52 protein-coding genes, 1 tRNA gene and 1 other RNA gene (2 of these 54 cut by a window edge) are annotated in these 57,671 nt (G+C 35.4%); 33 read left to right on the forward strand and 21 right to left on the reverse strand.

Going from position 1 to position 57,671, the window contains the following annotated elements; genetic code table 11:
* The 5 genes from RA0C_RS09520 to RA0C_RS09540 form a co-directional block, all read right to left on the reverse strand.
* Positions 1–314: the beginning of a PepSY domain-containing protein gene (locus tag RA0C_RS09520; protein ID WP_004919487.1), read on the reverse strand. 1,870 nt of this gene lie to the left of the window's left edge; the window shows 314 of its 2,184 coding nt (coding positions 1–314); the start codon lies at positions 312–314; the stop codon falls past the left edge of the window.
* Positions 315–319: 5 nt separating this feature from the next.
* Positions 320–799, reverse strand: coding sequence for a DUF2271 domain-containing protein (locus RA0C_RS09525; RefSeq protein ID WP_004919486.1), 480 nt, complete (start codon positions 797–799; stop codon positions 320–322).
* Between the two features lie 8 nt (positions 800–807).
* The gene (locus RA0C_RS09530; RefSeq protein ID WP_004919484.1) at positions 808–2,298 is read right to left on the reverse strand and encodes an ankyrin repeat domain-containing protein; all 1,491 of its coding nucleotides are present in this window, start codon (positions 2,296–2,298) and stop codon (positions 808–810) included.
* Positions 2,299–2,389: 91 nt separating this feature from the next.
* Positions 2,390–3,733, reverse strand: coding sequence for a hypothetical protein (locus RA0C_RS09535; protein ID WP_013447168.1), 1,344 nt, complete (start codon positions 3,731–3,733; stop codon positions 2,390–2,392).
* A gap of 9 nt (positions 3,734–3,742) precedes the next feature.
* Positions 3,743–5,962, reverse strand: a complete 2,220-nt coding sequence (locus RA0C_RS09540; protein ID WP_015345598.1) for a TonB-dependent receptor — start codon at positions 5,960–5,962, stop codon at positions 3,743–3,745.
* A 204-nt stretch (positions 5,963–6,166) separates the two neighbouring features.
* On the opposite strand from RA0C_RS09540, the gene RA0C_RS09545 reads away from it, so the two are divergent.
* From RA0C_RS09545 to RA0C_RS09615, 15 genes are all read left to right on the forward strand, one after another.
* Complete coding sequence (locus RA0C_RS09545) at positions 6,167–6,808, forward strand: hypothetical protein (RefSeq protein WP_004919479.1); 642 nt, start codon at positions 6,167–6,169, stop codon at positions 6,806–6,808.
* Between the two features lie 47 nt (positions 6,809–6,855).
* Complete coding sequence (locus RA0C_RS09550) at positions 6,856–8,277, forward strand: L-serine ammonia-lyase (RefSeq protein ID WP_004919477.1); 1,422 nt, start codon at positions 6,856–6,858, stop codon at positions 8,275–8,277.
* Between the two features lie 164 nt (positions 8,278–8,441).
* Positions 8,442–8,771: a PadR family transcriptional regulator gene (locus RA0C_RS09555; protein ID WP_004919474.1), complete on the forward strand. Its 330-nt coding sequence runs from the start codon at positions 8,442–8,444 to the stop codon at positions 8,769–8,771.
* 18 nt (positions 8,772–8,789) lie between these two features.
* Entirely contained in the window at positions 8,790–10,469 is a 1,680-nt protein-coding gene (locus tag RA0C_RS09560; protein ID WP_004919472.1) for a PspC domain-containing protein, read from the forward strand.
* A gap of 211 nt (positions 10,470–10,680) precedes the next feature.
* Positions 10,681–11,253, forward strand: a complete 573-nt coding sequence (locus RA0C_RS09565) for a 1-acyl-sn-glycerol-3-phosphate acyltransferase (protein ID WP_004919470.1) — start codon at positions 10,681–10,683, stop codon at positions 11,251–11,253.
* Between the two features lie 14 nt (positions 11,254–11,267).
* Positions 11,268–11,690 carry a PaaI family thioesterase gene (locus RA0C_RS09570; RefSeq protein ID WP_004919468.1) on the forward strand — a complete coding sequence of 141 codons (423 nt, stop codon included), beginning with the start codon at positions 11,268–11,270 and terminating at the stop codon, positions 11,688–11,690.
* Positions 11,691–12,683 carry a chorismate-binding protein gene (locus RA0C_RS09575; protein WP_004919467.1) on the forward strand — a complete coding sequence of 331 codons (993 nt, stop codon included), beginning with the start codon at positions 11,691–11,693 and terminating at the stop codon, positions 12,681–12,683.
* A 12-nt stretch (positions 12,684–12,695) separates the two neighbouring features.
* The gene (locus tag RA0C_RS09580) at positions 12,696–13,325 is read left to right on the forward strand and encodes a Crp/Fnr family transcriptional regulator (protein ID WP_004919465.1); all 630 of its coding nucleotides are present in this window, start codon (positions 12,696–12,698) and stop codon (positions 13,323–13,325) included.
* Positions 13,326–13,407: 82 nt separating this feature from the next.
* Complete coding sequence (gene lptB / locus RA0C_RS09585; RefSeq protein ID WP_004919463.1) at positions 13,408–14,136, forward strand: LPS export ABC transporter ATP-binding protein; 729 nt, start codon at positions 13,408–13,410, stop codon at positions 14,134–14,136.
* Positions 14,137–14,152: 16 nt separating this feature from the next.
* Positions 14,153–14,725: a cob(I)yrinic acid a,c-diamide adenosyltransferase gene (locus RA0C_RS09590; RefSeq protein ID WP_004919462.1), complete on the forward strand. Its 573-nt coding sequence runs from the start codon at positions 14,153–14,155 to the stop codon at positions 14,723–14,725.
* Positions 14,712–15,362 carry a thiamine diphosphokinase gene (locus RA0C_RS09595; RefSeq protein ID WP_004919460.1) on the forward strand — a complete coding sequence of 217 codons (651 nt, stop codon included), beginning with the start codon at positions 14,712–14,714 and terminating at the stop codon, positions 15,360–15,362. The genes RA0C_RS09590 and RA0C_RS09595 overlap by 14 nt, the downstream gene beginning before the upstream one ends.
* A 113-nt stretch (positions 15,363–15,475) precedes the next feature.
* The gene (locus tag RA0C_RS09600) at positions 15,476–16,867 is read left to right on the forward strand and encodes a type III PLP-dependent enzyme domain-containing protein (RefSeq protein ID WP_004919458.1); all 1,392 of its coding nucleotides are present in this window, start codon (positions 15,476–15,478) and stop codon (positions 16,865–16,867) included.
* A gap of 26 nt (positions 16,868–16,893) precedes the next feature.
* Positions 16,894–17,751: an agmatinase gene (gene speB / locus RA0C_RS09605; RefSeq protein WP_013447170.1), complete on the forward strand. Its 858-nt coding sequence runs from the start codon at positions 16,894–16,896 to the stop codon at positions 17,749–17,751.
* Between the two features lie 98 nt (positions 17,752–17,849).
* On the forward strand, positions 17,850–18,218 hold the full coding sequence (locus tag RA0C_RS09610) for a DUF1304 domain-containing protein (RefSeq protein WP_004919454.1): 369 nt from the start codon (positions 17,850–17,852) through the stop codon (positions 18,216–18,218).
* A 5-nt stretch (positions 18,219–18,223) separates the two neighbouring features.
* Positions 18,224–18,577, forward strand: coding sequence for an MmcQ/YjbR family DNA-binding protein (locus tag RA0C_RS09615; protein ID WP_004919452.1), 354 nt, complete (start codon positions 18,224–18,226; stop codon positions 18,575–18,577).
* A gap of 3 nt (positions 18,578–18,580) precedes the next feature.
* Here RA0C_RS09615 and RA0C_RS09620 read toward each other — a convergent pair whose 3' ends face one another.
* Complete coding sequence (locus tag RA0C_RS09620) at positions 18,581–19,501, reverse strand: bifunctional riboflavin kinase/FAD synthetase (protein WP_004919451.1); 921 nt, start codon at positions 19,499–19,501, stop codon at positions 18,581–18,583.
* A 140-nt stretch (positions 19,502–19,641) separates the two neighbouring features.
* Here RA0C_RS09620 and atpD point away from each other — a divergent pair, with 140 nt between their 5' ends.
* Together atpD and RA0C_RS09630 are read left to right on the forward strand one after the other, a co-directional pair.
* Complete coding sequence (gene atpD / locus RA0C_RS09625; RefSeq protein ID WP_004919449.1) at positions 19,642–21,150, forward strand: F0F1 ATP synthase subunit beta; 1,509 nt, start codon at positions 19,642–19,644, stop codon at positions 21,148–21,150.
* A 73-nt stretch (positions 21,151–21,223) separates the two neighbouring features.
* Positions 21,224–21,505, forward strand: a complete 282-nt coding sequence (locus RA0C_RS09630) for a FoF1 ATP synthase subunit delta/epsilon (RefSeq protein ID WP_004919446.1) — start codon at positions 21,224–21,226, stop codon at positions 21,503–21,505.
* An 88-nt stretch (positions 21,506–21,593) separates the two neighbouring features.
* On the opposite strand, the gene RA0C_RS09635 is transcribed toward RA0C_RS09630, so the two are convergent.
* Positions 21,594–22,013, reverse strand: coding sequence for a nucleoside-diphosphate kinase (locus RA0C_RS09635; RefSeq protein WP_013447171.1), 420 nt, complete (start codon positions 22,011–22,013; stop codon positions 21,594–21,596).
* Positions 22,014–22,287: 274 nt separating this feature from the next.
* Positions 22,288–23,361, reverse strand: a complete 1,074-nt coding sequence (locus tag RA0C_RS09640; RefSeq protein WP_004919434.1) for a branched-chain amino acid aminotransferase — start codon at positions 23,359–23,361, stop codon at positions 22,288–22,290.
* Positions 23,362–23,445: 84 nt separating this feature from the next.
* On the opposite strand from RA0C_RS09640, the gene mnmD reads away from it, so the two are divergent.
* Together mnmD and ffs are read left to right on the forward strand one after the other, a co-directional pair.
* On the forward strand, positions 23,446–24,120 hold the full coding sequence (mnmD, locus tag RA0C_RS09645) for a tRNA (5-methylaminomethyl-2-thiouridine)(34)-methyltransferase MnmD (protein ID WP_004919433.1): 675 nt from the start codon (positions 23,446–23,448) through the stop codon (positions 24,118–24,120).
* Positions 24,121–24,182: 62 nt separating this feature from the next.
* An RNA gene (gene ffs / locus RA0C_RS10355) (signal recognition particle sRNA small type) lies at positions 24,183–24,280 on the forward strand.
* A gap of 15 nt (positions 24,281–24,295) precedes the next feature.
* On the opposite strand, the gene RA0C_RS09650 is transcribed toward ffs, so the two are convergent.
* The 5 genes from RA0C_RS09650 to RA0C_RS09670 all read right to left on the reverse strand — a co-directional run bounded on the left by RA0C_RS09650 (position 24,296) and on the right by RA0C_RS09670 (position 27,632).
* Complete coding sequence (locus RA0C_RS09650; RefSeq protein ID WP_004919430.1) at positions 24,296–24,937, reverse strand: uracil-DNA glycosylase; 642 nt, start codon at positions 24,935–24,937, stop codon at positions 24,296–24,298.
* A 10-nt stretch (positions 24,938–24,947) separates the two neighbouring features.
* On the reverse strand, positions 24,948–25,433 hold the full coding sequence (locus tag RA0C_RS09655) for a TrmH family RNA methyltransferase (RefSeq protein WP_004919429.1): 486 nt from the start codon (positions 25,431–25,433) through the stop codon (positions 24,948–24,950).
* A 15-nt stretch (positions 25,434–25,448) separates the two neighbouring features.
* Complete coding sequence (locus RA0C_RS09660) at positions 25,449–26,786, reverse strand: UDP-N-acetylmuramate--L-alanine ligase (protein WP_017686205.1); 1,338 nt, start codon at positions 26,784–26,786, stop codon at positions 25,449–25,451.
* A 125-nt stretch (positions 26,787–26,911) separates the two neighbouring features.
* On the reverse strand, positions 26,912–27,442 hold the full coding sequence (locus RA0C_RS09665; protein ID WP_004919426.1) for a DUF4136 domain-containing protein: 531 nt from the start codon (positions 27,440–27,442) through the stop codon (positions 26,912–26,914).
* Between the two features lie 4 nt (positions 27,443–27,446).
* A complete protein-coding gene (locus RA0C_RS09670) occupies positions 27,447–27,632 on the reverse strand; it encodes a DUF5522 domain-containing protein (protein WP_013447172.1) in 186 nt (61 codons plus the stop codon).
* Between the two features lie 40 nt (positions 27,633–27,672).
* Between RA0C_RS09670 and RA0C_RS09675 the strand changes: the two genes are divergently transcribed.
* From RA0C_RS09675 to RA0C_RS09695, 5 genes are all read left to right on the forward strand, one after another.
* Positions 27,673–27,999: a hypothetical protein gene (locus RA0C_RS09675; RefSeq protein ID WP_004919423.1), complete on the forward strand. Its 327-nt coding sequence runs from the start codon at positions 27,673–27,675 to the stop codon at positions 27,997–27,999.
* Complete coding sequence (locus tag RA0C_RS09680) at positions 27,999–28,913, forward strand: 1-aminocyclopropane-1-carboxylate deaminase/D-cysteine desulfhydrase (RefSeq protein WP_004919421.1); 915 nt, start codon at positions 27,999–28,001, stop codon at positions 28,911–28,913. The genes RA0C_RS09675 and RA0C_RS09680 overlap by 1 nt, the downstream gene beginning before the upstream one ends.
* Before the next feature lie 110 nt (positions 28,914–29,023).
* A complete protein-coding gene (locus RA0C_RS09685; protein ID WP_013447174.1) occupies positions 29,024–30,082 on the forward strand; it encodes a glucosaminidase domain-containing protein in 1,059 nt (352 codons plus the stop codon).
* Positions 30,083–30,112: 30 nt separating this feature from the next.
* Positions 30,113–31,393, forward strand: a complete 1,281-nt coding sequence (hemL, locus tag RA0C_RS09690; RefSeq protein WP_004919419.1) for a glutamate-1-semialdehyde 2,1-aminomutase — start codon at positions 30,113–30,115, stop codon at positions 31,391–31,393.
* A gap of 110 nt (positions 31,394–31,503) precedes the next feature.
* Positions 31,504–33,636 (forward strand): S9 family peptidase, encoded by a 2,133-nt coding sequence (locus RA0C_RS09695; protein WP_004919416.1) that lies wholly within the window; start codon positions 31,504–31,506, stop codon positions 33,634–33,636.
* A gap of 101 nt (positions 33,637–33,737) precedes the next feature.
* On the opposite strand, the gene RA0C_RS09700 is transcribed toward RA0C_RS09695, so the two are convergent.
* Positions 33,738–33,819 (reverse strand) — tRNA-Leu (locus RA0C_RS09700).
* 65 nt (positions 33,820–33,884) lie between these two features.
* Positions 33,885–34,670: an MBL fold metallo-hydrolase gene (locus tag RA0C_RS09705; protein WP_013447175.1), complete on the reverse strand. Its 786-nt coding sequence runs from the start codon at positions 34,668–34,670 to the stop codon at positions 33,885–33,887.
* Positions 34,671–34,706: 36 nt separating this feature from the next.
* Between RA0C_RS09705 and RA0C_RS09710 the strand changes: the two genes are divergently transcribed.
* On the forward strand, positions 34,707–36,140 hold the full coding sequence (locus RA0C_RS09710) for a hypothetical protein (RefSeq protein WP_004919414.1): 1,434 nt from the start codon (positions 34,707–34,709) through the stop codon (positions 36,138–36,140).
* Between the two features lie 12 nt (positions 36,141–36,152).
* A complete protein-coding gene (locus RA0C_RS09715) occupies positions 36,153–36,602 on the forward strand; it encodes a GAF domain-containing protein (RefSeq protein ID WP_004919413.1) in 450 nt (149 codons plus the stop codon).
* 143 nt (positions 36,603–36,745) lie between these two features.
* Here RA0C_RS09715 and RA0C_RS09720 read toward each other — a convergent pair whose 3' ends face one another.
* Entirely contained in the window at positions 36,746–37,327 is a 582-nt protein-coding gene (locus RA0C_RS09720) for a hypothetical protein (RefSeq protein WP_004919410.1), read from the reverse strand.
* A gap of 152 nt (positions 37,328–37,479) precedes the next feature.
* Here RA0C_RS09720 and RA0C_RS09725 point away from each other — a divergent pair, with 152 nt between their 5' ends.
* The 7 genes from RA0C_RS09725 to RA0C_RS09755 all read left to right on the forward strand — a co-directional run bounded on the left by RA0C_RS09725 (position 37,480) and on the right by RA0C_RS09755 (position 50,352).
* A complete protein-coding gene (locus tag RA0C_RS09725) occupies positions 37,480–38,865 on the forward strand; it encodes an RtcB family protein (protein ID WP_004919409.1) in 1,386 nt (461 codons plus the stop codon).
* A 250-nt stretch (positions 38,866–39,115) separates the two neighbouring features.
* Positions 39,116–39,454 (forward strand): HIRAN domain-containing protein, encoded by a 339-nt coding sequence (locus RA0C_RS09730; protein WP_004919406.1) that lies wholly within the window; start codon positions 39,116–39,118, stop codon positions 39,452–39,454.
* Positions 39,455–39,904: 450 nt separating this feature from the next.
* Complete coding sequence (locus RA0C_RS09735) at positions 39,905–43,174, forward strand: DEAD/DEAH box helicase (RefSeq protein ID WP_004919405.1); 3,270 nt, start codon at positions 39,905–39,907, stop codon at positions 43,172–43,174.
* Between the two features lie 47 nt (positions 43,175–43,221).
* Positions 43,222–43,887 carry a RipA family octameric membrane protein gene (locus tag RA0C_RS09740; RefSeq protein ID WP_013447178.1) on the forward strand — a complete coding sequence of 222 codons (666 nt, stop codon included), beginning with the start codon at positions 43,222–43,224 and terminating at the stop codon, positions 43,885–43,887.
* 237 nt (positions 43,888–44,124) lie between these two features.
* On the forward strand, positions 44,125–45,672 hold the full coding sequence (locus RA0C_RS09745; protein WP_004918629.1) for a type I restriction-modification system subunit M: 1,548 nt from the start codon (positions 44,125–44,127) through the stop codon (positions 45,670–45,672).
* Between the two features lie 4 nt (positions 45,673–45,676).
* The gene (locus RA0C_RS09750) at positions 45,677–46,774 is read left to right on the forward strand and encodes a restriction endonuclease subunit S (RefSeq protein WP_004918627.1); all 1,098 of its coding nucleotides are present in this window, start codon (positions 45,677–45,679) and stop codon (positions 46,772–46,774) included.
* A gap of 134 nt (positions 46,775–46,908) precedes the next feature.
* Positions 46,909–50,352: a DEAD/DEAH box helicase family protein gene (locus RA0C_RS09755; RefSeq protein WP_004918625.1), complete on the forward strand. Its 3,444-nt coding sequence runs from the start codon at positions 46,909–46,911 to the stop codon at positions 50,350–50,352.
* 65 nt (positions 50,353–50,417) lie between these two features.
* Here the strand turns inward: RA0C_RS09755 and RA0C_RS09760 are convergent, their stop codons facing one another.
* The 5 genes from RA0C_RS09760 to RA0C_RS09780 form a co-directional block, all read right to left on the reverse strand.
* Complete coding sequence (locus RA0C_RS09760; RefSeq protein WP_004918623.1) at positions 50,418–51,278, reverse strand: endonuclease/exonuclease/phosphatase family protein; 861 nt, start codon at positions 51,276–51,278, stop codon at positions 50,418–50,420.
* Entirely contained in the window at positions 51,259–53,076 is a 1,818-nt protein-coding gene (locus RA0C_RS09765) for an alkaline phosphatase (RefSeq protein WP_004918620.1), read from the reverse strand. Before RA0C_RS09765 ends, RA0C_RS09760 begins: the two co-directional genes overlap by 20 nt.
* On the reverse strand, positions 53,076–54,587 hold the full coding sequence (locus RA0C_RS09770) for a RagB/SusD family nutrient uptake outer membrane protein (RefSeq protein WP_013447179.1): 1,512 nt from the start codon (positions 54,585–54,587) through the stop codon (positions 53,076–53,078). The genes RA0C_RS09765 and RA0C_RS09770 overlap by 1 nt, the downstream gene beginning before the upstream one ends.
* Before the next feature lie 20 nt (positions 54,588–54,607).
* Entirely contained in the window at positions 54,608–57,478 is a 2,871-nt protein-coding gene (locus RA0C_RS09775) for a SusC/RagA family TonB-linked outer membrane protein (RefSeq protein ID WP_004918616.1), read from the reverse strand.
* Between the two features lie 118 nt (positions 57,479–57,596).
* Positions 57,597–57,671 carry the 3' portion of a metallophosphoesterase gene (locus RA0C_RS09780; RefSeq protein WP_004918614.1) on the reverse strand. 1,335 nt of this gene lie beyond the right edge of the window, so the window shows 75 of its 1,410 coding nt (coding positions 1,336–1,410); its start codon lies off the right edge, out of view; its stop codon occupies positions 57,597–57,599.

Below are 57,671 nucleotides of genomic sequence, written 5' to 3' on the forward strand. Positions count from 1 at the left end.
CTAGGCGGTGCCATAAGTTTGCCATTAGATGGGTTGGTAATGCTTACAACGGTGTTGAGGTCTTGGTTAAATCCCTCTACGATAAGTACTTGTTGTTCTACTTTTAGTTCTTGTATTTCAGAGAAAGAAGGTTTAATGTTTTTAATGGCATCAGAAATGGAAATGTGAGCAGGGAATTGGTGTGCTTTATATTCAGATTTTTTTATCATTTCATCTAATGCCAAAATGCCTCCTGTAACGGAGGCTATAATGAGTAAAGTAGAAATAGAAAGGGCTAACCCCAAGTGTAGATAACGCCAAATAGCCGTCTTCATCTAGATTAAATTTTATTAAGTTTAATAAATCTTATGTAGCCCTTACCTTCATATTTTTGACTGATTTCTGCATCTGTAAGTGGGATTTCTACATCTTTTATGTGGTAGCTTTGGTCTTCCACAGCAGATTCAAATCTTATTTTAAAGCCTTTGTTCATCCATTGGGTGTCTATTTCAAAAACTTTGGCAGCTCTGTTTCCAGGAGATACAGAGGCTCCTGTGATGGCATCTAGTTTTTCTTTTTTAACTTTTTGGAACTTATGCCATTCTTTAAGGGTATTGTACCATTCGGCATCATCACCCATTACGGCTAGCGTTTTTATATAAGCACCTTTAGCATTGACTAGAGATGCTACAATGTAAGCCCCTTCTCCTTTGTAATTTTTGAGTTGGAGCATACATTTATAATTTGTTTTTTGAGCTAAAGCTAATGAGCTTACCAGTGTAAAAGCTAAGATTAAACTATTTTTTAATGATAATTTCATTCTTTAATTTATTTTAAAAATTCTAATTCTGATTTATTTTTCCCTAAGATTTCGTTCTCTATGGCTAGATCGTAAGCGGTTTCGTCTAATGATGTTTTTAAGGATTTATCGCTTCCATTTTCTAGCAATAGTTTTATCATTTCTAAATCTTTGCTTATCATTGCAGAGAGGTGTAATGCGGTTAAGCCTTCGTTGTTTTTAGCGTTGATGTCTTTAATGTAAGGTTTCATTACAGCTAATAATTTAGGCTCTTGTTTTTGGACTACCAAATGAGCCAATGTATTTCCGTCTTCTTGAGGCTTAGTTAAATCAAACCCTTTGTCTGTAAGTATTTTTATTTTTGAAATGATGATTTCTAACGCATTTTTATCTCGTTTATTGTAAGATTCTACAAGATAAAGTCCTAGATGGTTTCCTTTTTGGTCTGTTGTATTGATGTCTGCTCCCTTCTTAATAAGGGTTTCTACAAGTTCTGGACTGGCGTATTGTACACCCAAACTTAGAGCAGAAATACCTTTCTTGTTGGTAGCATTTATTTTACCCACTCCTTTGGAAAGCATAAGTTGAACTAAATCAGTTTTATTCCTTTGGATAGCTTTCATTAGAGGAGTGTCTCCTTCTTGGTTGGGTTGTTCGTAAGAAGTACCTTGCTCTATGAGGAACTGAACTATATCATCATTTATTTCCCTAACAGAAAGTGCGTGATGTAGGGCATTATTACCTTCGGCATCTGTCGTGTTGATAGATATTTTAAGGTCATTGATGAGGAAATTGAAGAAATGAGCAACTTCTTGCCATTTTTTACTTCCTTTAGTTGCGAATAATAAGGCTTCGGAGCTAGGTTTAATTCCTTTTTCAATGAGTTTTTTTAGTAAGTTAAGGTTTTGTCCTTTGGAAGCGTAATCGGCAATGTTTCTACCAAAATTATCTTTAACCGCTAGAGGAACACCTTTGCTTAGAAAATAGTTTGTAATGGCTAAGTTTTCGTCATCGTTGGAAATAGCATAATGAAAAATTTCAGCTCCGTCTTTATATTTTTGTTTGATGTTAACTCCGTGGTTTAAAAAGAGGTCGTAAATTTTGGTATCTTTAAGTCCGCCCAATGCAGCGTAGGCTAAAGGTGTATTACCTCTACTATCGGTATGCTGTACAGAAGCTCCCTTTTTCAAAAGCCACTCGGTAAGTTCTGCATTGCCTTTAAACGCTGCCCAATGAAGATAAGTTCTACTATCGTGAGTGCTTTTCGTAATGCCGTTTCCTTCAAGGTCTATAAGGTATTTTATAACTTCTATAGGAGCGTTTTGAAGAATGGCAAGAGTGGTAGCATCAAAGTTGGCAGGATTGGCTTCGGCAGGGTTATTTCCTTTTTTTATTTCGGTTTTTACGGTTTCTAGTTGGGGTTTGTTTTCCCAGAAGTTTCTTTCTAGAAGAGTGTTTTGTGCGATAGCATTAGAGAAGATAAGTCCTAGTCCTAATGCTAAAAATTTTTTTATTTTCATTTTTTTAATGATTTAATGATTGATAAGCGAAAAAATCAGGAGTAGAGAATAAATAGCTCTAACTCCCGATTTTATATTCAAAGCAAGTAAGTTAGAAAGCTCCTATGAAGTGATTTCCAGTTTTGTTAATCAGTTTAGCTCCTTTGGTTACGCTTCCAGTTTTGCTGTTAAGTATGTAGATGTTACCATCTTTACCTACAGGTGCAAAGGTAATAAATACTTCGTCGCCATCTACTACCATACCTTGGTATTGGAAGAAGTATAAATCTGCATCGTAAGGTAAATCTACTTTAGAGGCGGTTCTAGCCTTTAAATCTACTCTAGCTAAGAAGCTTTGTTTTAAATTGGTAGTGGCAGAGGTAGGTGCATCTGTATGAGTGTACATAACATAAGCAATGCCATTACCAGCATATCTCCAACATTCTATATAAGAGCCTTTAACTCCCAAAGCAGCGTCTAGACTGAATACATAAGAATTATCGTATTCGTTGTCCGAATTAATTTTTAGGATATGAGAGCCTTTAGAATCTCTTTGTGTCGCTTGGTAGATGTTGCCATCTTCTCCTAGGAAGCTATTGAAACTTCTGTAGCCACTAGTATCCCCAAAGCCTACTGTAGAGGTAATCACTTTAGGATTTTTAAGCGAAGGGTAATCTACAATAACCGATTTAGAGCCTAATCTTTCAAAAGTACTTTGGTTGGTTCCTGTAGCGGGGTTAGTTTTTCTTAACCAAGTACCTATAATAAGTTTGTTTTTAGCTTTGTTTAGAGTAGGAGCATCTAGTCTAAAGATATGATGCCCTAGCTTTTCTTCTTCTGCACTAAGTGGTATCTCAAAAGAAGTATTATTAGTGATGAGAGATTCTTGTAGGTCTAGCGATACAATACTAGCGATACCTCTAGTGTATTGGTACACATTGTTTTCTCCTGTTTTCACAACTGGGGTTTGTACATTTACGGCTACCCCTGTTTTGTCTCCATCAAATAATTTTACCCATCTAGGAGAGGTAGTTGCATATTGAGAGATATTAACTTTAGCACCAAATTCCTCAAATACATTACCTCCTTTTACTCTGTATCTAGAGTATTCGCCACCGTTAGCTCCAGCATAGGCGATATTAAACATAACTGTGCCGTCTTCTGAAGATTGTAATCTTGCAGTTCTTTCAGACCTTACTAAGAAACCATTTTCAAAAATGTTGAAACTCTTATTGGGGTCTTTAGCGTCTTGTTTAGAAATAGAGTAGAGGATGGTACCACCGTTGCCGTCTCCTGCATTTTGTCCCATAATGGCTCCTGCTACGGTAATCATTCTTTCGGAGGTAGGAGTCTCAGAGGTTGTTGTGGCAGTCTCGTCTCTATTACAACTAGTAAGTCCTAATGCTAATCCTAGAACTAATGCAGGCTTAGCTAAATTTAAAATTTGTCTTTTCATTTTTTTAAATTATAGATTATTAAATTGATAATTGATTTTCATAAAAAATGCTCTTCCAGGCTTTTGTACTGCAAAATTGTCAAACGCTTGTCTGTTGAATAAATTTCTTACATCTAGGCTAACTACCCATTGTTTATTTGGAAAGAAATAGCTCATACCAATGTCGTGTAAGTATTGTCTTGGGGTTTTAAAATTTTCGTAGCCTACGATATTTTTACTAATAACCCAAATATTATAAAAGCTATCCACGAATTGGAAATTATAGTGCATTTTAAGTTGTGATTTTTTTTGGAGAAAATCATTTAGACTATAGTTAATAAAGGCATTAGCCGTCATATATGGTTCTCTAGGAAGTTGTTTTCCATAGAGGGCTAGTATATTACCATTGTTATCATATTTATTATTGTATCTTGCATCAAATCTGGAGAAATTACCACCGATATTGAGGTGTTTTTTATAAAAATAGTTAAGCTCTATATCTACACCTTTAGAAATTGTTTTGCCTAAGTTTTCAAAAGGCTCTACCTGTATAGCATCTGTAATATTGGTGGCCATTCGTCTTACGATTTTGTCTCTGGTATCTCTTATGAAAAAGTTAGAAGATAACGATAGACTATGATGATTGAGTTGATAAGGACCTATTTTGAAACCAATGTTATAGTTATGGCTCTTTTCGGGTCTAATGTTAAAATTAGGGATAATATTTTCTCCAGCTTCACCAAATACTTCGTTTTCGTTAGGCAGTCTTACCGCCTTTTCTGCGGAGGCTAAAACAACGATGGCAGGCTTTATAAGATAAGAGAGGGTACCTCCAAAGCTATGTTCTCTAACGGTACTATTATTGATTTCGGTATATCTAATGATTTGGTTGTTAGCTATATTAGCTCTGTTGTCTATTCGTTCTATATCTTGTTGGAAAAGTTTTCCGTAAATATTAGTTTTTAATTTATTTCTGAAAGCGTTGGCTTCATACGATAACGAGCTAATGTTTTTTACTAAGTTTCTTTTAGGAGTAAACTCTCGCTCTAGGGGAGTTAGTATTTCATCATCTTCCTCTCTTTTTATAGACTGGAATAGATGGCTAAATACAAAACGATGATGACGATTGATACTATAACTAACATTAGCTCTGGAAGAATAGATGGCACTAGTGATGTTGAGCATCGTCCTTTTGCCTTGCTGTGCTCCTGTGGTAGAAAGTATAGGTTGACCTTGGTTTCTATCTAACAGAACTTCTCCTAGCCAATTGTATCTATGTCTTACGGTGTCGTTAGTTAGCCGCTCTCTGTGGCTGTATATACCTTGTATATTAACATCAAGCTCTTTTAATAAGAAATTCTTTTTACGATAATCCAAAGTAAATACATCAGCATCTGAAGTCACAGACCTACCTTTATAAGGCACCGTCATATAAACACCGTGTTGTATCTCTTTGTAAGAGTTAGTTTTATTATAACTAAGCATAAGTTCATCAGCCCATTTTACATTAGAAAATCCTATAGAAGTCAATATTCCTCCAGCAGAAAAAGCATCATTAAATCTTCTAGCTACCACGGGCTCCATTCTTCCGTTAGGGAGTGTAACTTTTATGAAATCGCCCCATACTTTATAATCGTTATCAGAGTAGTTATAAAACCCATTGAATTTTGTTGTAAAGCCAGATTTAGGGTCTCTATAAGTGCCACTCATTTGGGTTTGGATGGTATTGAATGACCCATAAGATACAGAAGCGTTGAACTGATTTTTAATGTCGTTTTTCAAGATGATATTGATGACACCTCCCAAGGCATCATCAGCGATACTTCCTGGCACAACACCCTTATAAACCTCCACTCTTTCTATCATTGCGGTAGGGATACTATTGAGGTCAAAAGATGCTCCGTAGGTAGATGCAGGTACTCCGTTAATCATTATTTTAATGGCATTGCCAGACATTCCGTTAATGTTTAGGTTGATGCCAGAACCTAATCCGCCATTTTGTCTTACTCTTACTCCTACACTTTTATCCAGTAGCTCTACGGTTTGTATATTTCTTAGTGCCGTTTCTTTAGTCTCTATCACATTTACAGCAAACCCTTTCTTTTCTATTTCGGATTTTACAGATTTTAGTTTAGTAAATCTAACTTCTTTAATATCTCTATGTCGGATACTATCTCTCAAATCCCTTTTGTGGTTTTGAGAGATTCCTAAAAAGGGAATGAGTACTAAGTATAATGCTAATTTCTTCATAGCTGAATAAATTCTTCGCAAAAGTAAATTTAATTTAGGATTAGTACAAATAAAATTTATGACATAAATCATAAATTTTATATTAGTAGATCTAAAGTGTTGATTTTTAAGATTAGTAATGTTGTACGAAGGCATTTTTTGAAGCTAAGATGGTTTAGCATAAATTTTGCTGAAGCTGGGAGATATACTACTTAAAAGAACAAAATGAAATTATATATTATCAGTGGGTTGGGAGCCGATTTTAAGATTTTAGAAAATATCAAATTTCCAGATACTGTGGAGCCTATCTTCATTCCGTGGCTTATTCCTGAAAATAATGAGAGTTTTGAGCATTATGTCCGCAGAATGGCAGAGAAGATTGATTTTTCTGAGCCATTTGCACTTTTGGGATATTCGTTTGGAGGATTTATAGTTCAAGAAATCAATAAAAAAATAAAACCTGCGGAAAAGGTGGTGTTGTTAGCCTCTATAAAATCGAACGCCGAAATGCCAAAAGTGGGTTCTTTTTTCAAGAAAATCAAATTATTGAAGTTTCTTCCTATTTCTTTTTTCTCGGAAAAATCCGTATTTGTGTATAGTTTTATAAGAAAATTTATAGAAGCCGATAGCCCAAGGGTAGATAAATATTTTAGGGTAAGAGATCCATATTATCTCAAATGGAGTTTGGATAAAATTGTAAATTGGGAGTTTGAAAAAACAGAAAATATTATCCAAATTATGGGGGATAAAGATATCGCGTTCCCAATACAAAATTCTCAACCAGACTATGTTATAAAGAATGCTACGCACCTTTTTCCTGCCACTAAAGCGAAGGAAGTATCGGAAATTTTAAGAAAAATTTTTTAAGCCTACCTTAATACTTTATATTTGTTGCACTAAAATTTATAATGCCGATGCAATCAATAAGTGTTTTTGAAATAATTAAGGTAGGGATAGGACCTTCTAGTTCCCATACGATGGGACCGTGGAATGCAGCAGAATTATTCTTAGATTTGATAAGAAGGCATCGTTCCATACAAGAGGTGGAAGAGGTTTTTGTGGAATTTTTTGGTTCTTTAGCTAAAACAGGGGTAGGACACGGGACTGATATCGCTGGAATGCTAGGGCTTTGCGGAGAAAATTTTAAAACCATAGACACTACCAAGATAGACGAAAAAATAGACGCTATTAAAACTTCTCAAAAATTAAACTTAGGAGGAAAGAAAGAATTACCTTTTGTGTATGGTAAACATCTCGTTCTTAATATGAAAGAGAATTTGGACTTTCATCCTAACGGAATGATTTTTAGAGCTATTTTTAATGATGGGGAAGAAGTGAGTCAAGATTATTATTCGGTAGGTGGTGGTTTCGTGGCGACCAAAGAGGAGAATACTTTGGAGCAAAGCTGTATCAGAACTTTGTATCCTTGTCATAAGGCGAAAGATATTGTCAGCTATTGTGAAAAACTAAACTTGAAAAGAATTTCGGATTTAGTTAAAATCAATGAAGAGGCGTGGCGTACTCAAGAAGAAACAGCTGCGGAAGCCTTATACATATGGCAACAGATTAAAGAATGTATTTATAAGGGTGTTAATAAAGAGGGTATTCTTCCTGGTGGACTTAATGTTTCCCGAAGAGCGGCTAAACTCAACCAGAAACTTTTAGGCGAAAACGCTCAATATCATAATATAGATGAATGGTTTAATCTCGTGGTAAATTCTGAGAGAAGTTTTAGTACTATCAATAAATGGGTGTCTTGTTTTGCTTTGGCGGTAAATGAAGAGAATGCTAGCTTTGGAAGAATTATCACGGCACCTACCAATGGAGCGAGTGGCGTTATTCCTGCGGTGCTTATGTATGCACAAACTTTTACGGAGTTCAATTCGGAGGAAGATGTGATTCGTTTCTTGTTGGTGGCAGGTGAGGTAGGGACTTTGTTTAAGAAAAATGCAACCATTTCGGCAGCGGCAGGTGGTTGTCAGGCAGAGATAGGCGTGTCGTCTGCGATGGCAGCGGCGGGGCTTACCGAAATATCAGGTGGAACGCCAGAACAAGTACTGATGGCAGCGGAGATTGCTATGGAACATCACTTAGGTTTAACTTGCGACCCTATTAAAGGTTTGGTTCAAATTCCGTGTATTGAAAGAAACTCTATGGGAGCGATGAAGGCGATTACAGCAGCAAATCTTGCTTTGGAGAGCGACCCTAAAGCGGCAAAGGTAAGCCTAGACGATGTTATAAAATCTATGTGGGAAACGGCTCAAGATATGAATGCTAAATATAAAGAAACTTCGGAAGGTGGTCTTGCTATTGCAGTGAATGTAGCGGAATGTTAGTGAAAATACTTTTTGAAATTAGATTGAAACTCTGGCTTTTAGCTGGAGTTTTTTTATGGGTTGAAAAAAATAATAAAAAAACACTACTTTGTATTGCATAATAGTAAATTTATTTTATATCTTTGTACTGTTGAAATAGTTTAATAAAATAAAAAACTAAACCTATGAATATAGAAAATGCTAAAGCTCAAATGAAAAAGGGTATTCTAGAATTCTGTATTTTAGACCTTCTTAGTAAAAAGGAAATGTATGTTTCCGATTTAATGGGAGTGCTAAAAGACGGAGACTTTGATGTGGTGGAAGGAACGCTCTATCCTCTACTTACCCGACTTAAAAACGGAGAGTTTCTCTCTTACCGATGGGAAGAATCTACGGGAGGACCTCCTAGAAAATATTATCAAATTACGGATAAAGGCAAAGCTTTCTTAGAAGAGTTAAGAACTACTTGGCAAGAACTCACACAAGCTGTAAACAAAATCACTCAAAAACAATAACCTCTAAAAACTAAACAAATGAACAAAACATTATCAATAGGACTGGCTGGTTTTTCTTTTATGATAGAAGAACACGCTTATATCAAACTAAGTGATTACTTAAAGGCTCTCAGAAATTCTCTAGATGCAGAGGAGGCTGATGAGATTATGTATGATATAGAAATCAGAATCGTAGAAATATTTAAAGAGAGTCTAGGTAGGAGAGAAGTGGTAAACGATGCTGATGTAGAGAAAGTAATCGCTCAAATAGGAAGACCAGAACAAATAGAGGAACAAGAAGAAGGTTATCACAATACCCAAAAGACTACTCAACAAAGAACGAAGGTGTCAGAAAGACAACTTTTCAGAGACCCAGAAAGAAAAAAAATAGCAGGAGTATGTGCAGGTATGGCGGCTTATTTCGGAATGGATATGACTGCTATGAGGCTTATTTGGTTGGCATTATTTCTAATTTTGATTCCATTGCCAGGGTCTCCAATGCTTATGGTATTAGTCTATGTGGTTTTTTGGATTATTCTTCCCAAAGCAACTACGGCAGCAGATTTTCTGAAGATGAGAGGGGAGCCACTTAACTTTGATAATTTGAAAAATGAATCTAGCAAAATAGTAAAATTCGCTAACGATTCTACCCAACGCATCAATGAGGTGTATCAAGATACTAGACCAGTCATCAACGAAGCGGGGAATAGCATTTTAAATGCATTAAGGTATGTAATTGGCGGTTTTTTAGGACTGTTAGGGTTGGTGTTTTTAGCAGGAGCATTTATGGTGTTTGGAGTTAGTGTTACAGGCACGGGACTTACTTTGCCAGGGTTTGTAGGGTTTTATATAGATGATACTAATATAAAATTTGCGGGGCTTGCCTTAGCTTTTGTTACGATGCTTATACCTGCGCTGATATTTATCTTTTTATCTATCAAGTTATTTTCTCCTAAAACTAAGCTGAAGTATGTGGGGTATATTATAGGAGCGTTGTGTTTTGTTTGGTTAGTATTACTAGGAATTACAGGGTTTTCCGCAATGAATTATCAAAGCAATTTTAGAGGTTCTAATGAGGAAACAGATAATATAGCCATCAATACCACTTCTGATAGCTTGTGGGTAGGGACTAACAAAGTGAACATACCACCACAGTTCAAATCTTACTGGAATAGCGTGTACTCGGATAACAAAACTGTTTTTGAAGAAGACGGATATCCGTACATTGAAATTGTGAGAAAAGATACTGTAAAAACACCTTATCTTGTGGTTAAGAAAAGAGCTTCGGGGTATAATTTACCGTTGAGAGCGAATATTCCAGTAAAAGTGGAAGGTAATAAAATATTCATACCTAACTACTTTAGTTATCCGTACCAAGATAGAATGAGAAATTACAGCATAGATTACGAATTGGTAGTTCCTAGAACGATGAAAGTTTTGGAAATGGAAAACTCAAAAGTTAACCTTAGCGAAGATGACGAGGATAGAGATAATCAATCTAATAATTCTCACAGTTCAAACAGTAAGGTGTTTAATCAAGCCTCATTCTCTTTCAGTTCTGGTGGTAATAACATTAGCTTTAATACTGCGGATAGTGATTCTATCACCGTTAATGGTAAGAAATACGATGAGAAAGAAGCCGAAAAAGTGATTGAAGGTCTTAACCTAGACAGTGATGATATTAGCGATATTATCATCAGTATAAAAAACAGAAAATAAGTTTTGAAGTTGATAATAAAAACTTATTTTTGCTAAAAATATCACCATTAAAAACAAGATATTATGATACAGTTGGTCTTAGAACTCATCACTAAGTTTATAGATTTCGTTTTCGGAATATTTTTTTAAAATAGATTTAGTACAAAATAATTACCTTTGCAGATAGCCTAAGTCTTTTGGGCTATCTGTTTTGTTTAAAAATTAAATTACTATGAAAAAAATACTAGCAAAAATCATTCTTAAAATCATAGGTTGGAAGGTGGTTTTAGACGGAGATGTTAATAATCTAGACCGTTGTATCCTTGTGGTGGCTCCACATACTCACAACTCGGAGTATATGCTGGGCAACTTGGCGTATTGGTCTTTAGGGAAGCCTCTTAAGGTAATTATTAAAGATGCCCATACTAAAGCGTGGTACGGGGGCTTGATAAAGGCGATAGGCGGTATTGGGATAGACCGTAGCCAAAGGAACAATTTGGTAAACTTTGTCGCAAAACAGTTTGAAAAAGAAGATTTTTCGTTGGTGATTACTCCAGAGGGAACTAGAAGCTATGTAGAAAAATGGAGAAAAGGGTTTTATCATATGGCTTTGGCGGCTAAAGTACCTATTGTAATGGCTTCGGGAGATTTTAGAACCAAAACCATCTATTTGGGTAGGAAGATAAATCTAGAAGAAGTACAGACAAAACCTTACGAAGAAATACTTAAAATAATTGGCGATTATTTCGTGGAGCGAAACATCGTGCCTAAAGTACCAGAAAATTGGAATCCTAACATTCAATAATCATTTCTAGAACGATGGAAGAAGCAAAGAAAAAAGAAATATTAGAGTTTCTTAATAGTTGGGGTGATATGCATATGGGTAAGTTGCTAGACATCGTGTTTACCGATGTTACCGAAGATACCCTTACTGCCACGATGCCTGTAACCGAAAGGGTGCATCAGCCATTTGGGATTTTGCACGGTGGGGCAAGTTGTGTATTAGCGGAAACGCTAGGTTCTTGTCTATCGGGTATCAATGTGGACGCATCAAAGTTTTATGCGGTGGGGACTAACATCAATTCTAACCACCTTAGAAGTAAAAAGGACGGAATGCTCACTGGCGTTGCCAAATTCATTAGAAAAGGCAGAACGGTACACGTTTCTGAAATAGAAATCAGAGATGAGAAAGGAGTGCTTATCAACCATACTACAATGACTAATAATATTATAGCGAAATAGATGCAGAGAGATTCTGTTTTTTATAGACTACCTAATACAACAACCATTTATACCTTATCCGAAGCCTCTACTGGAGCGGAAGATGAGGTTTCTTTTTTTGATTTTGATGGGCATCAACAATATGTATTTAAAGGAACCATCAAAGAAATTTCTGCCGAGGAGTTACAATCTTTAGATTATTCTTCTACCGAATTAAAGGTTTTATCAGATTTAGCCGAAGCTGATGAGGACGAAAATACCTACTTAGAAAAGATAGCCCAAGTGGTAGCGTTTATCAAGACGCACCGTTTACCCAAATTGGTAATTTCTAGACGAAAAATACTAGATTTTAACGGTAGAGAAGCATCGCTTACTGCTACTTTTTTAGCCTTATGCAAAGCCTATCCTTCGGCATTAGTTTATTTATTGGTTCGTGATGGCAAGTGCTGGGTAGGAGCTACACCCGAAACTCTAGGCGAGTACCACTTTAGCAGTCATCAGTTCAAAACGATGAGTTTGGCAGGAACGCTGTCCCTAAACGAAGAATGGACAGACAAAGAGCTAGAGGAACAAAAACCCGTAACGGATTACATTAAAACCACACTTTCCAAATACTCAGATAGGGTAGAAGTATCCGAAACTTATACCGTGCCAAGCGGTTCTATAAAGCACCTTAGAAACGATTTTGTGCTAGAAGTTGTCGCAGACCAAGTGCCGTATATTATAGAAGATTTGCACCCTACACCAGCCGTTTGTGGTATCCCAAAAGCATTTTGTAAGGAGAGCATCAAGGCGTTTGAAAGCCACTCTAGAGAGCTTTATTCTGGATATGTCAAAATAACCCACCATGATGGCGTGTTTTATTTTGTAAATCTTAGGTGTGCAGAGGTGTATCAAAACAAGGCTTTAGTGTATGTAGGCGGTGGTATAAACGCTAAAAGCCTACCACCAAAAGAATGGCGAGAAACAGAGCTAAAAGCTTTGGTAATAGAAAATCATTTGGTGTTAAAATAAAAATCTTACGAGATGCAATTTAGTGAGCGTGTTAATAATCTTTTCGAACCAGAACTTATAGAGGAAATTTCTTCCGTAGGAAAACTAAAACTAGCCGAAGAAGGCGAGGTAATCATTAATGTGGAGCAGCCTATTGTCTATATGCCTATTGTGATGAGCGGAACGCTAAAAGTTTCTATGATAGATGATAATGGTAAAGAGTTGCTGATGTATTATCTCAACGCTGAAGATGGTTGTGCTATGACTTTTACCTGCTGTATGCAGGAGAAGAAAAGCGAGATTATTGCGGTTGCAGAAGAGCCTTCGGAACTTTGGATGATACCTATGGAGTATATGGATAAGTGGATGATGAAATATCCTACTTGGAAATCCTTTGTTATGATGACAATGCAAGACCGATTTATGAAGGTCATTAAGGCTTTGGATATGGTGGTGTTTAATAGTTTAGATACAAGGCTACTTAATTATCTTAAAGAAAAATCTAAAACTATGGGCAAAACGGTGCTGAATGTTTCTCATGAGCAGATAGCTAACGATTTAGCAAGTTCTAGAGTGGTAATAAGCAGGATGCTCAAGAAATTAGAAAACGAAGGTAAGGTATTGTTGTACAGAAATCAATTAAAATTACTTGGTGAGTGGTAATTTACCATTATCAGTTTAGCTCTTCTTGATAAAGGAAATCTAGACTATTATATGTTAAAGAAATATCTCTATATTTGTACTTATGATTTTACGGGGAGATAACTTAATTAAAGAATACGGACCTAAGAAGGTCGTAAAAGGCGTATCTATAGAGGTAAAGCAAGGCGAAATAGTAGGGCTTTTAGGACCTAATGGAGCAGGTAAAACCACTACCTTTTATATGATTGTAGGTTTGGTAAAACCAACGCAAGGTAACATATTTCTAGACCAGCAAAACATTACAAAAGATGCTATGTACCGTAGAGCCCAAAAAGGGATAGGTTATTTGGCACAAGAAGCCTCTGTGTTTAGAAAGCTCTCCGTAGAAGACAATATTATGGGAGTACTGCAACTTACCAAACTTTCTAAAAAAGAGCAACGCCTAAAGTGCGATGCACTTATAGAGGAGTTTTCATTGGAGCATGTGAGGAAGAACAGGGGGGACCTGTTATCGGGTGGAGAAAGAAGGCGTACTGAAATTGCAAGATGCTTAGCCACCAGTCCTAATTTTATTTTACTAGATGAGCCTTTTGCAGGAGTTGACCCTATTGCAGTGGAAGATATACAAAAAATCGTGAGGTCTTTGGTGGAGAAAAATATCGGTATCCTTATTACCGACCATAATGTGCAACAGACTTTAGCCATTACCAACAAAACTTATATTATGTTTGAGGGTAAAATTCTAAAGGAAGGCTTACCAGAAGATTTAGCCAACGACCCAGAGGTAAGACAAGCCTATCTCGGAGAAAACTTTAGATTTGAAAAGATTTAACATTGATATTCGCTGAATGAAAATTTATACAAAAACAGGCGATGGTGGAGTAACCTCTCTCTATGGAGGTACAAGAGTCTCTAAAGCTCATCTTAGAGTGGAGGCCTATGGTACTATAGACGAGCTTAATGCGTGTCTAGGTGTGGCAAAATCTTATATTCAAGAGGCAGAAGTTTTAGAGCAATTTAAGGCCATTCAGTTTGATTTGTTTACACTTGGTTCGGAGTCTGCAACACCTGTGGATAAACTTTTCTTAGCTAATGATAAATCTAGACTTCCGTTGGTTATAGGTCAAAACGAAATAGAGGCTTTGGAGCGTTGGATAGACGCCTTTGATGAACGGCTAGAGCCGTTACAACTCTTTATTTTACCTGGAGGAGGCAAGGCTTCGGCACATTTGCATGTGGCTAGAACGGTTTGTAGAAGAGCAGAACGCTATTTAGTCGCTTTAAGTGAGCAAGAAGAAGTAAGAGCAGAACTTATAAAATACCTTAATCGTTTGTCTGATTATCTGTTTGTATTAGCGAGATACATTTCTCACTTACACAGCGAACCAGAGGAATATTGGAATCCTAATGATAGACCATAGAATCACAATGGCTAAAGAACCTCAAAAAGCAATTTTATACATCGATGGCGAACCTCCCAAACAGTTGCCACCTTATTCGGAGGAGGATATTTGGGCGTGTACCGATGGAGCTTGGAGTTATCTCAAACAAAAAGGCGTTACGGCGGAGCAGTTGGCTTTTATTTCAGGAGATTTTGACTCTGTGGTTTCTTTAGAAGACCTTCCAAGTGAGAAAGTGATTTCTACACCCAATCAGGATTTTACAGATTTTTATAAAGCCTTAGACCTTCTTAAACAAAAAGGGATTACTAAAGTAGATGTTTACGGAGCGAGTGGCAAAGAGCAAGACCATTTTTTAGGTAATTTAACCGTAGCCTATCAGTTTAAGGAAGAGATAAACATTACTTTCTACGATGATATGGCAACTTATTTTTTTATTCCTCAACAGGTGGAACTAAAGGAGGTAAAAGGTAAAACCGTTTCTTTGTATCCTTTTCCAGAAGCTAAATCTATTGTTACTAGAGGGCTTAGGTGGAGCCTTAATAAAGAGGATTTATCTATCACCAGTAGGATAGGTACGAGAAACATAGCCGATGAAGATACCGTTTTTATCAGCTACGCTAGTGGGAGTTTGCTCGTATTTTTGAGTAAAGATTAGTTTATATAGATTGAAATTTCTTTTAAATATTTAACCAAAAATTAGGTGATAGCTGAGGTATTACTCAAATTTTTTTAGCATTTTTGCATAGATAAAAAATTCGATCAAGTATAATGAAAATTAAATATTCGGAACTAATAGACCAAACGCTTTATTTTCCACAAGAAGAGTTTAGTTATGAGAATGAAAGTCTTCATTTTCATGGGATTAACCTAATGGAAGTGGTGGAGAAGTTTGGGACACCTCTAAAGATAAGTTACCTACCAAAGATTTCTCAAAATATCCAAAGGGCAAAAAAATGGTTTTCGGAAGCCATTGCTAAAAACGAGTATCGCAATACATATCGCTATTGTTATTGCACTAAATCTAGCCATTTTTCTTTTGTGCTAGAGGAAGCTCTTAAAAATGATATTAGTATGGAGACTTCGTCTGCATTTGATATGGATATTGTACGAAAACTCTACGATAAAGGTAAGGTAACCAAAGATATAGAAGTGATTTGTAATGGTTTTAAAACCGATGATTATTTGGAGAAAATATCAGATTTAATCAATGAAGGTTTTGAGAATATTACACCTATCCTAGATAATTACAGAGAGCTGGATAAACTTACAGAAAGTATAGATACTACCTTTAATATCGGGATTAGAATTGCTTCCGAAGAAGAACCGAAGTTTGAATTTTATACCTCTAGATTGGGGATAGGTTATAAGGATATTATCCCATATTACAGTCAGAAAATAGCGGAACACCCTAATGCAAGGCTGAAAATGTTGCACTTTTTCATCAATACGGGGATTAAAGACACCGCTTATTATTGGAACGAACTCTTTAAATGCTTACGAGTGTATGCAAGGCTTAAGAAAATTGCACCAGAGGTAGATTCGCTTAACATAGGTGGAGGGTTTCCAATTAAAACCTCGCTCAACTTCGATTACGACTATGAGTATATGGTGAATGAGATTGTTTCTCAAATTAAAAAATTCTGCGAAGAGGAAGGGGTAGAAGAGCCTAATATCTATACCGAATTTGGGTCTTTTACCGTAGGCGAAAGTGGTGCTAATCTGTACCAAATTATCAGTCAGAAAAGACAAAACGACCGTGAGAAATGGGATATGATAGACAGTAGTTTTATGACGACTCTGCCAGATACTTGGGCTATTTCTAGACATTTTATTATGTTGCCACTCAACCGTTGGGAAGACAGTTATGAGAGGGTGTTTTTAGGAGGTCTTACTTGTGATTCTGATGACTACTACAACTCCGAACAGCATACTAATGCCATCTATCTCCCTGTATTTAGCGATACCAAGCCTCTTTATATAGGGTTCTTTAATACAGGGGCTTATCAGGAGAGTATTAGTGGTTATGGAGGGGCACACCACTGTTTAATTCCTCAACCAAGACACATTTTAATTACTAAAGATGAAGAAGGAAACTTTGTTTACGAGCTATTTAGAGAAAAACAAAGTCCAGAAGATGTACTTAAACTGGTAGGCTATTAAAAAATAATAACACAAAATTATATTAAATGAAAACATACGCAGGTATTCCAGAGGAAAATGCAAGTTTAGAAAACTCAAAAGTAATGTTAGTTACCGTTCCTTATGACGGGACATCTACTTGGGGTAAAGGAGCTGATAAAGGTCCAGAACTATTTTTAGATGCTTCCGAAAATATGGAGCTTTACGATATTGAGACAGGTACAGAACCTTATTTAGAAGGCGTGTATTTAGCAGGTGAGGTAACGGAAGACAGCTCTCCAGAAGCTATGACGGAAGCGGTGTACCAAAAAACAAAAGAACTCCTAAAACACGAAGATAAATTATTTACTCTTTTTGGTGGGGAGCATTCGGTATCTATTGGCTCTATCCGTGCGGTAGGAGAGAAGTATGAAAATCTTACTGTATTACAACTAGACGCTCATACAGACCTTCGCCCAGAGTTTCACGGGTCTACATCTAATCACGCTTGTGCAGTGTTTGAAGCTAGTCAGAAGCATAATCTAGTGCAAGTAGGTATCCGTTCTATGGACGCAGAAGAGATGCAATATGTACCAAAAGGACAGTGTTTTTGGGCTCACGAAATAGCTCAAAATCCTAATTGGATAGATGAGGTATTAGAAAAAGTGTCAGGAAATGTTTATATTACGATAGATTTAGATGCGTTTGACCCTTCTATTGCTCCATCTACAGGAACACCAGAACCGGGAGGTTTAGCTTGGTATCCTACTTTAGAGCTCCTAAAAAAGGTGTTTGAAAAATGCAATGTAGTGGCTTTTGATATTGTAGAACTCATGGACTCTCCAATGGCGAAACCTACGGCATTTTTAGCGGCAAAGCTATATTATAAGATGTTGGCTTATTATCATTTGGCTAACAAGAAATAAAATCTATATTTTAGTTAATAATAAAGAGGTTGTCTTTTAAAATTATAAGATAACCTCTTTATTTTATTAAATTTGAACTCAGAAATAAAATATTAAATATGAAAATAATAGGAGAAATTTTAACGGTTTTAGTAGCGGTAGAGCATCTTTACATTTTGTGGATGGAAATGTTTGCATGGGAAACAGCAGGTAAAAGAGTTTTTGGCAAAAGTCTACCGGAAGAATTATTTACACCCACTAAAGGTTTAGCCGCCAATCAAGGGTTGTATAACGGGTTTTTAGTTGCAGGTTTGGTGTGGTCTTTTTTGATAGAAAACCCAGAGTGGAGCTTTAATGTAAGGGCTTTCTTTCTTGGTTGTGTTATTGTAGCGGGGATTTACGGAGGGCTTACAGCTAGTAAAAAAATCATTCTATTACAAGCAGTACCTGCAATGCTGGCGTTGTTGTTTTGTCTATTGGCTAGATAAAAGCTATGGATATAGAAACTATAAGAGCCTATTGTTTAGAGAAGAAAGGCGTTACCGAAAGTTTTCCTTTTCATGACGAAACTTTGGTGTTTAAGGTTTCAGGAAAAGTATTTATGTTACTTTCTTTAGATAGAATTCCATTAGCATTTAATGTAAAGACCAATCCTGAATGGAGCGAAGTGTTGAGAGAAAAATATCCTCAAATATACGGAGCCTACCATATGAACAAAAAACATTGGAACACGGTGGTGGTAGAAGGCTTACCAAAATCATTATTATTGGAGTTGTTAGACCACTCTTACGATTTAGTTTTTAGCAAACTCACCAAAAAACAAAAAGAAGAAGTATTGAGCTTATAGCTTTTAGAACTCAAAACTTTCGGTTAGGGCTTTATCTTCGTCAAGTTTTTTGATAAGAGCTTCTAGTCCGTCAAACTTAATTTCTTCATGTAGGAAATCTCTAAATTTGATGGTGATGTCTTGGTCGTAAATATCTTTATTAAAGTCTAGAATATACACTTCAATAGATAATTCTGTGCCTGATACTGTGGGATTAGTACCTACGCTTAGCATTCCCTTATAGAATAGATTGTCTATCCAAACTTCTACAATATAAGCCCCTTTTTTAGGTAATAATTTAATATTATCAATACTGATATTAGCGGTAGGATAGCCAATGGTTCTCCCTATTTTTTTACCGTGTATCACCTTGCCACTTAGTGGGTAATGGTAGCCCAGCATATCATTAGCACTTTTAAAATCACCACTGGTAATTGCATTCCTAATTTTAGTAGAACTGATGTTTTGATTTTCTAGCTGTATGGCATCTAATTGCTGAACTTCAAAATCAAACTCGGTTGCCATTTTTTGGAGCAGATTAAAATCTCCTTTTTTATCCTTTCCAAAACGGTGGTCATAACCTATAATAAGATGTTTTACGTTAAGTTTATCTACTAATATTTTCTTTACAAAATCATCTGCGGAGAGGTTTCTAAAATCTTCGTCAAAGTTTTGTAAAAAAAGGAAATCCACACCTAAATTTTCTATTAAAGAGGTCTTTTCGGCTAAAGTATTTAGAAGTTTTAAATTTTCATTAGGATTAAATATAGTTCTAGGATGGGGCCAAAAAGTCAGTAGTCCAGAACTGAGTTTTTTCTCGTCTGATATTTTCTTTAAATTTTTGATAATGCTTTGATGTCCAAGATGAACACCATCAAACATTCCTATTGAAAGAGCAGTGGGAGAGGTATTTTTATATTCAGATATGGAACTTATAACTTTCATAAAATGGGTTTGTTGGAATTATTTTAGAACAATAAAATCTTTCCAAATACTTGTTTTGCAAATATGATAAAAATCTTTTTTTTAAGCAATTGGAAATTTGTTAATAATCATTATATTTGCACACAAGAAAAAAATTAGCAATGGCAAACCAAATTAAAGGAAAAATTTCTCAGATTATTGGTCCAGTAATAGATGTCGTTTTTAGCGAAGTAGAAGAGCTTCCAAAGATCTATGATGCACTGGAAATTACTAAAAAAAATGGTGAAAAGCTTGTGCTTGAAGTAGAGCAACATATTGGTGAGGATACAGTAAGATGTATCGCTATGGACGCTACAGATGGTCTTCAAAGAGGGCAGGAAGTAGTAGGACAAGGTCGCCAAATTACAATGCCTATAGGTGATGAAGTTAACGGAAGACTATTTAATGTAGTGGGTGATGCTATCGATGGATTACAGGATTTATCTAAAGAAGGCGGTTTGCCAATCCACAGAGAAGCACCTAAGTTTGACCAACTTTCTACTTCAGCAGAAGTACTTTATACAGGTATTAAAGTAATTGACCTTATTGAGCCTTATGCAAAAGGAGGTAAAATCGGTTTATTTGGAGGTGCGGGAGTAGGTAAAACAGTACTTATTCAAGAGCTTATCAATAACATTGCAAAAGGGCACGGTGGTCTATCTGTATTTGCAGGAGTAGGTGAAAGAACCCGTGAGGGTAACGACCTTCTTAGAGAGATGTTAGAGTCTGGTATTATTAAATACGGAGACGACTTTATGCACTCTATGGAAGAAGGAGGTTGGGATCTTTCTAAAGTAGATACCGAGTTAATGAAGGAGTCTAAAGCTGCTTTCGTTTTTGGGCAGATGAATGAGCCACCAGGTGCGAGAGCAAGAGTAGCACTTTCTGGTCTTACTTTAGCAGAGTACTACCGTGATGGTGGAGAGACAGGACAAGGTAGAGATGTACTTTTCTTCGTGGATAACATTTTCCGTTTTACACAGGCAGGTTCAGAGGTGTCTGCACTTCTAGGTCGTATGCCTTCTGCGGTAGGTTATCAGCCAACATTAGCATCTGAGATGGGTGCGATGCAGGAGAGAATTACTTCTACTAAAAATGGTTCCATTACTTCAGTACAGGCGGTATATGTTCCTGCGGACGACTTAACCGACCCAGCTCCAGCAACTACCTTTGCTCACTTAGATGCGACTACGGTACTTTCTAGAAAAATTGCTTCTTTAGGTATTTATCCAGCGGTAGATCCACTAGATTCAACTTCTAGAATATTAGCTCCAGAAATTATTGGAGAGGAACATTATAATTGTGCTCAGAGAGTAAAAGAAATTTTACAAAGATATAAAGCATTACAAGATATCATTGCTATCCTTGGTATGGAGGAACTTTCTGAAGAGGATAAATTGGTAGTTTATCGTGCAAGAAAGGTACAGAGATTCTTATCTCAGCCATTCCACGTAGCGGAACAATTTACAGGTATTCCTGGAGCATTGGTAGATATTAAAGATACTATCAAAGGATTTAATATGATTATTGATGGTGAACTAGACCATTTACCAGAAGCAGCATTTAACCTTAAAGGTACTATAGAGGAAGCTATAGAGGCTGGAGAGAAAATGTTAGCAGAAAATAAATAATTCAGATTTTAAGTGTTGAGTTTTAGAGGTTATTCTAAAACTCAACATTTAAAATTTTAAACTGTCATTTAAGATGAATATAAAAATATTAACACCAGAATATGTAGCTTTTGAGGGAGAGGTAGAGTCTGTGCTACTTCCAGGGAAGAATGGAGAGTTTCATATTATGAAAAATCACGCAGCTATTGTATCGTCTTTAGTTGGGGGGAAAGTAAAACTTTACCTTGATAAAGTATCAGCAGATTATGCGAAGTATTTTTCTAAAGAAGATGGTAAAGACTCTATTTATTCGCTTCCGATAAAGAGTGGCGTTATAGAATTTAGTAAAGATAAAGGAATTATCCTTTGCGAATAAGAAAGTTAGTTTGTTATTGATTTAATGATACAAAAAAGGCTATTTCAGAGATGAGATAGCCTTTTTTATGATATTGTTTTTATTCTTCTTAGAAAATTTCTCTTCCAGAGAAGTGGAATGCTGATTCTATCTGTGCGTTTTCGTCAGAGTCAGAACCGTGTACTGCATTTTCTCCTACACTTCTAGCGAACATCTTTCTTATAGTTCCTTCAGCTGCTTCAGCAGGGTTTGTAGCACCAATTAGTTTTCTGAAATCTTCAACTGCATTTTCTTTTTCTAAAACAGCTGCTACAATAGGTCCTGAAGACATAAACTCTACTAACTCTCCGTAGAAAGGTCTTTCAGCATGAACTTCATAAAACTTCTTAGCATCAGCTACTGTAAGTTGAGTAAGTTTCATTGCTTTAATTTTAAATCCTGCTTCAGCTATTTTCCCTAGTATAGCTCCTATGTGTCCATCTGCTACTGCATCTGGTTTAATCATTGTAAAAGTAATGTTTCCTGACATTTTATTTTAATTTTAACCGTACAAAAATACGAACTTATTTCTAGTTTTAAAACTTTTTTTGGCACAGCTTTTGATATAATAATAACGATTCTCATGTTTAATTTGAGTTTTCATGGTTATTAGTTTTTACCCTGATGCTTTCTAAAGTGTCAGGGTTTTTTATTTCAATTTAAAGAGATGAACTTGAGAATTTGTGTACTTTTTTAGTTATCGTAAAAAAAGAGAAGACTATTCTGTTAGTCTTCTCTTTCTTATAACTTATATTTAGATGTTATTATAAAGTATCTACAAATCCTTTCTCTACTTTATATCTCCATCCAAATGGGTCTTCGCTTGTATTAGTTTGAATGCTTACTAACTGGTTTTTAAGTTTTATTGCAAAACTTTCTTCCTCGCTTAGTTGAGGTAGAACCATTTTGTCATCTTTGTACCCTAACGCTTGGAATACACTTAAAACTACTGCTGTCCCAACCCCCCAAACTTCTTTTAAGGTACCTTCTTTGTGTGCTTCAATTACTTTCTTTACGCTAACGGGTTCTACTTTTACCTCTATATTATTATGTTTAGCTAGTTGTATAAAACTATCTCTAGTTACACCGTCTAATATTTTATCAGATGTAGGAGGTGTGTAAATAGTGTCTCCTATTCTTACAAATACATTCATAGTGCCACTTTCTTCAAAATACTCGTGAGAAGCGTCATCTGTCCAAATAATCTGCTCATAACCTTCCTCATTAGCTAATTTAGTTGGATAGAAAGAAGCAGCATAGTTTCCAGCTGCTTTAGCTGAACCGACTCCACCACTAGCAGCACGAGAGTAATAGTCTGCGATTTTTACAGAAACAGGTTCTGTATAGTAAGATTTTGCTGGTGCTGCCACTATAGCAAACATATATTTGTCGGCGATTCTTGCTTTAAGAGCTTCTTCTGTAGCAAATAATAAAGGACGAATATATAAAGAAGAGTTTTCGCCGTAAGGAATCCAATCTCTGTCGATATCCATTAGAGCTTTTAATCCATTCATGAAAACTTCTTCAGGAAGTTCAGGTATTGCTAGTCTTTTTGCAGATTTGTTAATTCTTGCAAAGTTTTTCTCTGGACGGAATAAGTAAACCTCTCCATCTTTATCCTTATAAGCCTTCATACCTTCAAAACAAGCCTGTCCATAGTTAACCCCCATCATAGCAGGAGTAAATGGTAAGGGGCCATAAGGCATAAGTTTAGGTTCTCCCCACTTTCCATTTTCATATTCACATATTACCATATGGTCTATAAAGGTATTCCCGAAAGAAAAATTTTCTGGATTGAAACTATCAATTCTAGGATTTTCTGATTTTTGAATTATCATTTTTGAAAAATTTACTCGTTGTTCACAAAGATAATATAATTTTTGGAATATCCAAATTTTGGTTTATTTTTGAAAAAAAATAGAATGAAAAGAGAGGTTAAATTAACAGCAGATGGTTCTAAAACCTTGTTTATAAATGACTTAAATGAGGGATATCATTCTCATCATGGAGCTCTTCAAGAAGCAAGGCATGTATTTATTAAAAATGGGTTAGATAGAGTTAATGATTTGGAAATAAATATATTAGAGCTTGGTTTTGGGACGGGACTTAATGCTTTAGTAAGTATGGAAAAAATAAGGGCTTCTAATGATATAAAGAAAATAAATTATTTTACCCTAGAGAAGTATCCGGTGAGTTTAGAAGAAGTCAAGGAACTATCTTTTCATAATTTATTTAATCTTCCTAATATAGATGTTATCAATACAACTTTACACGAATGTGAATGGGAGCAACCTTGTGAGATATTGCCTAATTTTAATATCACAAAAATTAATACAGATTTTTACGAATTAAAAAACATTGAGTTACCAAAGATAGATTTGGTATACTTCGATTGTTTCGGAGCTAGAGTTCAGCCAGATTTGTGGGAGCTACCTCTTATGGAAATGGTGGCAGAGAAAATGAAAGTAGGAGGTTTGTTAACTACGTACTCTTCTAAAGGGAGTTTTCAGAGGGTGTTAAAATCGCTTAATTTTAAAGTGGAGAAATTAGAAGGTCCTAAAGGAAAGAGAGAAATGATAAACGCATGGAAAATGTAGCTCTTCTTAAGCTATAAATTTTCTGATGTTTTGTATTTTCTGAAAAAGTTGTATATTTGCAACGGCAAGTCCTAAACAACCAGCTCCTGAAAATCCTCCAGGGTGGGAACGCAGCAAAGGTAATCGGTTGTAGCGGTGTGATTTAGGTAGCTTGCCATTTTTTTATTCAGTCAAGTTACCATTTAATTTCCTCCTTATTTTTTGATAGAAGATAATTGTTTATCTTGGAGAAAGGTTTGCTACCTAGAAAGCCTCTGTGAGCTGATAGGGGAGAAGGGTGAGCCGTTTTTATAATGTAATGCTTATGTGCGTCTATAAACTGAGCTTTTTTTTGTGCAAAAGAACCCCAAAGCACAAAAACAATATTTTCTTTTTTATCTGATATTTCTTTAATGATGAAATCTGTAAATGTTTCCCAACCTAAATCTTTATGAGAGTTTGCTTCGTGAGCTTTTACGGTAAGAGTAGCATTTAGTAGAAGTACGCCTTGCTTTGCCCAAGAGTCTAGCTTGTTGCTGGTTTTAATTATACCTAAATCGTCTTGCAACTCTTTGAAAATATTTCTTAGTGATGGTGGTGCAGGTACTTGGTCTGATACAGAAAAACATAATCCGTTAGCTTGAAAATCATTATGATAAGGGTCTTGCCCTAAAATTACGACTTTCACTTCTTCAAAAGGAGTAAGCTCAATAGCTCTAAATATTTGTTCTTTGGGAGGAAAGCATTTATACTGGTGATACTCCTGTTTTACTTTTTGCCATAAATTTTTAAAGTAAGAGGAATTTTTTATAGGTGCTAATACTTCAGTCCAAGTCATATTCTATTTTTTAGGAAACTATTTTTGAAAGTAAAATGCCAGTAGCAATAGCTACATTTAGTGAAGTGTTTTTTCCGTACATATTGATGTGTAGATGATTGGTGCATTTTTCAAGAGCTTTGTTAGAAACCCCATCTTTTTCGTTACCGCATACGATGACACAAGGGAAATGATATTCAAAAGTCGTATAATCTACACTTTTATTGGTTTTTTCTAATGCGTAAAAGTGAGTGTTTTTTTCAAAATGATTGATGGCCTCTTCCCAACTATTTACAAAAATGATATTGAGATTATTTTCGGCACTTCTTGTGGTTCGTTTTATTCTAGGGGAAAGTTGGCGGAAATTATCAGAAAGTATCACAACTTTTTGTACTCCCATAGCTTCGGCTGTTCTAAGGATAAGCCCTATATTTTCTGGAGATTGTAGGTGTTCCAAGATAAGGCTTATCTCTTTGTTGTGTTTTGAGTTGATGATTTCGTGGTGTTCTAACTGCATAAAACGCACAAAATATTACTGAGTTAAATCTAATCCGCCAAAATTACCACTACTCATCATAAGAAAAGCTCCTTGGGTTTTATCCAAACTTTGCCAATATTGGTGTAATTCTTCCGCATTGGTAAACACCTTTAGGTTAGGATTTTTAAATTTCTCCTTGATAAGTTCTGGAGAAATAATGTCCATTCTTTTTATTTTTAAAGCTTCCTCCGAGTAGAAAACTACCGCTTGGTCTAGTAAATCTAAGCTATGAGCATATTGTTCTAAAAATTCTGGATTTAGAGAGGAATAGGTATGAAGTTCTAAGAAACCGTATTTAGTGGTATTAGAAAACTGCTCCGAAAACGCTTTTGTAGTCGCTTTTACCTTGCTAGGAGCGTGGGCAAAATCTTTGTAAAGAATACCATTGTCATTTCTTTCTACTTTTTCTAATCTTTTAGATGCGCCTTTAAAACTCATAATAGCTTCATAAAAATCTTCCTCCATAATGCCTAATTGTTGGCAAATATGCCTAGCACCTTCCATATTCAGTAAATTATGAGCACCAAAAACAGACAACGGAACTTCTCCCATTTCGGTATCTAGATAAACTTTTTGGTCTGTAATTTTATATTTTGGAGTTTTATAAGGGATTTTTCTGAAGTAATTTTCGGTAGCTTCTACTACTTTTACTACCTCTTCGTCTTCTTCATTGTACACCAATACGCCACCAGGAGTAATACTTGCTACAAATTTTCTAAATTGCTCTATGTAATCATCAAAAGTTTTAAATACATTGATGTGATCCCACGCAATCCCAGAAATAAGAGCGATGTTAGGTTGGTACAAAAGAAACTTTGACCTTAAATCTATTGGTGAGGATAAATATTCATCTCCTTCTAGAATCATAAAGTCGTTAGCTTCTGTGGTTTTTACCATACAATCAAAACCTTCTAGTTGTGCTCCCACCATATAGTCTACCTCTTTTTGATGAAAATTGAGGACATGAAGAATCATCGATGTAATGGTAGTTTTACCATGTGAGCCACCAATTACAACACGGGTTTTATCTTTGCTTTGTTCGTATAAAAATTCAGGGTAAGAGAATATTTTAAGACCTAGTTCTTTGGCTTTGGCTAGTTCGGGATTATCGGCATGGGCGTGCATACCTAGTATTATAGCATCTATATCTGATGTTATTTTTTCTGGAAACCAACCAAGATTTTCAGGGAGCAATCCTTTTTTTTCTAATCTTGATTTTGAAGGTTCAAAAATGGCGTCGTCTGAACCTGTTACTACATAACCTTTATCTTTAAGAGCGATGGCTAGGTTGTGCATAGCACTTCCGCCTATAGCAATGAAATGTGTTCTCAATGTTAAAAAATTTATACTCACAAAAGTAAGAATTTTATATTGTTTTTAGTGCTATTTAATAGACTAGATATTTAAAGTAGATGATAAAAAAAGAGGCTACCTTAAAAAGATAGCCTTGTGAATTGTTATTTTTTTTGAGGAGGATAGTTCTTTAAAATTCCTTCTACAATTTGAGGTATTTGTTTTTGCTTAGACTTAGGAGCATCTACATTGATGCCACTCCCGATGCCCTGCCAAACCAATTTGTTAGTCTTGGCGTCTATAATGTCTATTACTAAAGTACCTGTGTTGTAGTTAGAAACCCAAGTGCGGTTCATACCCCAACCCCAGCCCCAAGGACCTCCCCAACCCCACATACCATAAGGGTTGGTACTTTGTATATCTTCTACCTTTTTATGAGAAGCCTTTACATTGACTATTAAATCTGGGGTTTGGTTAGTACTAAGACCTTTAGCGTTGAATTGCTTTGCAATTTCATTAAGCACTCTGTCCTTGTCCAAATCATTGATTTTTAAATCATCAGTTCGGAACATATAAGTTTTATACTGATTAAACTGAGCGGTTTCCGCATAGTCAGTTCTGATGTTAAAAGGACTACAAGAAGTGATACTTAGTGTAGTAGCGGCTGCTAGGATTAAAAAAACATATTTTTTCATTTTGCTATTGTTTTAAAGGTTTCTTACTCTTTATAAATGTGTCAGTTTTCTTGTCATACCCATATGGGCAATGCTTACAGCCACTTTTGCAACAGTAACCTCTTTTAAGATGGTATTTTTCTGTAAACACCTTATAACCTTGTTCGTTATAATAGAAATCTTCATTTTCATTACCGTTGTGTGATGGCATAAGTTAGAATTTATATCTTTGCTCTACTAATTTTATCCTAATGATAATAGTGTGCCAAAAACTGCTTAAAAATACAAAAATTACTGGAATTGCTATTTTTCCATTCATTTTTTTACGCAAAAGGGCAGATAAAACTAATAAAAAGTTGGTTAATCACGAAAAAATACACTTAAGACAACAGTTGGAGCTGGGACTTGTTTTCTTCTATTTATGGTATGTGTTAGAGTTCTATTATAGATTATATCAATACAAAAATCCTCATTTAGCCTACATCAATATTTGTTTTGAAAGAGAGGCTTATGCTAATGAATCTAATTTACATTATCTTAAAGAGAGGAGTTTTTGGGCATTTTTAAAATACAAATAATGAGTAAAGTTGAAATTCCGATAATAAAAATTCCTCATCCTAATAAACAAATTGAACTCTATATCAAGAGAGAGGATTTGGTGCATAAAGAAATATCAGGTAATAAATACTGGAAACTACTTTATAACATAGAGAATTACAGGAAAAAACAGGTCGAAAATCCACTGATTATTACTTTTGGTGGTGCTTTTTCTAACCATATTGCTGCAACGGCAGCTTTGGGGAGAGAGTTAGAAGTCCCAACTTTAGGGATTATAAGAGGAGAAGAGCTGGTCTATAAGTGGGAAGAAAATCCTACATTAGTAAAAGCTAACGAAGACGGAATGACTTTCGATTTTGTAACTAGAGAATCATATAGAGATAAAAATCACCTTACAGAAATTTATCAGGAGCTTTTTCCGAATGCGCTTATCATTCCCGAGGGAGGTAGTAATGCTTTAGCGGTGGAGGGTGTTCAATTTATGTTGAATGAAAAGACAATAGAATTTGATTATTTATGCACGGCAGTAGGTACTGGTGGAACGATAGCAGGACTTTCTAAATTTGCTGAAAAATATCAGAAAGTCTTGGGTTTTAAAGCTGTGAAAGATGATTCTTTAGACGGTAAAATTTTAGAATGGAGCGGAAGAAATAATTTTCAATTGATGGAGACAGGTCAAGGAGGTTATGGTAAAATAACGGACGAAGTGGTGGCTTTTATCAATAAATTTTATCATAATTATAATATTTTGTTAGAACCCATCTATACAGGCAAGATGATGCAGCGTTTATGGCAGTTGATAGATGAGGGCTTTTTTACTGCAGGAAGTAAAATTTTGACCTTTCATACAGGGGGATTGCAAGGGATAAAAGGAGCTAATGAATTCTTGAAAAACCAAGGCAGACCCGCTATTGTTGAGGGAGATGGAATATAGGTGAGAGAGGCTTCCGTTTAGAAATAAAAAGATTATTGTATCTTTGTTGAGTGGCAGACTGGATTGGTTTGCTGCTTTATTTTTAATAAAAACATAATTTATAAGATATTATGAAAAAGTTTTTGATAGCTTCGGCGGTTTTAGTCGTTTCACAATTTAAGGCTCAGACATGGGCAACAGATGACCAATATATCCAGCGTTTCGCAGGATATGCCGTGGAAGAAATGGAAAAATATAAAATCCCAGCAAGTATTACTTTAGCACAAGGGATATTAGAAACAGGAGGTGGGCAATCTCGCTTAGCACAAGAAGGTAATAATCACTTTGGAATTAAATGTAAGGAAGGCTGGACGGGCAAAACCATGAGGCATACCGATGATGCTCCTAACGAGTGTTTTCGTGTGTATAACGACCCAAAGGAGTCTTACGAAGACCATTCTAAGTTTTTAGCTTATCGTAAATACTATACTAATCTATTTAAACTTGACCCAAAGGATTATAAAGCTTGGGCTCATGGGCTTAAAAAAGCTGGGTATGCTACCAATCCTAGATATGCTTATATTTTGATAAGCAAAATAGAAAAGTATAAATTATACGAGTTTGATAATATTTCGTCTAAGGAAGTCCCTTTTACATTATTGAAACTTTATCCAGAGTTGAATGATGACAAAGAGTTTATGGCGAAAATAAACCCACAAAAAGAGGTTAAAAAGAAGGAAAGTGTAACGGTGCATGTTCCTTATCAGCAAACTTCTTATGCAGAGCAACAGAAAACAGCAGATCAGCTAAGAAAAGAAAAATTAGCATTGTTGGAAGGCATAACAGTGAAATCTCATCCTAATGGAGGATTGAAGTATGTAGTGATTCCAGCAGATACTGATGTGGCTTACATTGCTAAAAAGTTTGAAATGAGAGAGGGGAGGTTGTTAAAGTGGAATGATTTAAGTGGGAATAAACTAAAGGCAAATGATGTTTTGTTTTTAGAACCAAAATCTTCTACAGGAAGTATAGAAACATACAAGGCTGAAAAGGGAGATACAATGCATAAAATTTCTCAAAAATTTGGTATTAAATTAAGAAAACTTTACTCCAAAAATAGAATGGAGTATGGAGAACAGCCTAAGCAAGGGCAAATTATTTATTTGCAAAAGAAAGCTCCACGCAGATAGTATTTAATAATTAGGAAAAATAAAATTAAGATGTTATATCAAAGAAGTAGTGCCTTATTTCAAGAGGCTAAAAACTATATTCCTGGTGGTGTAAACTCTCCTGTAAGAGCGTTTAAATCGGTGGGCGGAACACCTGTATTTATGAAGTCTGCTAAAGGGGCTTACCTTACAGACGCAGACGATAAAACTTATATAGATTATATCAATTCGTGGGGACCAGCCATATTAGGGCATACTCACCCTGAAGTATTAGAGGCTGTAAAGTTACAAGCTGAAAAAGGCTTCTCCTTTGGGACACCTACTGAGTTAGAAACCGAAATTGCTAAATTTATCACAGAAAATGTACCTAATATAGACCAAATAAGAATGGTATCATCTGGTACAGAGGCTTGTATGAGTGCTATTCGTTTGGCTAGAGGCTACACAGGGAGAGATAAAATTATTAAGTTTGAAGGTTGTTATCATGGGCATTCAGACTCATTTCTGATAAAAGCAGGGAGTGGTGCGGCAACTTTTGGAAATCCAAATTCTCCAGGAGTTACGCAAGGTACAGCTAAAGATACTTTATTGGCTAGATATAATGATTGGGAGCAAATTCAAGATTTATTTCGCCATAACGAAGGGCAAATTGCGGCGGTTATCATAGAGCCAGTGGCTGGTAATATGGGTTGTGTACTTCCTGAAAATAACTTTTTACAAAATCTAAGGCAAATCTGCGACCGTAACGGAACTCTTTTAATTTTTGATGAAGTGATGACGGGCTTTCGTCTAGGATTTGGTGGAGCTCAAGAGGTCTATGGAGTGAAGGCGGACTTGGTAACTTATGGTAAAGTTATCGGTGGAGGTATGCCTGTGGGTGCCTTTGCTGGGCGTCGTGAAATTATGGAATGTCTGGCTCCTAAAGGTGCCGTTTATCAAGCAGGAACGCTTAGTGGTAATCCTATTGCGATGAGAGCGGGACTGACGACATTGCAACTCATTAAAAATGACGAGAATTTCTATCAAAATCTTGATAAGACCACAGAAAAATTAGATTTTGAAATTGCTAAAATCCTTAACGAAAAAGGGATTGAATACCGTATCAATAGAAAAGGCTCTATGATGTCTGTGTTTTTCCATACTAATAGAGTAGCTAATTTTGATGAGGCACAACAGGCCAATCATTCGTTATTTAATACCTTTTTTCATCACTTGTTGGAGAGAGGTGTTTATCTTCCACCTAGTGGGTACGAAACTTGGTTTATTTCTTCTGAAATAAAAGATAATGAGATAGATAAAACTTTAGAAGCAATAAGAAGTTTTCAGTATTAAATATCTAAATCACTCCAGAATTCTGAGAGTGATTTTTTATTTTTGATGAAATATTAAATAGAATAGTTAGTTTTTTTATCTTTGGGACGATTTGTAATAATTATTATGATATGAAAAAAATAGTGATACTAGCATTAGGTTTATTTTTGTCTGTTAATGCCTATAAAGGGCAGGAAATTACATTGGACAAAATCTACTCGGGCTATTATAGAGGTAAAGGTATAGCGGGGATTTCTCCATTAAAAACAGATGATTATTACGCCGTAATAGAACCAACAGGAATTGCAAAATACTCTTATAAAACTTTACAAAAAGAAGGTTATATAGTAGAGGGAAGATACGAAGATTATCAGCTTTCTAACGATGGTCAAAAGATTTTGTTGCAGAAAGTTAGTGAGCCTATTTACAGACATTCTTTTTTAGGTGTTTTTGATGTTAAGGATTTGTCAAGCGGAAAAATCATTTCTTTATTTGAAGGGAAACCTGTTCAGGAGCCTACCTTTTCGCCTGACGGTAGCAAAGTGGCTTTTATTTCAGAAAATAATTTGTATTACCAAGACTTAGCGTCGGGGCAAGTAGTTCAAATTACAACGGACGGTAAGAAAAATGAAATTTTGAACGGACTGGCAGATTGGGTTTATGAAGAGGAATTTGGTCATGCTAAACAATATGTATGGAATAGTGGCGGTGATGCCATTGTTTTTGTAAGGTCTGATGAAACAGCTGTTCCTGAAATGAATATGCCTATCTACGGAAACAATCTATATCCACAAGATTTTAAATTCAAATATCCTAAAGCGGGCGAAAAAAACTCGGAAGTTAGTTTACATTATTATCAATTAGCTACAAAGAAGATAGCTAAGGTAGATTTAGGTGTTTTTGAGAATTATTACATTCCACAATTATTTGTATCTAAGGTGTCTGATGAGGTTTTGGTGGCTACGGCTAACAGGCATCAGAATAAGTTAGATATACTAAAGCTAAAAACATCTAACGGGAAAGTAGAAAAACTATTTACGGAAACTGATAAGGCGTGGATAGAAACTGATAATTTGACTTTAGAGTTTCTTTCTGATGGAGGTATGTTATGGGCTTCGGAGAGAGATGGTTATCGTCATTTGTATTGGTATGATGCTAAAGGTAAACTAAAAAAACAGGTTACAAAAGGAAATTGGGAAATTACAGACTATTACGGTTTTGATGCTAAAAATCAAGAGGTTTTTGTGCAAACTACTCAGAATGGAAGTATCAATAAGGTAGTGTCTAAAATCAATATCAATACGGGTAAATCTCAAATTGTTTCAGATATAGAAGGTAACAATACGGCTTCTTTTAGTCCTAATTTTAATTATTTTATCAATACAACCTCTTCTGCTAAAACCCCACACAAATATGTGTTGAGAGATAGAAATGGAAAAAGTTTGAAAGAAATACAAAACAATGATGAGCTTTTAACTAAGTTAAAAACTGATAATTGGGTAGAGAAGGAATTTTTTACTATACCCAATGATGCAGGAGACCAAATGAATGCGTGGATTATGAAGCCTAAAAACTTTGACCCTAACAAAAAATATCCTTTGTTTATGTTTCAGTATTCAGGACCAGGGTCTCAGCAAGTAAGTAATTCTTGGGATTCTAGTAATGGTTTATGGTTTAATCATTTAGTTCAGAAAGGCTATGTTGTAGCCTGTGTAGACGGTAGAGGTACAGGTTATAAAGGTGCAAATTATAAGAAGTCAACCTATCTTAATTTAGGTAAATATGAAATAGAAGACCAAATAACTGCTGCGAAATGGTTTGGGAAACAGTCTTATATAGATGCTAGCAGAATTGGGATTTTTGGCTGGAGCTTTGGAGGTTACATGGCTAGTTTAGCGATGACTAAAGGGGCTGACGTCTTTAAAATGGGAATTGCAGTAGCACCAGTAACCAATTGGCGTTTTTATGATACGGTTTACACAGAAAGATTTTTGAGAACTCCACAAGAAAATGCAAAAGGTTATGATGAAAATTCTCCTACGGAATATGCTCATTTATTAAAAGGTAAGTTCTTGATGATACACGGTACAGCAGATGATAATGTACATTTTCAAAATGCAGCAGTATTTTCCGAGGCACTTATTCAGAATAAAAAGCAGTTTGAGTTTATGACTTACCCAGATAAAAATCATAGTATATATGGAGGGAATACTCGCTCTCAACTTTATGAAAAGATGACACAATTTATATTGAATAATCTTTAAAATGTTCAATAATAATAGCAAAAGAGCTACTTTTTAAAGTAGCTCTTTTTTGTTATTTGGAAATAAAAAATGCTATTGAGTTTATCAATAGCATTTTACTGTACCCAGAGCCGGGATCGAACCGGCACGCCTTTCGGCATTGGTGTTTGAGACCAACGCGTCTACCAATTCCGCCATCTGGGCATGTGTTGAATTAGAGACTGCAAATATAGACTTTTTTTAGATTATACAAAAATATTTTTAGCATTTTACCAAAAAACCTCCAATCCATCATGAGCAGGTTTTATGTGCGGAGGTAATAGGCTTTCTATCTCATTGTGAAACCCTAATCTATGGCTAATGTGAGTAAGATAAGTAGTTTTAGGCTTTAAGGTTTCTACAAGTTCTAAAACTTGTGGAAGTATAAAATGGGAAGCATGCGGTTCTTCTGCTCTTAAGCAGTTAATGATTAAAATATCTAAATTTTTTAATTTCTCAAGTTGGTCTTTACTAATGGAACTTGCATCGGTAATATAGGCTAGATTTCCTATTTTATAACCAAGTATGGGGAGTTTTCCGTGGAGTACTTCTATGGGTTCTATTAAAGTTCCTAGTAGTTCAAATGGTTGGTTTGTAATTTTATATAAGTCAAAACTAGGTGCTCCAGGATATTTTTCCGTAGCGAAGGCGTAAGGAAACCTTTGTATGATTTCGTTTGAAACTCTTTCTAAACAGTAAATAGGTATATTTTTATTAGTATTGAAAATAATGGGACGAAGGTCGTCCAACCCAATAATATGGTCATTATGCTCGTGTGTTACTAGGAGGGCATCTATGTGAGACTCTCCGAAGGAAAGCATTTGTTGTCTAAAATCGGGTCCGCAATCTATTAAAATTTTTTTATTGTTATTAGTTGTAATTATAGCGGAAGACCTAAGTCTTTTATCTTTAGGGTTTTGAGAGAGGCAAACAGGGTGGTTAGAACCTATAACAGGTATGCCTTGAGAAGTGCCTGTGCCTAAAAATTTCAGCTTCATTTTTGAGTTTAAAATCATTTTGGTAAATTTACAAAAAATATAAATATTGCGAATATGTCGGGAATCAAAGCGGTTTTAACCCCTAAACAAAAAGCATTAGCAGTTAATCTAGACCCTTCAATATATGGTACATTTGCGGAGATTGGAGCGGGGCAGGAGACGGTGCGTCATTTCTTTAGAGCAGGAGGAGCTTCTGGTACTATTGCCAAAGCGATGTCCGCCTATGATAAGGAATATAGTAATGCTATCTATGGACAAGAGGTTAAGAATAGATTTGTTACTCAGAATAGATTAAAAAAAATGCTCAGACATGAGGTGAGCCTTATAGAAGAGCGACTAGATAATACCGAAACTCCAGATAGAAAGTTTTTTTCGTATGCTAATACCGTAACCACAATAAATTACCATAAAACCTTTAAAGGTCATGGCTGGGTAGGGTTGATGTTTCAGCACGAGGCAGATGCGGAGTATAGCGAAATTATTCTGCATATCAGATTTAAAGAAAATGATGCAACACTTCAGCAGGAAACTTTAGGAAATCTAGGTGTTAATCTCATTTTTGGGGCTTTTAATTATGCTGATAATCCAAGACATTTAATTAACAGTCTTTACGATGATATTTCTATTGATAAGATAGAAATTGATATGATTGATTTCCAAGGACCTGCATTTGAGTATGTTGATAACCGATTGATGAGTTTACAGCTTGTCAAAAAAGGTATGACGGAAGCGGTTATATTTAACTCCGAAGGTAAAAATATGCTTCCAGCAGATATTCTTTACAAAAAAGATGTTTTTGCGGTGAGAGGTAGCTTTAGACCTGTAACATTGGTGAATATAGATATGTTTGAAAATGGTCTAGATCTTTTTCTAAAAGATACTAAAGGAAAGCCCGAGGGCACCGTAATTATCTTTGAAATTACAACGGCTAATCTTAGAGCAACGGGTAAAATAGACGAGAGAGACTTTTTGGATAGGGTAGATGTGTTAGCAAAGTTAGGCTACACTGTAATGGTGTCTAACTTTTCTGAGTATTATCGTTTGGTAGAGTATTTTTACAGCTATAATATTCGCTATTTGGGTGTAGCGATGGGAGTTAATAATTTGCTAATGGTCTTTGATGAAGATTATTACAAAAACTTGCCAGGTGGAATATTAGAGGCATTTGGTAAATTCTTTAGAAAAGATATGAAGGTTTATTTGTATCCTTATAAAGATCCAGAATCTCACGAGGTGTTAGATTCTGATAATTTAAAAGTGAATGAAAACCTTAAAGAACTATACAAATACTTTAAGCATAATAATAGAATTGTTGATATTAAGACTTATAATCCTGAATATTCCGAAATCTATTCTCGTGAAATTTTGGTTAAAATAGCAAATTGTGAAACATGTTGGGAGTGTCAACTTCCAGAAGGTGTGGCAGATATGATTAAAGAGAGAGGTATGTTTGGCTACAAAGAAGCAATCGCCCTAAAAGAATTTTAAAATAAATTAGGTATGGAGAAATTAAAAATAAAATTATCAGAAATCATCTCTGATAATCATCTTTCTAAAGATGAAAAACTCAAAGCAATTTGTGAAGTTTTAGACCAAGAAAAAAGTTACTTTAACTGGACAGGGTTTTATTTTAAAAATGGAAATAAAGAAGAACTTATATTAGGACCTTATGTAGGAGCGCCTACAGATCATACGGTTATTCCTTTCGGTAGAGGTATTTGTGGGCAAGTAGCTGTATCTAATAAAACGTTTGAAGTACCAGATGTTATGGCTGAAGATAACTATTTGTCGTGTTCCATAGATACGAAAGCAGAATTGGTAGTTCCTATCATAAAAAATGGAGAGAATATAGGTCAAATAGATATAGATTCTCACACAATAAATCCTTTTACGAAGGAAGATGTAAAGCTTTTGGAATGGCTTTGTAGTGAGGTTGCAACTATATTATAATTTTCAGTATGTTAGTGTGTAATCGTTCTTTTAGAAGAATACTCTTTTTTAATATATTAAATTTGATTTAGAGGGAAATTTGGGAGTCTGTTTACATTTTAAGCAGACTCTTTTAGATGATAGTTGAAGTTGGATTGAAGATTTTACAACGATTCAGAATTGAGTTTGTAGCGTCTAATTTCTTTATTCATTTTTCTTAGCATACCTATGGTGCCTATTTTTACAGAATTTTCTGCATTTCCAAGAAGTCTAGCATTACCTTTATAGGTGTCATAGGAGGTTTCTATAATAAAATTTCCGTCAGCATCATAAAGTTTAGCACTTACAAGAACTTGGTTAGAAAAAACATAACGTCCAAAACCTACTTTAAAATACTTTACTCTTGGTATGAGTGCCACTTCGGCATTATTATTTAGACAAATTTCTTTAATATATTCGGTGTCAATATTTTCATAAGACATGACACAATCCACTCGTAGAATTTTCCCACTATTTCTATCTTTCAAAAAATCGCTTGCGGCACTGTAGAATGCGTTATATGTAGGAATGTATATTTCTGGTATTTCTGGAGTGATTACTGGATTAAAGTACACCACCTTTTTTACCTTTTTTATTTTGATATTTTTATTAAGGTAGCTAAGACTATCGCCCCATGCGGAACAGCCTATGGTACAAATTAAAGAAACAGATATACCTATTAAGATTAAAGTTTTTTTCATACCCATTTTACAATGCAAATATACTCTTTTAAAGGTGATTAGTGCAATACCTTGTGTGTAAGATTTATGCTATTTTTTTTAGAAATAAAATATCTATGCAGATAGGGTGCATAGAAAAATTATAGATTTGCTGTAGGAAATATAAAATAAATTTGAAAATGATAACAGGCAGAGACATATTGAATTTAGGTTATGAATCAGGAAGGTGGTTCAAAGAAGCCTTAGAGTATGCTAATCAACATCAGTTAAGCCAAGAAGAACTGAAGAGCTATTTGGAAGAAGTCAGTCCTAAATATATAGAGCCGTACAATATACCTATTGACTTTCATCTCAACATCAAGGCAGAAACTGAAGAAGAAGTGAGTAATGTAGAGGTGGTAATTTCTATTATGAAAGAGCTTATGAAAACCCCCACTTTAGTTGTTGGAGCTGTGATGCCCGATGCTTGTCCAACAGGCGAGGGTCAAATTCCTGTGGGTGGTGTAGTAGTAGCGAAAAACGCTATACATCCGTCTATGCATAGTGCCGATATTTGTTGCTCTGTAATGATGACTAACTTTGGATACATTGAGCCTAAAATGGTATTAGATAAAGCCCATTCCATCACTCATTTTGGAGGTGGAGGACGAGAAGAATTTTCTGATTTACCTCAAGAATTAAAGTTAAAAATGAAAAACAATCCTTTTCTAAATGATGAGAAAAGTTTTAGCTTAGCGACTTCTCATTTGGGTACGCAAGGCGATGGTAATCACTTTTTGTTTGTAGGGGTTTCAAAGAAAACAGGCGAAACAATGATGGTTACACATCACGGTAGTAGAGGACTGGGAGAATATTTATATAGCCAAGGGATGAGAAGAGCAGAAGTTTTTAGACGAGAACTTTCTCCTAAAACAATGCCTAAAAACGCATGGATTCCTTATGATACCGAAGAAGGAAAAGCCTATTGGGAAGCCTTACAAATTGTAAGAGAATGGACGAAACTAAACCATACCACCATTCACAATGCAACAGTAGAACTATTGAAGACGGAACCAATTGACCGCTTTTGGAACGAGCATAATTTCGTGTTTAAAAAAGGAGAGTTGTTTTACCACGCTAAAGGAGCCACGCCTCTTGATGATGCATTTGTCCCTGATAGTAAAGGTGGGCTAAGGCTTATTCCGTTAAATATGAGCGAACCTATATTGATTGTCAAAGGAGAAACGACAGCAACCAATTTAGGTTTTGCACCTCACGGAGCTGGGAGAAATATCGGTAGAGGAATGCATAAAAAGAATAATTCTCATAGAACTATTGCTGAGATTTTCAAAGAGGAAACAAAAGGTCTGGATGTTCGGTTTTTTTCAGGACATATTGATATTTCCGAACTACCGAGTGCCTACAAAAACGCTCAAACGGTTAAAAACCAAATGAAAGAATTCGGTTTAGGAGAAGTGGTGGACGAGATTATGCCGTATGGGTGTATTATGGCTGGCGATTGGCAAATTGATGCACCTTGGAAAGCAAAAGCTAGAGAAAGGTACAGAAAACAAGGGAATATATAACGACTAAATGAAAGATATTTATGATTAAGACGATAAGGCTTTTAGTGAGATTTATATTTTATATGGTATTATGGACCATATTTTCTGTATGGGTAGAGATGTCAGATTTATTATATCAAATCATAACGGTAATAGTTGCCGTTATTTTTGTGCTTTTGACTTTACTGAATCCCAAATAATATTTTCCTATGCACTTCCACTGCACAGAATGTATATACCTTTGTCATAAGAAATTTAAAAACACTCAAAAATGGAGACAAAAAGAAAACAACAGAGAGAGCATCTAGCTAACTTTCACATTGCAGGTTTCAACTATTACGATGGGGCTTTATGTTTTTCTAAGCTCAAAGTAGGTGCAACGCTAGAACTTGAATACGAGGTAGATAACAAATACGACGCTCGTGCCGTAGCCCTCTACTACAAAGGCAATAAGTTAGGCTTTATTCCACGCACCGAAAACCGAATTTTCTACAAGCTCGTCAAAATGGGTTACGAAAACGCTTTGGATGTCCGCATTCAGCAGATTGATGCCACCGCACATCCAGAGCAACAAATTAGCGTGGTGGTGCACCTGTTGCCACAAGATTAAAAACCAATAACCGTTGATGCAATGCGTCAGCGGTTTGTTTTTATGGTTGAGAATTTAGGAAATTAAAATGATATTTTTGGCGTGCCCCTTCCTTCGCCCACCGCATCGTCCGCGGGGCGGGCTTTCGCCTATATCTTTTTCTGAGGAGGAACGACGAGGAAAAAGGATGCTGGTTCTATCCCTCATGCAGGGGGAATGGTAGAGGTTAGCGAGGGAAAATAGAGAATTAGGATAAGTTTTATTGTTGTTCCTTAGAAAATGATTTTAAGTAGGGGAATTTAGTAAAACGATAATGCGAATGCTATGAAAATACATATAAATGTGTCAAATTGGCGTCCTATTTATTGAAAAAAAATAAACTAGACTGACATTTTGTTAACGGAAATAATGTTAGGTTTAAAAAGGAGCAATTTTTGATTGCCAACTACTTGTGAAAATAAACTAAAAATCATGAAATTAAAATTACCTCGTTTAATTAGAGAAGAAAAAGTTGGAAATTCTTTAAGAAAGAATATTATAATCCATTTGGTCTGTGAAGAAGTTGAAAAAGATTTTGAAATTGTTTCTTTTCAACGAGGTAAGGTGATTCTGAAGGATTTGGATGGAACCGAATTTTATATCACGACCTCCAAAAATGATGTGCCAGAGAATCAAAATTTTGTTTTGTTATCAAAGAGTTTTCTTAAAAAAGATATTGAAAGCGGAAATATTACATTCATAAAATGGTTAAAACATCCAAACAATATCGAACATCGACCTACAGATATTGTAAATTCTTGGGGGAATGCGTTTAATTTTAAAGAAGAAGACTTAGGAAATGAATTAATTGGGTTAAGAAAACCACAAATAGGTGCAATACATTCAATTTTAGGTCATTTAACAAATGCTAATGAAATTGCAACTGTTGTTTTACCAACAGGAACTGGAAAAACGGAAACAATGTTATCCGTTTTGGTTGCAGGTAAATGTAATAAACTTTTGGTTACAGTTCCTTCTGATGCATTAAGGAGTCAATTAGCAGGAAAGTTTTATGATTTAGGTTGGCTTAAAAAAGGGGATAGTGAAGGAAACTCCATCGTTTCTTCTAATGCTAAATATCCAAAAGTAGGAATTGTCAATACTGGTTTCAGAGATGATGATGAATTAAACCATTTTCTTGACAAGTGTAATGTAATTGTTTCTACTATGGATTTAATGACTTCAATGCCTATCAAACAAGCTAATTTAATTTCAGAGAAGTGTTCGCATCTTTTTGTGGATGAAGCTCATCACTCAAAAGCAAAAAGTTGGAATAGATTTATTAATTTTTTTGATAAGAATAAGGTAGTATTATTTACTGCAACACCTTATAGAAATGACGGGCAATTACTTGATGGGAAAATTATATATAATTTCACACTCAAAGAAGCACAAGAGCAAGGTTACTTTAAAGAAATTGATTTTATTCCAATAAGAGAATATGACCAAAAAACTGCTGATTTGAAAATAGCTGAAGTAGCTGTAAATAAGTTAAGAGAAGATATTACGAATGGGTATGAGCACATTTTAATGGCTCGATGTGAAAATAAACTTCGTGCAGATGAAGTTTTTGAAATTTACTCAAAACATACTGACTTGAATCCTATTAAAATATATTCAAATCTAAAAGGTCAGTCTAATATTAAGCAAAACATAATAAACAAACAGCATAAAATCATTGTGTGTGTTGATATGTTGGGTGAGGGATTTGATTTGCCAGAGTTAAAAATCGCAGCATTTCACGATGCAAGAAAAAGTTTGCCAATCACATTACAATTTGCAGGGAGGTTTACGCGTACAAATAAGGATAATAATTTAGGAAAAGCAAGCTTTGTTGCCAATCTTTATCAACCAAGCTTAAGTGATGAATTAAGCTTGCTTTATGCAAAAGAATCAAATTGGAACTCAATTTTACCAACATTAAGTTTACAAGCAACTCAGGAGCAGATAGACTTACAAGATTTTTTATCAGGATTTAATCATTTGGATGAATCAATTATACCATTTCAAGAAATTCGTCCTGCTTTTAGTTCTGTTGTTTATAAAAATCAAACTGACGATTGGCATCCTATGAACTTTAAAGCAGGAATAAAAGGCTATGAAAATTATGATTATAAATTTCATGACTTAAATAGAGATAGGAAGACATTAATCGTATTCTTAGGAAATAAGAAACCAGTTGATTGGGGAAGTTTTAAAGATGTTTATAATATTGAATGGAATATATACATAGTTTATTGGGAACAATCAAAAAATTTATTATTTATACATTCTTCGGATAAGGGAAGTCATTATAAAGAATTAGCAAATGCAATTATTGGGAATAGTTCAATCTTGATTAAAGATGAGGATGTTTTCAAAACTTTTTATAATATTGATAGAGTAAAACTATTCAATTTAGGGTTGAGAAAAGGACTTGGAAAAGATATTACTTTTCAATCATATTATGGGAAAGGCGTACAAGAAGGACTTACATTGGCGGAAGAAAAATCGGGTATCAATAACAATGTTTTTGGAGTTGGTTTTGAAAATGGAGATATAACATCCATTGGTTGTTCAAGAAAGGGACGAATTTGGTCTTATTCAAGAGGAACAATAAATCAATTTTTAGATTGGTGTGATGAAATTGCTATAAAATTGACAAATGATGAAATTGACCCTAATGAAATTTTACTTAAAAATACTATAAAACCCGAAAGAGTTTCAATCAGACCAAATGCTTATCCTATTTCTGTAGATTGGCATCATGAGATATATAAAACTATTGAGGATAAAGTTGTTTTCAATATAAAAGGAATTGATTATGATTTATCAAGTATAGAACTTAACACTTTTAATCCTGATAACGATAATCCATTGAGTTTTTCTTTAGATACAGATTCTGATATAATTACTTTTCAATTGAATTTGAGTGAAGTGATTGTAAATGGTAATAGATTATTCAGTTTTAATATATTAAAAACTTCAACTATAGAAGCAAATGTAAAAATGGGTTCAAAGATTTATTCGGTAATCGAATTTTTTAATGAGTTTCCACCGAAATTCTGGTTTCATGATGGTTCTAATTTACAAGGTAATGAATATGTGAAATTTAATGAAGAAATTTTAGAATATCCTAAAGAAGAAATAGAAGTTTGGAATTGGACAGGTGTAGATATTAATAAAGAATCAGAGGGGTTTGGTAATATTAATAATTCTTCAATTCAGTATTTTTGTATTGAGAAATTAATCCATGAGGATTATGATTTAATATATAATGACGATAATAGCGGAGAAATTGCAGATATAGTTGCTATAAAAAATACAGAGAAAGAAATACTTATTGATTTATTTCATTTGAAATTTGCATTAAGGGGTGTTGTTTCAAGCGAAATTAAAAATTTCTATGAAGTGTGTGGTCAAGCACAAAAATCATTAGTTTGGAAGTATAAAGAAAGTTTAGAATTCTTTAATCATTTAATGAAAAGAGAATATAAAAAGCAAAAACAAGGGCAAACAAGAATTAGAAAAGGTAATATTGAATTATTAGAAAAATTACTGTTTGAAGCTAAATGGAATAAAGAATTGAAGTTTCAAGTTATAATTGTTCAACCAGGATTTTCAAAAGAAACAGTAACTCCGCCAATTTTAAATTTGTTAGGAGTTACTTCAAACCATTTAAAAAAAGAGGGGGGAATTGATTTAAAAGTAATTTCAAGTTAACAGATAGTATAAATAATAATATCTAAAATTAATTAAGTATTGCTATTATGAAAAACAAAAAAAGTAAGAAGAAGTATCATAAAGAAGATTTGATAAATACACTGAACAGATTGTATAGGTGTCGAGATTTAGAAATTTCTAATCTTTGGCAAAGGTCAGTTTTTCTCTCTGTTTTTTTAATCCTTTGCTTTACTGCTTACGGATATTTAATATTAAATTTAGTCAAAGAAAATTATGATTTAAATACTCTAAATAAATATAATATCACTTGTTTGTTGCTATCTTCGATAAGTGTAATTTTTTCTACTATTTGGATTTTAATGGCAAAAGCCTCAAAAGCATGGTATGAAGTTTATGAATCTGCAATTTCAAGTTTTGAATATAAATATTTTGAAAAAATAAACTTGCCTGCTGAGAATATTATGGGTGAGATGATTTTTAGAAGGGAGTTAAGAAATGATAATATCTTTTCACGAAAAGGAGGTGCGTTTTCGCCATCTAAAATAAATATTGCTATTGGACAGATTAGTTTATTAATTTGGGCGATTATAATGCTTTTACACTCAGTATGTAATTTACTTCTTATACATTTAACAGAAAATAAGATAATAAATACAACTCTAACAGTAGCTATACCTTTAATGACACTTTCGATTGTATTATATATTACTTTATCTGAATATGTGAAGAGTGGGTTTCTGACAAAAAATTAATCCCTCCAAACATTCCTCCGTGTGAGGGATAGAGGCGGTATCCTTTTTTGAGGAGGAACGACGAGGAAAAAGATATAGCCGAAAGCCCGACGGCGAGACCTTTGTGCGTGGGAACTAGGAAGCCGGCACGCCCAAGTGATTTTTCTGTACTTTATCACGATTGTTTTTGGGGCTAAAATGGTCTTTTTGGAGATTAAATTGTACCTTTGTAAAACTTGAAAAATAGACACTTTTGATATGATTACAGGCGAACTTAAATCTCAAATAGATAAAATCTGGAACGACTTCTGGACGGGCGGTATCTCTAATCCGCTTACGGTGATAGAGCAGTTTACTTACCTTATTTTCTTAAAGCAACTAGATGATAAACAGACCACTATAGAGGAAGAAAAAACACTATTTGGGGCAAGTAACCACAAAGATATATATGCCTCTGAGCAAAACGAACTGAGATGGAGCTTTTTTAAAGATAAAGACCCAGAGGTAATGTTTGATATTTTTACGAAGCCAAATCCAGAGATAGATAACCTCACGGCTTTTGATTTTATGAAGACATTGGGAGCTGTTGGAGGAAAATTTTCGGAATATATGAAGGGGGCAACTTTTATGATTCCTACGCCGAATTTGCTTGACCGTGTGGTGCAACAGATTGATAAACTACCGCTGAACAGACGCGATACGAAAGGGGATTTGTATGAGTATATGCTGAGTAAAATTGCGGAAGCGGGTACGAATGGGCAGTTCCGTACACCGAGGCATATCATTAGGATGATGGTGGAGCTGATGCAACCACAACAGGAGGATACCGTCTGCGACCCTGCAATGGGAACGGCTGGTTTTCTGGTGGCTACGGGCGAATATCTGCACGAGAGGCATCAAGATTGGTTTTTGGATAAAACATTTCGGAGACATTTTAGCGAGGATATGTTTCATGGGATTGAGATTGACCCTTCTATGATGCGTATTGCTTCTATGAATTTGCAGTTGCACGGCATTGAGTCGCCAAATATCACAGGGGGTAGTGCGTTGGCAGAAAGTAATACAATTACAGGTAAATATTCGTTGATTTTAGCCAATCCACCGTTTAAGGGGGCGTTGAATTACGATGAGGTGGAGAGCAGTTTGTTGCAAGTAACGAAAACGAAAAAAACGGAGTTACTCTTTTTGTCGTTGATTTTGCGTATGCTGAAATTGGGCGGTAGAGCGGCTGTGATTGTGCCTGATGGGGTGTTGTTTGGTAATAGTACGGCGCATAAAAATATCCGTAAAGAGCTGATAGAAAATCATCAGTTGCAAGGGGTGATTTCGATGCCGAGTGGGGTGTTTAAGCCTTATGCGGGGGTGAGTACGGCAATTTTGCTTTTTACTAAAACCAACACGGGTGGTACAGAGAAAGTGTGGTTTTATGATATGACGACTGACGGGTATAGTTTGGACGACAAGCGAACTGCAAAAATTACTAACGAGCAGTTGGAGGCGTGTTTTGATACACCTGAACAAATACAATCTGAGGTAGCGGAGCATTGTGATATTCCACGAATTTTAACGGATTGGCGAAATATAGACAAGGTGGGCACCGACCGTACTCAAAAATCTTTTTTGGTAGCCAAAGCGGATATTGTGGCAAACGATTATGATTTGAGCATTAACCGATATAAAGAAATTGTTTATGAAACGATTGCTTATGAAACACCAAGTGCTATTATTACTCAAATTAAAGATTTGCAAACACAACGACAACAAGCGATGGAGGCATTGGAAAAGATGTTAAACGCTAAGATGTAAGGGAATGGAAAGAGTGAAATTAATAGATATTTGTAAACCAAAACAATGGAAAACAATATCTGGGAAAGACATTTTAGAAAAAGGGAAATATCCTGTTTATGGTGCAAATGGTAAAATAGGATTTTACAATGAATATAATCACGAAAAACCTACATTATTGATTGGATGTAGGGGGTCATGTGGCACAATACATATTTCTGAACCTTTTAGTTACACTTCAGGAAATGCAATGGCACTAGATGGTTTATCATCAAAAGTTGATATTAAGTTTCTTTTTTATTATCTAAAACAAAGAGGTTTTGATGATGTAATGAGTGGAGGAGTGCAAAAGCAAATTACTAAAGTAGGATTAGAGAAAGTTGAAATCCCCCTACCTCCATTAGTGGAGCAACAAGCTATTGCCGAAAAATTAGACCAAGCTCAAAAAATCATTGATTTAAACGAGGCGGAAGTGGCTCGCTATGATAAATTGGCTCAAGCACTTTTTATCGATATGTTTGGCGACCCTGTGCAAAATCCGAAGGGGTGGGAAGTAAAAAAGTTGGGGGAGGTTTGTACTAATATTTTGGGAGGTGGTACACCATCAAAATCAAAACCAGAGTTTTATATAGGTGATATTCCTTGGGTAACACCAAAAGATATGAAAACTAAATTTATTAGAAATAGTATTGACCACATCAATAAATTAGCTATTGAAAATAGCAGTGCTAAATTAATACCGGTAGATAGTATTTTAATGGTTATAAGAAGTGGAATATTAAAACACACTTTGCCGGTGGCTATAAACAAAGTCTCTGTTACTATTAATCAAGATATGAAAGCGTTTTTACCTAATGATAAAATTACAAATACATTATTTATGCTTTATTTCTTCAAAGTGTGTTCATATTTCCTTTTGGGGAAAGTTAGAGCTGTGACAGCGGACAATATAGAATTTAATCAAATTAAAAACTTAAATTATATCCTTCCCCCCATCACCCTTCAAAACGAATTTGCTAAGCGTATAGAGCAAATAGAATTGTTGAAAAATCAAGCACAGCAGGAATTGGAGCAAAGTAAAAATTTGTTTCAGTCTTTGTTGCAAGAAAGTTTTAAGGGGTAAATAAGCGGGAGATTTAATATATTTAGGAGAAGTTATTTTTAACATCAAGGATATAAAATGGCGTTGTAATAGTCAATAATTTTGAAAAAAAGATTATTTTTGAAACTCTCTTAGACAGGGAGAAAGATATAACCATGAACACCAACTTTGCTTTTCTAAAAAACGAATTTAAAGACCTCTATGAGCATAGTAAAAGTGCGGAGCAAAACACCTTTACTCAGCCTAGATTTTGTTTAATTTCTTGTCGCATTACGCTAGAGAAAGCAATGCATTGGCTTTATGATAACGATGAGGATTTGCACTTGCCTTACCAAAAGAATTTGGCGGCACTCATGTATGCAGACGATTTTAAAAACATCGTAAAGCCCTCTATGTTTAGAGAGTTGGTGTACATTCAAAAAATAGGTAATAGGGCGGCACATGGCGAAAAAGTAACCGCAATGGAAGCCTTACAAGGGCTGAAGAATTTGTTTCGTTTTCTTTCTTGGGTTAGCAAATATTATAGCCAAGAAGACCCAGAAATTCCCCCTTTTGAGGAACGCTACATTCCTTACGATACACCTAGGGAAACGGAAGCCCAAGTTATACAAGATTTAGAGAATAAAAGCCGAGCAGTCTTAGAAAAAGAAGAAGCTCTGATAAGAGAACGCCAACTGCTAGAGCAAGAAAGGAAAGACCTAAGGAAAGAGCGAGAGGCTTATCTAAAACTGATGACCGAGCGTAAGCAGGAAAGAACCGAAACTTACCAGAATGTGGAGGCGGTGCCAGAACTTACTTCCGAAAAAGAGACTCGCCGTTTGCTTATAGACCTTATGCTGAAAGAAGCAGGTTGGGGAAATTTACAAAAAGGTATCAATACAGAATATCCTGTGGAGGGGATGCCTGCTAGTACCAACCCATCGGGTAAGGGTTTTGTAGATTATGTCTTGTGGGATGATAACGGTAAACCATTGGCTGTGATAGAAGCGAAAAAAGCCAGCTATGATGCTGCCAACGGAAAACACCAAGCCAGCCTTTACGCCGATGCTCTTGAAAGGAAATTTGGGCAACGCCCTCTGATTTTCTATACCAATGGTTATGAGGTTTATTTTTGGGACGATACTTTCTACACGCCACGCAGGGTGTATGGTTTCTTTAATAAAAAAGAATTACAAACTCTTATCAAACGAAGAAAGGAGCGTAGCGATATTCGTCAGTTTCAGATAAATCAGAATATTGCGGGTCGTCCGTATCAGCTCCAAGCTATCCAAAGAGTGGCAGAAACTTTGGTGGGAGAACACAGAGGCAATCTAAGAGGTAAAAGCCGAAAGGCACTCCTAGTGATGGCTACAGGAAGCGGAAAAACCCGTACTTCTGCCGCTATGGTAGATATGTTTACCAAGTGCAATTGGGCAAAACGGATTCTGTTTTTGGCAGATAGGAACGCATTGGTTACACAGGCAAAAAATGCATTTAAGGAACATTTGCCACACCTTTCAGCCATAGATTTAACACAAGATAAAGATGATGGTACGGCTCGTGTGGTATTTTCCACTTACCCTACTATGATGAACCGTATAGACCAAATAACAAGCAACGGCGAAAGACAGTTTAGCATCGGACATTTCGATGTGATTATCATTGACGAAGCCCATCGTTCGGTCTATCAAAAATACCAAGCGATTTTTGATTATTTTGATGCCATACTTATTGGGCTCACAGCAACGCCTAAAAAGGATATTGATAGAAACACCTATCAGCTTTTTGAGATAGAAGACGATAATCCCACCTTTGCTTACGAGCTAGACACCGCTGTGAAAGAAGGCTTTTTAGTACCACCTAAGGCTTTGTCTGTTCCCGTGAAATATGTGAGAGAAGGGATAAAATACAAAGAGCTAAACGAGAAAGATAAAGCAGAAATAGAAACTCTTTTTGGGCTAGATAGCGAAGAGAATGAAGATTTTGAAATTAGCAAAAATAAGATTAACTCATCACTTTTTAATACCGATACAGTAGATAAAGTATTGTCCTACCTTATGGAGAAAGGGTTAAAGGTAGAGTCTGGTGATAAGCTAGGGAAAACTATTATTTTCGCTAAAAATCATAATCACGCTGTTTTTATAGAGGAACGATTTAATAAAATGTACCCTGAATACGGAGGAACTTTTCTGCGTGTGATTGATAACTACGAGGATAAAGCCCAAAACCTATTAGAGAATTTTTGCTTTGATAAAGGCGAAGAAAAAGATCCTCAAATTGCGGTTTCGGTGGATATGATGGATACTGGAGTAGATGCTCCAAGGGTATTGAATTTGGTCTTCTTTAAAGAAGTGAAATCCTTTGCTAAATTTTGGCAAATGATAGGGCGAGGCACTAGAAAATGCCCTGATATTTTCGGTAAAGACCAAGATAAAGAGTTTTTCTTAATCTTTGACATCTGTGGTAATTTTGAATATTTTGACGAATTCCCAGATGGTTATCAGCCTAGCCAAACTCAATCTTTGCAATCCCGATTGTTTGACATACAGTTAGATATTGTGTTTCACCTGCAACAACAATCAGAAAAAACATTATCTGCTTTGGCTTTAGAACAAGAGTATTTGCAACAGTTGCAAGCTAAGGTTCAGCAATTAGACGAACAGCGTTTTGAGGTAAGGAAGCATTGGGAAATGGTCCGAAAGTATAAAGAGGCTTCTGCTTGGGTTCAGCTATCTCGTTCGGCACTGCTAGAGCTTTACGGTATAAGCCATCTAGTTTCCTATACTGAGGATAAAGATGAAATGGCTAAAAAGTTTGATTTATTACTTTTTAATCTCAATCTAGCGTTGGTTACTTCGGACAAAAAACAAAAAAACTACATTGCCAATGTAATGAATTTTGGACAATTACTAGGCAAAAAACTTAATATCCCAATTGTAAAACAAAGAGAGGGAATTATAAAAGACATCCAGACCGATGCTTTTTGGCATTCGGTAGATTTGGCTACCGTAGAGCAGATTCGTACCGAACTGAGGGAAGTGGTTAAAGTACTTAGAGATGAGGATAAAGAAAAACCTATCTACACCACTATTGAAGATGAACTAAATGTGAATGAGGTAAGAGAAATGGATTTGCTAGAAAACTACACTTCTCTACAAAGCTATAAAGACCGTGTGGAACATTTTATTAGGAAAAATAAGCACCATTTGGTTATTGATAAACTTTACAAAAACATTCCGATTACGCCTAGCGAACTAAAGTCTTTGGAGGATTTCTTGGTACATCAAAAATTCAATCTCAGCGATATAGAAAAAGAGTATGAAACAAAGTCTTTAGGGCTTTTCATTCGTAAAGTTTTAGGGTTAGACATACAAGCAGCTAATGCCCACTTTGCTCGGTTTATACAAGAAGAAAACTTAACTGCCGACCAAATGTTGTTTGTAGAAAAAATCATTCATTACCTTAACAAAAACGGAATTTTAGATAAACAAATGCTTACCAAACCTCCGTTTAACGACCAATATGATAACGGCATTTTAGGTGTTTTTGAGGAGAAAACACAGGTAATGAAGATTATAGGTCTAGTAGATGAGATCTCCAAAAATGCAGGAGTAGCATAGGACTTTTAGTTTTTTATTGATGAGAAGGAGAGGTGTCGCTCTATAACAAAACACCTCTCGTTAGCCTACTCAATATTTCTTCTTAGTTTTGTTATATAAATTTCTGTGAGCACAGGGAAATGGTCATACGGATATTGTCCGTAGAACTGATTGGACAGGATTTGGTATTGTAAAACCTCCGTGTCTTTTGGAACGAATATATAATCTATCCTAGGTGATTGCCCTACTTTTTTGCCAAACGCCTGAAAAGTTCCGTTGTTAAGTAATGTTTTTTTGGCTAGTGTAGAGGCTTCAGCTAGGGGAGGTAATACCTGTTGCAATAGCTCTTGATTGCTAAAAGTGGTGTTGAAGTCTCCCATGACTAAAGTGTAGATATTTTGCTCTCTATCTTTGTTAATATATTCTTGAATTAAGGCAAGGCTATTTTTCCTAGACAACTCACTCTCATGGTCAAAATGTAGGTTATATATCTTTAGAGTTGATTTGGAAATGTTGTCTTTTAGCATTACCCAAGAGCAAATCCTATTAAGATTTGCTCCCCAAGCTTTGGAAATTTTGTTAGGGGTTGGTGAAAGCCAAAAGGTTCCAGAGTCTAACAATTCAAACCTATTTTTATTAAAAAATAGAGGACAAGCTTCCCCTTGGTTTTCGCTATCTCTTCCTAGGCTGTAGGAGTTGTAGCTAGGTAGAATTGTTTTCAAATCAAGATATTGATTTGGTAATACCTCCTGAAATCCAATGATATCAGGAATATAAAACTCTAATAGGTTTTTAGTATTTAATATTCTATTACGCCATACATTCAGTCCGTCATCAGGGTTATCATATCTGATATTAAAGGTCATTAGTTTTAGATTTTGGCTCGAATAGAAAGAGCTAAAGAGTAAAACCCAAGCTAAGAATAAATTAGTGATGATTGTTTTCATGTTGCATGTTAAGAGCTTTTAATATTTTATAAAAAACATCAGTGTTATCCATAAATCCAGTGAATTGTTCGGCTCCAGGACCATAGGCAAATACTATTGTAGGTAGAGCTGTGTGATCCATCGTGGCAAATTGTCCAAATATTTTATTTTGTTTAGGGTTGCCTCCAAGTAATGTAAGTCCTCCTGTTTCGTGGTCTCCTACTACTACAACTAGAGTTTCTTCATTTTCATCAGCAAATTTCAATGCTGAACCTACAATATTATCCATCTCTTGCAGTTCAGACACAGCATAAGGAAGGTCTCGCCAATGCCCACCAACATCTGTTTGACTGGCTTCTATTAAAAAGAAAAAACCTTGTTTGTTTTTGTTTAATTTGTTTAAGAAAAGAGAGTAGGCTTGTTGTAGCCAGTTGTTTCTCTTGTCTAGTTTCATTTTTTCTGCTGTTTGGTCAAGTATCAAAGTCTTTTTTGAGTGAGATAAATCACAGTCTAGCGATTTTGCTATTTTGATACCTTGATTTTTTAGGTGATTTTCTATCTCTTCTGACCATCCTGAAAACGGTGAACCTGCTAGATATTTCAGCTTAGAAGTTGGGAAAAATGAAATGATTTTGGTGTGGTCATTACGGTTAGTAGTATGGGCGTAGAAATCTGCAGGAGTAGCATCGGTTACCTCTGCTGTTGTTACCACGGCACTTACTTTGCCATATTTATCAAGAATATCTGGTAATAGTTCTAGGGGATTTCCTTTTTTATCTACTCCAACATAGGCATTATTAGTTTTAACCCCACTAGAAAAAGCCGTAGAGCCAGGTGCAGAATCTGTGATAAAAGAGTCTGCTGATGAAGTGTTTACTACCCCAGAATAAGGCATTTTGAAGATGTTCAGATTGTTACCATTGGCGGTATATGCAGCGTATAGCTGTGGTAAAGAGACGCCATCTGGTATAAAAAGCAAAATATTTTTTGCCTTTTTTTTATCAAAGTTTTTGTATTTGGGCTGATAGGGTTGGTGGGAAACTTTGGAAGTATAGCTACTTTTGGCTAGTCGTTCAAGAACTTCTGCTAGGGCTTTAGGTTGGTCCGTTGAAATATAATCTACATTATATACCATTAGTGTATGCCACGCATTGATTTCATCTGGGCTTCCCCAAAATCTAATAGGTTTTCCTAAGGAGTGAACTTTGTCTATAGTCTCAAGAATAGTTTGTTTCTCTCTAGCTTTGGGATAGCCTTTGCCATTCCATTGAGTGTACTTCTTGAAATCATCACTAATTATTGCAATTTTTGCTAGTTCGTTTTGGGAATATCTTTCACCAATTCTCCCATCAAACATTAAATAATAGGGATATTGAGAAAATAATTCTTTAGGTGGTATATTGCCTGTAATTACAAATTGAACCTGTTGATGCAGATTTGGATATGTCTCTAATAGGTTTTGAATTTGAGGTAAAGTATCTTGCCAAGGAGTTTTTAGGTCAATTAGAAGTTTCAGTGGCCGTCCTTTTCCCTCAACCCAAAGTTTTGAGAGTGGTTTTATATATAAGGTTTCTAGTGTTCTATCATTCTGTATTTCTGAGGCATCGTGGGCAACCATAAGATTATTGCCGTCCCAATGTACATCTACTTCTATTAACCCAAATCCTAAGGTGAAACTTTCTATTAGAGGGGAGGTCTGCAAGTAATCATTGTGAGAAAATCCGTTTTCTAAGCTGTATTTTTCATAATTTTGAGAGAAAAATAGCTTCACTGAAAATAGCAGTCCGAAGACTGCTACTTGTTTTAGTATATTTTTCATTACCAACCTTCGTTTTGAGTAATAATACCGTTACTATTTAATACTTCTCGCCTTGGTACAGCCCATACATTATGGATGGCAGGATTGAAGTTTCTAGCCTCCCACACTTGGTTTCCGCTCCAGCCATGCAGTGGTTTAGCATATACGGCTTGCGCGTCTCCCCATCTTACTAAATCTCTATGGCGATCGCTCCATTCGCCTGCTAGTTCATTTCGTCTTTCTCTTTTTAAATCGGTCATTGTATTTCCAGATTTAGGGGATAAGCCTGCTCTTACACGAATCATATTAATTTCGGTATCTGCGTTTTTTCCCTGCATTAGTTTGGCTTCTGCTGCAATCAAGATAACTTCAGCGTAGCGCATCAAAGGAATATTTAAGTTAGTAGCTGGAAAATCTCCGTTTTGGCTAACAATACTTGGATTATTTTTAATATCTACTTTGAAAGCATCCATATATTTATTGAATTGCATTTCTGTAGGACTGTTTACTGTAGAATACACTCTTTCTTTATTATTAAAAATGAATTTGTCGCCTGGTTTTAAAATAGTAGCTTCTCTTCTTTTATCTCCTTCTTCGTAGCTATCGTATAGTTCTTTAGTAGGGGTGAAATATCCCCATCCGTTATATTCTCCCCAACCTCTGTTTTCTAACATTACTCCTGCTAATATAGACCCCCAACCTGTAAACTCTGGAGTTGTATTGGCACTCCATATATATTCTGAACCAAAGTTGTTTTCTGCTTTAAATACATCTCTAAAATTAGCCATTAGTTGCCTATTCCCCTCTTTCATTACCTTAGTTGCCCAGATTTCTGCATTGGCATAGTCTTTTTTGAATAGGTACACTTTGGATAATAATGCCCAAGCTGCCACTTTATGTGGTCTTCCTTTCTCACTTGCAGAAAGTTCGTTGAGCCAAGGTAACATTTCTCCAGCCTTTTTAAGGTCTTCTATAATCATATCATAGTTTACATTTACATTTGTTGCTCTTGGGATAGGCTCTTTAGCAATGCTTCCATCTCTAGGAAGAATAGGGACGCCTGCTTTCTCATTACCATAGTTGGAGGCTAATTCAAAGTACATTCTGCTAGACATAAATAGAGCTTCACCTTTGTATTTGTTTTTTACTTTTTCTGAGGCTGAGGTTTGGTCGGCATAGTGTAGGACATCATTAGCTCGTGCTATTGTCCAATACCTTACAAACCATTGGTTTTCTAAGGAGCCTCCAAGGTATGAGCTGTTAAAGTTTTTGGCGTTGTCAGCCTCTGCTCTTGTACGCCCTGTAACCATATCATCAGATGCATTTATGAACCAAAAAAGTCCGCGTCCATAAAATTCTCCACTCATTAACTGGCGGTACATTGCGTTAGAACCTGTCATTAGGTCATATTCTGTTTTCCAAAAATTCTGCAAATTTGGAGAGCCTTCTTGTTCAATATCAAGTTCTCTACTACAAGATTGAAGGCTGAAAGCAAGTATAAGAGATAGGGCTAGTATTTTCAGAGTTTTCATAATATATCTTTTAATTATAATTATAGACTAATGTTTACACCTAGAATGATATTTTTGGCTATAGGGTAGCGTCCCTGATCAATTCCCAAGAAATCCATTCCTACTTCGGGATCAAATCCTGTATATTTTGTAAACGTTAAAAGGTTGGTGCCAGAGGCATAGATTCTTAATTTTTTGATACCAGCAGAAGTTAGAGCAGGTGATTGTACATTATAACCAATACTAAAATTTCTCAAACGCAAGAAAGAGCCATCTTCTACATAAAAATCCGAAACATTAGAGTAGTTTCCATTAGGGTCTCTTGCTACGACACGAGGAATGTTGGTTGCGGTATTGTTTGGAGACCATGCGTTGAGGATGTCTCTGTCTAAATTATAGTTTTGGCCAGCTCCTACTGGGTTCATAGTAACAAATTTTAGAGCATTAAAGATTTTGTTTCCGTGTACTCCTTGGAAAAATGCTGATAAATCCCAATTGTCATATTCTAGATTTATGGTAAAAGCATAAGTTAATTTAGGAAAAGGATTACCTAGGTTTACATAGTCATCTTTAGGATTGAGTGCTCCAGTAGAACTATTGGCTTTTAAAAATTTTAAATCACCAGGTTTTGCATTAGGTTGTAATAAGTTTCCGTTGGAATCTATATGGGCTTTTACTTCTGCATCTGACTGGAAAATACCTCCTGTCTTATATCCGTAGTAAGAATACATAGATTGCCCAACAACATTTCTTACAGGGTAGAGTGATCTACGCATATTGGCATTCATTTGCATTTCGGTAGACTCTCCCATTGATAATATCTCATTCTTTAGAGTTGCAAAATTCGCATTGATGTTATAGCGGAAACGATTGCTAGTTCTATTTCTAAAATTAACTCCAACTTCAAATCCAGTATCTAGAAATGTTCCCACATTCTCATATATTTCTGTATATCCAGAAGTACTAGGTAGCGGTTTTGCCATAATTTGGTCTAGAGACTTTTTGTGAAAATAATCTACGGTCATCGTAAAGCGGTCACGCGATATCCCAATATCTATCCCTAAAGTATTTTGTTGGCTTTTTCCCCATTTTAAATTAGGATTTCCAAGAATACTAGCATAATAAGCCATGTTTTGTGTAGGATTCTCTCCAAAAATAATGTTTTCAAATCTGGTAAATAGGGGATAGATGGCGTTAACATTATTTTGTAGTCCACCTAAATTTCCTGTCAGACCGTGGCTGTATCTCAGTTTTAATGTGCTAAAATGAGACCCAGTCATAAAGTTTTCCTGTGCGATATTCCATGCTCCTGAAATTGCATAGTAGTTTTCAAATCTATTTTGTTTTGGAAGTAGTGAGGTGCCATCTTTTCTACCTATCAATGATAAAATATAACGAGAATGATAGTCATAGTTTAATCTTACCATTGCAGAGGTTAATGCCCTTTTCTCCAAGAAACTTTCTGTAATTTTTGTTCCTGTTCCGTTTTGTAGATACATAAATGATGGTGTTTCTTGCGGAAAATTCTCTATAGAAGCCCCAAAGCCTTCTCCTGAATCTTTTTGGAAGGAATATAAACCAGTTAAGCTAATATTATGTTTGCCAAAACTTCTATCATAAGTTAAAATTTGTTCGGAGAGTAATGTTTTTAAATAATTGGTTCTATATCCAACACCATTTCTAAAATCAGGTTTTCCAATTTCTGGTCTTTGAACTTTAACATCTTTATTATTGATAAAAGATTGATTTAGTGATAAATTAGATCTAAATTTTAAATGAGGATTTATTTTTATCTCTAGATAAGGATTAATTAATAGTGTGTGTACTGGTCTTCTAAAGTTAATACGCTCTAATTCTGCAACTGGGTTTACGGTGTCTCCGTAATCTCCAGCAAAATCTAAAGGAAGTCCGCTATAGTTACCATTCTTATCTCTAACAGTAACGCTTGGGGTATAATACATAGCCGCTAAAATAGCTCCAGTGTAGCCATCATTTGTGTTTGCACCATTTCCTGCCAAACTAGTGTAACTAAGATTTTGTCCCAGCTTAAACCAAGGTTTTAATTGATGGTCTGTATTCAGCCTAAAGTTGTAACGGTCTAAGCCAGTATTTAATAAGGTACCTTCTTGCTTACGATAATTAAAGCTCATAAAGGCATTAGTTTTTTCTCCTCCACTGCTTAAATCAACGTTGTAATCTTGAATAGAACCTGTTCTAAAGATTTCTTCTATCCAATCTGTTCTAGTGATTCGACCGTCTGGATTTGTGGTGGGATCAAATGCTCTAGGAACTGCAAGTCCTGCATTTTGGTATGCTTTAGTCATTATGTCTTGGAATTCAGCAGCATTCAAAGCCTTCTTTTTTCGCCAAGCTTGTTGGAAACCTTGTTTTACATCAAAATTGATATTGAGCTGCCCTTTTTTACCTTTCTTGGTGGTAATAAAGATAACCCCTCCAGATGCTCTAGCTCCATAAACTGCCGCCGTAGCATCTTTTACCACATTCATAGATTCTATATCATTTGGGTTTATAAAAGGGGCTTTTTCAAATAACACGCCATCAATAACATAAAGTGGTTCTTCTCCATTAACACCCCCTAGACCACGAATCGTAACTTTTGGGATTGAAGTAGGATCTCCTCCTTCGCCAGTAACCATAACTCCAGCTGTTTTTCCTTGTAGTACGTCTGCTACACTCGCTACTGAGCGGTCTGCAATATTGTCTAAATTAGTTTTAGCTACGGAACCTGAAGTCTTTTTAAATTCTTTTCTACCGTATCCAATATTCACCAATGTTACTTCCTCTATCACTTTAGTTTTTACACTATCTTGATGAGATTGTGCTAAAGCAAGAGATGGAAATGTAGCTAATCCTAATAGGTAGCAAATTGCTGTAGTTTTCTTTCTAAACATAGTTAAAAATTTTGGCTCAAAATTAGAACCATCATTTTAAATAAATGTTTCAAAAATGTTAACTATAAATTAACATTTTCCAAAGGCCATATTGTGATAACTATAAGTTATATTGTCTTTAGTCGTGAAATAATTCTGGATTTAGCTCTCCACGAATTGTTTCTATTGAAAGGGATAATTCTTTTCCCATAGT

Source organism: Riemerella anatipestifer ATCC 11845 = DSM 15868 (genome assembly GCF_000252855.1).
In the GTDB taxonomy this organism is placed as follows: Bacteria; Bacteroidota; Bacteroidia; order Flavobacteriales; family Weeksellaceae; genus Riemerella; species Riemerella anatipestifera.

Coding starts and splice junctions, on each gene's coding strand:
- RA0C_RS09525 (WP_004919486.1), bottom strand. CDS start 799: ATGAAATTATCATTAAAAAATAGTTTAATCTTAGCTTTTACACTGGTA.
- RA0C_RS09530 (WP_004919484.1), bottom strand. CDS start 2,298: ATGAAAATAAAAAAATTTTTAGCATTAGGACTAGGACTTATCTTCTCT.
- RA0C_RS09535 (WP_013447168.1), bottom strand. CDS start 3,733: ATGAAAAGACAAATTTTAAATTTAGCTAAGCCTGCATTAGTTCTAGGA.
- RA0C_RS09540 (WP_015345598.1), bottom strand. CDS start 5,962: ATGAAGAAATTAGCATTATACTTAGTACTCATTCCCTTTTTAGGAATC.
- RA0C_RS09545 (WP_004919479.1), top strand. CDS start 6,167: ATGAAATTATATATTATCAGTGGGTTGGGAGCCGATTTTAAGATTTTA.
- RA0C_RS09550 (WP_004919477.1), top strand. CDS start 6,856: ATGCAATCAATAAGTGTTTTTGAAATAATTAAGGTAGGGATAGGACCT.
- RA0C_RS09555 (WP_004919474.1), top strand. CDS start 8,442: ATGAATATAGAAAATGCTAAAGCTCAAATGAAAAAGGGTATTCTAGAA.
- RA0C_RS09560 (WP_004919472.1), top strand. CDS start 8,790: ATGAACAAAACATTATCAATAGGACTGGCTGGTTTTTCTTTTATGATA.
- RA0C_RS09565 (WP_004919470.1), top strand. CDS start 10,681: ATGAAAAAAATACTAGCAAAAATCATTCTTAAAATCATAGGTTGGAAG.
- RA0C_RS09570 (WP_004919468.1), top strand. CDS start 11,268: ATGGAAGAAGCAAAGAAAAAAGAAATATTAGAGTTTCTTAATAGTTGG.
- RA0C_RS09575 (WP_004919467.1), top strand. CDS start 11,691: ATGCAGAGAGATTCTGTTTTTTATAGACTACCTAATACAACAACCATT.
- RA0C_RS09580 (WP_004919465.1), top strand. CDS start 12,696: ATGCAATTTAGTGAGCGTGTTAATAATCTTTTCGAACCAGAACTTATA.
- lptB (WP_004919463.1), top strand. CDS start 13,408: ATGATTTTACGGGGAGATAACTTAATTAAAGAATACGGACCTAAGAAG.
- RA0C_RS09590 (WP_004919462.1), top strand. CDS start 14,153: ATGAAAATTTATACAAAAACAGGCGATGGTGGAGTAACCTCTCTCTAT.
- RA0C_RS09595 (WP_004919460.1), top strand. CDS start 14,712: ATGATAGACCATAGAATCACAATGGCTAAAGAACCTCAAAAAGCAATT.
- RA0C_RS09600 (WP_004919458.1), top strand. CDS start 15,476: ATGAAAATTAAATATTCGGAACTAATAGACCAAACGCTTTATTTTCCA.
- speB (WP_013447170.1), top strand. CDS start 16,894: ATGAAAACATACGCAGGTATTCCAGAGGAAAATGCAAGTTTAGAAAAC.
- RA0C_RS09610 (WP_004919454.1), top strand. CDS start 17,850: ATGAAAATAATAGGAGAAATTTTAACGGTTTTAGTAGCGGTAGAGCAT.
- RA0C_RS09615 (WP_004919452.1), top strand. CDS start 18,224: ATGGATATAGAAACTATAAGAGCCTATTGTTTAGAGAAGAAAGGCGTT.
- RA0C_RS09620 (WP_004919451.1), bottom strand. CDS start 19,501: ATGAAAGTTATAAGTTCCATATCTGAATATAAAAATACCTCTCCCACT.
- atpD (WP_004919449.1), top strand. CDS start 19,642: ATGGCAAACCAAATTAAAGGAAAAATTTCTCAGATTATTGGTCCAGTA.
- RA0C_RS09630 (WP_004919446.1), top strand. CDS start 21,224: ATGAATATAAAAATATTAACACCAGAATATGTAGCTTTTGAGGGAGAG.
- RA0C_RS09635 (WP_013447171.1), bottom strand. CDS start 22,013: ATGTCAGGAAACATTACTTTTACAATGATTAAACCAGATGCAGTAGCA.
- RA0C_RS09640 (WP_004919434.1), bottom strand. CDS start 23,361: ATGATAATTCAAAAATCAGAAAATCCTAGAATTGATAGTTTCAATCCA.
- mnmD (WP_004919433.1), top strand. CDS start 23,446: ATGAAAAGAGAGGTTAAATTAACAGCAGATGGTTCTAAAACCTTGTTT.
- RA0C_RS09650 (WP_004919430.1), bottom strand. CDS start 24,937: ATGACTTGGACTGAAGTATTAGCACCTATAAAAAATTCCTCTTACTTT.
- RA0C_RS09655 (WP_004919429.1), bottom strand. CDS start 25,433: ATGCAGTTAGAACACCACGAAATCATCAACTCAAAACACAACAAAGAG.
- RA0C_RS09665 (WP_004919426.1), bottom strand. CDS start 27,442: ATGAAAAAATATGTTTTTTTAATCCTAGCAGCCGCTACTACACTAAGT.
- RA0C_RS09670 (WP_013447172.1), bottom strand. CDS start 27,632: ATGCCATCACACAACGGTAATGAAAATGAAGATTTCTATTATAACGAA.
- RA0C_RS09675 (WP_004919423.1), top strand. CDS start 27,673: ATGATAATAGTGTGCCAAAAACTGCTTAAAAATACAAAAATTACTGGA.
- RA0C_RS09680 (WP_004919421.1), top strand. CDS start 27,999: ATGAGTAAAGTTGAAATTCCGATAATAAAAATTCCTCATCCTAATAAA.
- RA0C_RS09685 (WP_013447174.1), top strand. CDS start 29,024: ATGAAAAAGTTTTTGATAGCTTCGGCGGTTTTAGTCGTTTCACAATTT.
- hemL (WP_004919419.1), top strand. CDS start 30,113: ATGTTATATCAAAGAAGTAGTGCCTTATTTCAAGAGGCTAAAAACTAT.
- RA0C_RS09695 (WP_004919416.1), top strand. CDS start 31,504: ATGAAAAAAATAGTGATACTAGCATTAGGTTTATTTTTGTCTGTTAAT.
- RA0C_RS09705 (WP_013447175.1), bottom strand. CDS start 34,670: ATGATTTTAAACTCAAAAATGAAGCTGAAATTTTTAGGCACAGGCACT.
- RA0C_RS09710 (WP_004919414.1), top strand. CDS start 34,707: ATGTCGGGAATCAAAGCGGTTTTAACCCCTAAACAAAAAGCATTAGCA.
- RA0C_RS09715 (WP_004919413.1), top strand. CDS start 36,153: ATGGAGAAATTAAAAATAAAATTATCAGAAATCATCTCTGATAATCAT.
- RA0C_RS09720 (WP_004919410.1), bottom strand. CDS start 37,327: ATGGGTATGAAAAAAACTTTAATCTTAATAGGTATATCTGTTTCTTTA.
- RA0C_RS09725 (WP_004919409.1), top strand. CDS start 37,480: ATGATAACAGGCAGAGACATATTGAATTTAGGTTATGAATCAGGAAGG.
- RA0C_RS09730 (WP_004919406.1), top strand. CDS start 39,116: ATGGAGACAAAAAGAAAACAACAGAGAGAGCATCTAGCTAACTTTCAC.
- RA0C_RS09735 (WP_004919405.1), top strand. CDS start 39,905: ATGAAATTAAAATTACCTCGTTTAATTAGAGAAGAAAAAGTTGGAAAT.
- RA0C_RS09740 (WP_013447178.1), top strand. CDS start 43,222: ATGAAAAACAAAAAAAGTAAGAAGAAGTATCATAAAGAAGATTTGATA.
- RA0C_RS09745 (WP_004918629.1), top strand. CDS start 44,125: ATGATTACAGGCGAACTTAAATCTCAAATAGATAAAATCTGGAACGAC.
- RA0C_RS09750 (WP_004918627.1), top strand. CDS start 45,677: ATGGAAAGAGTGAAATTAATAGATATTTGTAAACCAAAACAATGGAAA.
- RA0C_RS09755 (WP_004918625.1), top strand. CDS start 46,909: ATGAACACCAACTTTGCTTTTCTAAAAAACGAATTTAAAGACCTCTAT.
- RA0C_RS09760 (WP_004918623.1), bottom strand. CDS start 51,278: ATGAAAACAATCATCACTAATTTATTCTTAGCTTGGGTTTTACTCTTT.
- RA0C_RS09765 (WP_004918620.1), bottom strand. CDS start 53,076: ATGAAAAATATACTAAAACAAGTAGCAGTCTTCGGACTGCTATTTTCA.
- RA0C_RS09770 (WP_013447179.1), bottom strand. CDS start 54,587: ATGAAAACTCTGAAAATACTAGCCCTATCTCTTATACTTGCTTTCAGC.
- RA0C_RS09775 (WP_004918616.1), bottom strand. CDS start 57,478: ATGTTTAGAAAGAAAACTACAGCAATTTGCTACCTATTAGGATTAGCT.